The sequence below is a fragment of the Streptomyces griseoluteus genome (assembly GCF_004784465.1).
GTDB lineage: Bacteria > Actinomycetota > Actinomycetes > Streptomycetales > Streptomycetaceae > Streptomyces > Streptomyces griseoluteus.
Genome location: NZ_SRRU01000006.1, coordinates 1 through 57671 on the forward strand (window position 1 = coordinate 1; position 57671 = coordinate 57671).

Sequence of the window (57671 nt, forward strand, 5' to 3'; positions counted from 1 at the left end):
TGTTTCGGTGGTCATAGCGTGAGGGAAACGCCCGGTTACATTCCGAACCCGGAAGCTAAGCCTCACAGCGCCGATGGTACTGCAGGGGGGACCCTGTGGGAGAGTAGGACGCCGCCGAACTAATTTTGATAAAAAGGGTTGGTCCCTGAACTTCGGTTCAGGGACCAACCCTTTTTTGTTTTGTTTTTCGTAACTTGGCGTTCACGTCGTCCACCGAGCATGTGCCGCATGGGTACCGCAGCAATGCTCAGGGCCGCCGGCGTGGGAGCCGGGGACGAAGTCGTCGTACCTGCCTTCGGGAACGCCGAAGTCGCCGAGGCGGTCGCCCTGTTGGGCGCGCGGCCGGTGTTCGCCGACATAGATCCGGTCACCTACTGTCTGGACGCGGGCTCCGTCGCGGCCTCCGTGACGGACCGGACCGCGGGCGTCGTCGTGGTCCACCGGTTCGGCCGGCGGGCCGATGTGACGCCGCTGCGGGAACTGGGCAACCGGCACGGGCTGTTGGTGCTGGAGCGGGGTGAAGCCGACGCTCCGGGCGAGGAGTTGGTGCGGCGCCGGGAACGGGCCGCCTATCTGGACGCCCGGCTCAAGGGAGTTCGGACGCCGGACAGCGGGGACGGGCACACCTATCAGCAGTACGTGGTCCGGGTGCCGGGGAACGGGCGGCCCGACCGGGACGCGTTCGCGCGCGCCCTGCGGGCCAGGGGAGTTGCCTGCCGGATTCCCGTACAGACGCCCGCGCACCGGCTGCCCGGGTTCCGGCGTCCCGGCTGGACGCTGCCGGAGACCGAGCTGGCGGCGGACGAGACGCTCGCGCTGCCTGTCGACCCGGCCCTCACGAAGCGGGAGATGCAGCGGATCGTCGCCGCCTGCAATGCTCTTGGCGGACTGCTCCAGCCCGCTTTCTGAACAAGCGGCGAACGGATTTGGGAAGCCGAGCCCCTTCAGGGTACGATCTTCTTGTTGCCGCGAGGGAAACCTCGAAAGCGACAAGGCCCCCATAGCTCAGTCGGCAGAGCGTCTCCATGGTAAGGAGAAGGTCAACGGTTCGATTCCGTTTGGGGGCTCCGCAAGAAAGGCCCCACCCGTTTCGGGTGGGGCCTTTCGCATGTCCGCAGGTCCGGCCCGCCCGGTGGGGGCGGACCGGACGACCTCAGTCCTGCTGAAGCCCCGGAACCCGCATCGCCAGGATGGCCATGTCGTCCGAGGGGGCGTCGGAGGCGAACCGCTCCACGGCGCGCAGCACGCGCGCCGCGACCGCGCCGGCCGTGAGCCCCGTACAGGTCGTCAGGACGTCCGCGAGGCCGTCGTCGCCGAGCATGCGGGTGCCTTCGCGGCGTTCGGTGACGCCGTCCGTGACGCAGAGGAGGACGTCACCGGGGTCCAGGGTGACCGTCTCCTCGTACAGCTCCAGGTCCTCGATGACGCCGAGGAGGGGCTGGGGTTCGGCGGCCGCGGTGACTGTGCCGTCCTGGCGCAGGCGCAGGGGGAGCGGGTGGCCGGCGCAGACCACCTTCAGTTCGGCGCCGCCGTCCTCCTGGGGGCGCAGCTCGCCGTAGAGCAGGGTCAGGAAGCGGCTGCGGTCGCCCTCGTCGAGGATCGCGGAGTTCAGACGCTCCAGGACCGCCGGGCCGCTGAGGCCCTCGCGGGCCAGCAGGCGCAGGGCGTGCCGGGCGAGGCCGGTGACGGCGGCCGCGTTGGGGCCGGTGCCGCAGACGTCGCCGATGGCGAAGCCGTACGCGCCGTCGCCGATGGGGAAGAGGTCGTAGAAGTCACCGCCGACCTCGTTGCCCTCGCCCGCCGCGCGGTAGATGACGTCGACCTCGACGCCGTCGATGGGCGGGAGGCCGGGGGGCAGGAGGCTGCGCTGGAGGGACTGGCTGATGGCCGTGCGCTCCGAGTACAGGCGGGCGTTGTCCAGGGCCAGGGCGGCCCGGCGGGACAGGTCCTCGGCCAGTTCCAGGATCTCCTGGCGGAAGTGTTCGTCGGTGGGCTTGCCGAGGGTCAGCATGCCGATGACGCGGTTGCGGGCCACCAGGGGCAGGACGACGGTCTCGCCGCCGACTGCCGAGGCCGTCGCCAGGGTCGGGCCGATGCTGGAGGCGAGCTGCTGGGTGGGGCCGCCGGAGAGGCCGAGGCTGCGCATGGAGCTGCGCAGGGCGGCCTGGTGGGCGACCTCGCCGGGCAGCGGCCAGACGCGCGCGCCGGGGGTCAGTACCGGGTCGGGCGGCGGGATCTTCGACAGCAAGGACTTGATGCCGTCGATGAACTCCTCGTCCTCGTGCAGGACGTACGAGAGGTACGGGTCGGCGGACTGCTCGCTGATCGTGTAGACCGCGCACCAGGTGGCCAGGGTCGGCACGGTCATCTGGGCCATCAAAGCGAGGGTCTGGTCGCGGTCCAGGGTCCCGGCGAGCAGGTCGGACGCCTCGACCAGGAAGCTGAGCGAGCCTCGGCGCAGCCGCTCCAGCTCGCCGAGGCGAGCCGACTCCACGGCCAGCGCGATGCGGTCGGCGGCGAACTGGAGGCGCAGCGCCTCCTCGTTGGAGTACCGGCCCGGTGCCTCGGCCGCGACGCCGAGGGAGCCGGTGAGGCGGCCCTCGACCTTGAGCGGCACGGTGACCACCGAGCGCATGCCGGTGCCGGCCAGGAGCGGCACGGCGGCGCTGGGGATGGCGTTCAGGTCGTCGTGGACGGCGGGCATGCGGGCCGAGCCGTAGCGGCCGGGGCCGGCCTCCACGGGGACGCGGGCGAAGCGCTGGCGGGTGGAGGGCAGGCCGGTGGAGGCGCGGACCTCGAGTTCGGTCTCGTCGTCGGTGGCGAGCAGCAGGAAGGCGGAGTCGCCGTCGAGCATGTCGCGGGCGCGCTCGACGGTGCGCTGGAGGAGTCCGTCCAGGTCGTCGGGGGCGGGGGAGCCGATGAAGACCTCGAAGGGGTCCGCGTTCGGGCCGTCGGAGCCGCCCTGGTCGCCGGTGGGGACGCGGGAAGGGGTCTGGAGTACGGCGCGCTCGTGGTCGCGGACCAGGAGGCAGACGGTGGAGGGCTCGCCGCCGGTGTCCCGGACGCGCAGGTGGGAGGCGTAGACGGGGGAGACGCGACCGTCGGCGCCCCGGACGCCGTAGCTGCCCTCCCAGCGGGAGAGCTGGAGGGCCTCGGCGATGCCGGTGCCGGTGCCGGGGGTGTGCGGCCAGGCGGCGAGGTCGGTGAGGGGCTTGCCGACGACCTCGTTCGCCGGGTAGCCGAAGAGTTCCTCGGCGTCCTCGTTCCAGGCGCTGATGCAGCCCTTGCGGTCGATCTGGAGGACGGCCACGCGGACCCGGCTGTCGGCCAGCGGGAGCAGGTCGGGCGGAAGGGCCGGTCCGGCGGCGCGGGTGCCCACATGGCGTTCGGGCGGGTCGAGCTGGAACCAGACGTTCTTGTGCGTGGGGGTGTATTCGACGCCCCAGCGGGTGGCGAGCGCGGCGCACAGTTGCAGGCCGCGGCCGCCCTCGCGGTCGGGGCTGCCCATGACGGCGTGCGCGCTCTGGAGCGGGACCTCGCGCTCGGGGTAGCGGTCGGAGACCTCGACGCGTACGCCGTGGTCGGTGCGCAGGCACAGGACCTCGGCCTCGGTGCCCGCGTGGACCACGGCGTTGGTGACCAGCTCGCTGGTGAGCACCACGGCGTCGTCGACGATGTCCGCGAACCCCCAGCCCTGGAGGGTGTCGCGGACGAAGGCGCGGGCGGTCGCGACCGAACGCCCGACGGGCTCGAAGCTGGCGGCCGCGCGGGCGGTGATCACGGAACTCCTTGCTCTGTCGTCGACGTGCGTGGCCGGCGGGCCGGCCGGTCCGGACCGCTGCTGCGGGGTCCGCTCGCCCTTCGGCCGTGGCTCCGGGGGAGGTCCCCCCGAGTTCAGTCCGGTGGTCATCCTCTGCGGCCGCCCCTCCGATGCCCGTGTCGTACTCGTGCCGCCGCCCAGGCCGGTCGGGCCGGTGCGGCTGGACAGCCGGATGCAAGGTTACTTACCTTCGCCGTCGCAGTGGATGCCGGTCGCCGGTGATTACCCCCCACGGTGTGCGAACCGTGTGCGAAGCTGCCGAACTGTTATGGCCTGGTTCGGCAGGGGTGAAACACTGGGCAGGATTTTGATGAAGGTCGGTCCGGGCTGCGTGCGTTCCGTGCGCGAAGGGCAGCAGCCCCAGGACGCGGCCGGGCACGGCAGTGGCGGTCTACCCCTCCGGGAGGGACACAGTGGAGTCTGGCGCAGCGACGCGGGGCAATAAGACGCGCGCGAAGGGCCGGCCGTCCCCGCGCAGGAGCGGTGGCGTCACCGAGGTGGACACGGCTGCCCTGCACCGGTTGCTCGCCGCGCTGGAATCCATGCGCGACGGGAACTTCCGCAAGCGGCTCACGGTGTCCGGCGACGGTGTGATGTCGGAGATCGCGGCGGTCTTCAACGAGGTGGCCGACCGCAATCTGCATCTGACCGGTGAGCTGGCGCGGGTGCGGCGAACGGTCGGCCGGGAGGGCAAGCTCACCGAACGGCTGGAGACGGGCGCCTGTGAGGGCTCCTGGGCGGCGGCGGTGGAGAACTCCAACGCGCTGGTCGACGACCTGGTGTGGCCGGTGTCCGAGGTCAGCCGGGTGCTGACGGCGGTCGCGGAGGGCGATCTGTCGCCGCGCATGGACCTGCGCACCGAGGCGCCGGACGGGACCGGGCATCCGCTGCGGGGCGAGTTCCTGAAGGTCGGCCGGACCGTCAACAACCTGGTCGACCAGCTCTCCACCTTCACCGACGAGGTCACGCGGGTAGCCGTCGAGGTCGGCACCGACGGCAAGCTCGGCGGGCAGGCGAAGGTGCGGGGCATGTCGGGTTCCTGGAAGGACCTGACGGAGTCTGTCAACACGATGGCGAACCGGCTCACCGCGCAGGTGCGGGACATCGCGCTGGTGACCACGGCGGTCGCGGGCGGCGATCTGTCGCGGAAGGTCACCGTGCAGGTGGCCGGCGAGATGCTGGAGCTGAAGAACACCGTCAACACGATGGTGGAGCAGCTCTCCTCGTTCTCCTCCGAGGTGACGCGGGTGGCCCGCGAGGTGGGTACCGAGGGCATCCTGGGCGGTCAGGCGCAGGTGCCGGGCGTGGCCGGGGTGTGGAAGGAGCTCACCGACTCCGTCAACACGATGGCCGGCAACCTGACCCTTCAGGTGCGCGGGATCTCCCAGGTGACGACGGCCGTGGCCAACGGTGACCTGTCGCAGAAGGTGACCGTGCCCGCGCGGGGCGAGGTGGCGCAGCTCGCCGAGACGATCAACCAGATGACCGAGACGCTGCGGATCTTCGCGGACGAGGTCACGCGTGTGGCCAACGAGGTCGGTGCCGAGGGGCGGCTCGGCGGGCAGGCGAACGTGCCGGGTGCGGCGGGCACGTGGAAGGACCTGACGGACTCCGTGAACACGGTGTTCCGGAACCTCACCACCCAGGTGCGGGACATCGCCGCCGTGACGACGGCCGTGGCCAGCGGTGACCTGTCGCAGAAGGTCACCGTCGACGTGGCGGGCGAGATGCTGGAGCTGAAGAACACCGTCAACGGGATGGTGGACCAGCTCTCGGCGTTCGGTGCCGAGGTGACGCGGGTCGCGCGGGAGATCGGTGTCGAGGGTGAGCTGGGCGGCCAGGCGCAGGTGTCGGGCGCGGCCGGTACCTGGAAGGACCTGACGGACTCGGTCAACACCGCGTTCCGGAACCTCACCGGTCAGGTGCGCAACATCGCCCAGGTGACGACGGCGGTGGCCAACGGCGACCTCTCGCAGAAGGTCACCGTGGACGTCTCCGGTGAGATGCTCCAGCTCAAGAACACCGTGAACACGATGGTGGACCAGCTCTCCAGCTTCGCCGACCAGGTGACGCGGATGGCCCGTGACGTGGGCACCGAGGGCCGCCTCGGCGGTCAGGCCCGGGTGGACGGGGTGTCGGGCACCTGGAAGGAGCTGACGGACTCCGTCAACTTCATGGCCGGGAACCTCACCTCCCAGGTGCGCAACATCGCCCAGGTGACGACGGCGGTCGCCAACGGCGACCTCTCGCAGAAGATCGACGTGGACGCGCGCGGCGAGATCCTGGAGCTCAAGAACACCATCAACACGATGGTGGACCAGCTCTCCGCCTTCGCCGACCAGGTGACCCGGGTGGCCCGTGACGTGGGCACCGAGGGCCGCCTCGGCGGTCAGGCGCAGGTGCCGGGCGTGGCCGGGGTGTGGCGGGACCTCACCGATTCGGTGAACGGCATGGCGGGGAACCTCACCGCCCAGGTCCGCAACATCGCCCAGGTCGCCACCGCGGTCGCACGCGGTGACCTCTCCCAGAAGATCACCGTGGACGCGCGCGGGGAGATCCTGGAACTGAAGAACACGCTGAACACGATGGTGGACCAGCTCTCGTCGTTCGCGCAGGAGGTCACCAGGGTCGCCCGTGAGGTGGGTACGGAGGGCATGCTCGGCGGTCAGGCCGAGGTGCAGGGTGTCTCCGGCACCTGGAAGGACCTCACGCAGTCCGTGAACTTCATGGCCAACAACCTGACGATCCAGGTGCGCAACATCGCCGAGGTCACGACGGCCGTGGCCAAGGGCGACCTGTCGAAGAAGATCACCGTCGACGCCAAGGGCGAGATCCTCGAACTGGTCACCACGGTCAACACCATGGTCGACCAGCTCTCCAGCTTCGCCGAGCAGGTGACGCGGGTGGCCCGTGAGGTGGGTACCGAGGGCATCCTGGGCGGGCAGGCGCACGTACCGGGTGTCACGGGCATCTGGAAGGACCTGAGCAACAACGTCAACCTGATGGCCAACAACCTGACCATGCAGGTGCGGAACATCTCCCAGGTCGCGTCCGCGGTGGCCAACGGTGACCTGACGCGCCAGGTCACCATCGAGGCGCGCGGTGAGGTGGCGCAGCTCGCCGACACCATCAACACCATGGTGAAGACGCTGAGTTCGTTCGCCGACCAGGTCACCAAGGTGGCCCGTGAGGTGGGTACGGACGGCATTCTGGGCGGTCAGGCGCACGTGCCCGGTGTGGCGGGCACCTGGAAGGACCTCACCGAGTCGGTGAACGGGATGGCGTCCAACCTGACTGGCCAGGTGCGCAACATCGCCATGGTCACGACGGCGATCGCCAAGGGCGACCTGACCAAGAAGATCGACATCGACGCGCGGGGCGAGATCCTGGAGCTGAAGACGACGATCAACACGATGGTCGACCAGCTCTCCAGCTTCGCCGAGGAGGTCACCCGCGTCGCCCGCGAGGTGGGCACCGAGGGCCAGCTCGGCGGCCAGGCCCGCGTGCTCGACGTGGACGGCACCTGGCGGGACCTGACGGAGTCGGTGAACGAGATGGCCGGGAACCTGACCCGGCAGGTGCGCGCCATCGCCAAGGTGGCGACGGCGGTGACCCGCGGCGACCTGAACCTGAAGATCGACGTGGACGCGTCCGGGGAGATCCAGGAACTCCAGGACTACATCAACAAGATGATCGCCAACCTGCGCGACACCACGATCGCCAACAAGGAGCAGGACTGGCTCAAGGGCAACCTCGCCCGGATCTCGGCGCTGATGCAGGGCCGCCGGGACCTGGAGGACGTCGCCTCGCTGATCATGAGCGAGCTGACCCCGGTGGTCTCGGCGCAGCACGGCGCGTTCTTCCTGACCATGCCGTTGCTGGACGGCCAGGATCTCACCGGGGACGGCGAGGAGGAGTACGAGCTGCGCATGCTCGGCTCCTACGGCTGCTCCACGGGCGCCATGCCGACCTCGTTCCGGCCCGGCGAGGGGCTGATCGGGACGGCCGCGCAGGAGAAGCGGACGATCCTGGTCAGGGATGTGCCGAGCGGCTATCTGAAGATCTCCTCGGGGCTGGGGGAGGCCCCGCCGGCGCAGGTCATCGTGCTGCCGGTGGTGTTCGAGGGCAATGTGCTGGGGGTGATCGAGCTGGCGTCGTTCACGCCGTTCACGCACATCCAGCGGGACTTCCTCAACCAGATCGCGGAGATGATCGCCACCAGCGTCAACACGATCTCCGTCAACACCAAGACCGAGCAGTTGCTGAAGCAGTCCCAGTTGCTGACCGAGCAGCTCCGGGAGCGCTCGGCGGAGCTGGAGAACCGGCAGAAGGCGCTGCAGTCCTCCAACGCCGAACTGGAGGAGAAGGCCGAGCTGCTGGCCCGGCAGAACCGGGACATCGAGGTCAAGAACACCGAGATCGAGGAGGCCCGGCAGGTCCTGGAGGAACGCGCCGAGCAGCTCGCTGTGTCGATGCGCTACAAGAGCGAGTTCCTCGCCAACATGTCGCACGAGCTGCGTACGCCGCTCAACTCGCTGCTGATCCTGGCCAAGCTGCTCGCCGACAACGCGGAGAGCAACCTGTCCCCGAAGCAGGTCGAGTTCGCCGAGACCATCCACGGCGCCGGGTCCGACCTGCTCCAGCTCATCAACGACATCCTGGACCTGTCCAAGGTCGAGGCCGGCAAGATGGACGTCTCCCCGACGCGGATCGCGCTGGTCCAGCTCGTGGACTACGTGGAGGCGACCTTCCGCCCGCTGACCGCCGAGAAGGGCCTGGACCTTTCGGTGCGGGTCTCGCCGGAGCTGCCCGCGACCCTGCACACCGACGAACAGCGCCTCCTCCAGGTGCTGCGCAACCTGTTGTCCAACGCGGTGAAGTTCACCGACTCCGGCTCGGTGGAGCTGGTGATCCGGCCCGCCGGCACGGATGTGCCGCAGACCATCCGGGAGCAGTTGCTGGAGGCCGGGGCGCTCACCGATCCGGACGCCGATCTGATCGCGTTCTCGGTCACCGACACCGGCATCGGCATCGCGGCCAGCAAGATGCGGGTGATCTTCGAGGCGTTCAAGCAGGCCGACGGCACGACCAGCCGCAAGTACGGCGGCACCGGCCTCGGCCTGTCGATCTCGCGGGAGATCGCCCAGTTGCTCGGCGGTGAGATCCACGCGCAGAGCGAGCCGGGGCGCGGGTCCACGTTCACGCTCTACCTGCCGCTGCACCCGAGCGAACTCCCGCCGCAGGGCTACCAGCAGTCCGTGCCCCCGCTGGAGGCCGGAGAGCTGGTCGCCTCGGAGGCGCATCTGTCGGCCAAGCTGACGGACCCCAGGGCCGAGACGCCGGCCGAGGTGACGTCGTACCGGGAGACGCAGAACGGGCCCGCCGCGCTCTTCCGGCGGCGGCGCCGGAACCTGCCCGAGGCCGAGCCGCGGCCGGAGCAGCCGATCACCGTCGAGCAGCCGGAGGACACCGAGCGCCCGGTGCGCGCGGTGCGGTTCGGCGGCGAGAAGGTGCTCATCGTCGACGACGACATCCGCAACGTCTTCGCGCTCACCAGCGTCCTGGAGCAGCAGGGCCTGTCGGTGCTGTACGCCGAGAACGGCCGCGAGGGCATCGAGGTCCTGGAGCAGCACGACGACGTGGCCGTGGTGCTGATGGACATCATGATGCCCGAGATGGACGGGTACGCGACCACGAACGCGATCCGCAGGATGCCGCAGTTCGCCGGGCTGCCGATCATCGCGCTGACCGCGAAGGCGATGAAGGGCGACCGGGAGAAGGCGCTCGAGTCGGGTGCCTCCGACTACGTCACCAAGCCGGTCGACCCCGATCACCTGCTGACCACCATGCGACAGTGGATGCGGCCGGAGTGACGCTACGACAGGACCGGTCGCGGGGGCGCGGTGCACAGCGCGGGCCAGGTGTGGGAACCTCGGATTCCGGGAACCTTCCAGGCTCTGCCCGCGTTTGAACTGTGTGCACCGTGACATCGCGGTGACAGGGTGTGGCGACGGGCGGGGTGCGGCTACGATGACCGGCACAAGGACGGGCGGCGAAAGGGAGTCGTCCCCTGGGGCGGCGCCCGGTGTACCGCCGGGGCGAGGAGGGCGGGCCATGGTGCAGAAGGCCAAGATCCTCCTGGTCGATGACCGGCCGGAGAATCTGCTGGCGCTGGAGGCCATCCTCTCTGCGCTCGATCAGACGCTGGTGCGGGCATCTTCCGGGGAGGAAGCGCTCAAAGCACTGCTCACGGACGATTTCGCGGTCATCCTGCTGGATGTCCAGATGCCGGGTATGGACGGCTTCGAGACGGCCGCGCACATCAAGCGGCGGGAGCGGACCCGGGACATCCCGATCATCTTCCTCACCGCGATCAACCACGGCCCGCACCACACCTTCCGGGGTTACGCGGCGGGCGCGGTCGACTACATCTCCAAGCCGTTCGACCCGTGGGTGCCGCGCGCCAAGGTCTCGGTGTTCGTCGAGCTGTACATGAAGAACTGCCAACTGAGGGAGCAGGCGGCGCTGCTGCGGCTCCAGTTGGAGGGCGGGCAGAAGGACACGGTCGACAGCAAGGAGCCCGCGGGGCTGCTCGCGGAGCTGTCCGCCCGGCTCGCGGCCGTCGAGGAGCAGGCCGAGGCGCTCTCCAAGCAGTTGGACGACGAGTCCGCCGACGCGGCGGCGGTGGCCACGGCCGCGCACCTGGAGCGCAAACTCACCGGTCTGCGCCGGGCGCTGGACGCCCTGGAGCCGGGCGCCGACGGCTCCGCCGCACTCCCTCCGCAGAGTTGACGCCCCGCCGGATCTCCGGCCTGCCATGAGCGGGCGTCAATTCGACGCCCCGCCAGGGGCGACACGAACGGGTGAAGCAGTGGGCACACGTGTCCGCTGTCGTCTCCCCCGGTAACCTCCATCCCATGGCCTCACGTCCCTCCGCAGCCAAGAAGCCGCCCGCCAAGAAGGCGGCCGCTCCCGCGAAGGCTCCGGCGAGGAAGGCGGCCGCCAAGAAGGCCCCGGCCAGGAAGGCGCCGGCCCGCCGGGCTCCGGTCCGCAAGGCACCGCCCAAGCCCGCGCCGAGCCCCACCGGCGGCCTGTACCGACTCGTCCGCGCCGTCTGGCTCGGCATGGCGCACGCGGTCGGTGCCGTCTTCCGGGGCATAGGGCAGGGCGCGCGCAATCTCGACCCGGCCCACCGCAAGGACGGGATCGCGCTGCTGCTGTTCGCCGTCGCGCTGATCGTCGCCGCCGGCACCTGGGCCGACCTGAGCGGACCCGTCGGGGACCTGGTGGAGATCCTGGTCACCGGCTCCTTCGGCCGCCTCGACCTGCTGGTGCCGATACTGTTCGCGGTCATCGCCGTCCGGTTCATCCGGCACCCCGAGCAGCCGGAGGCCAACGGCCGGATCGTCATCGGCCTGTCCGCCCTCGTCGTCGGCGTGCTCGGCCAGGTGCACATCGCCTGCGGCTCGCCCGCGCGGGACGACGGCATGCGGGCCATAAGGGACGCCGGCGGCCTCATCGGCTGGGCGGCCGCCACCCCGCTGACGTACACGATGAGCGAGGTGCTCGCCGTACCCCTGCTGGTACTGCTCACCGTGTTCGGGCTGCTCGTGGTCACCGCCACCCCGGTCAACCACATCCCGCGCCGGCTGCGCGCCCTCGGCATCCGCCTGGGCGTGCTGCACGACTACGCGGCCGACCTGGACGACGTCGAGGGCTACGACGAGCAGTGGCGCGACGAACCGCCCGCCCGCCCCCGGAGCCGCCGCGGCGGCCCGCAGACGTACGACCCCGACGCCGCCGAGGACGAGGCGCTCACCCGGCGCCGCCGCCCCCGCCGGGCCGCGCAGTCCGAGCCGCGCGAGATGGACGCGATCGACGTGGCCTCGGCGGCCAACGCCGCGCTCGACGGCGCCGTGCAGCACGGCATGCCGCCGTCCCCGGTCGTCGCCGACCTCACCCAGGGCGTGAGCGTGGGGGACCGCGAGGAGACCACCCCGGTCCCCGTGCCCTCTGCGGCGCCGTCGTCCAAGCCCGTGCCGGGCAGGAAGAACACCGACTCCGGCGTCCTCGACCTCACCAAGGCGCCCCCCGAGGTGCCCCGCGAGATGCCCGCCCGCGCGGAGCAGCTCCAGCTCGCCGGGGACATCACCTACTCGCTGCCCTCGCTGGACCTGCTGACCCGGGGAGGCCCCGGCAAGGCGCGCAGCGCGGCCAACGACGCGATCGTGGACTCCCTGCGCACGGTGTTCTCCGAGTTCAAGGTGGACGCCGCCGTCACCGGCTTCACCCGGGGCCCGACGGTCACCCGTTACGAGGTCCAGCTCGGCCCGGCCGTGAAGGTCGAGCGGATCACGGCGCTCGCCAAGAACATCGCGTACGCCGTCGCCAGCCCGGACGTGCGGATCATCAGCCCGATCCCCGGCAAGTCGGCGGTCGGTATCGAGATCCCCAACACCGACCGGGAGATGGTCAACCTCGGTGACGTGCTGCGGCTCGCGCAGTCCGCCGAGGACGACGACCCGATGCTGGTGGCGTTCGGCAAGGACGTCGAGGGCGGCTATGTGATGCACTCGCTGGCCAAGATGCCGCACATGCTGGTCGCCGGCGCCACCGGCTCCGGCAAGTCGTCCTGCATCAACTGCCTGATCACCTCGATCATGATGCGGGCGACCCCCGAGGACGTCCGGATGATCCTGGTCGACCCCAAGCGCGTCGAGCTGACCGCCTACGAGGGCATCCCGCACCTGATCACGCCGATCATCACCAACCCCAAGCGTGCCGCCGAGGCCCTGCAGTGGGTGGTGCGCGAGATGGACCTGCGTTACGACGACCTCGCCGCCTACGGCTTCCGGCACATCGACGACTTCAACCGTGCCGTCCGCGAGGGGAAGGTCACCCCGCCGCCGGGCAGCGAGCGCGAGCTGCAGCCGTACCCCTATCTGCTGGTGATCGTGGACGAGCTGGCCGACCTGATGATGGTCGCCCCGCGTGACGTCGAGGACGCGATCGTCCGCATCACCCAGCTCGCCCGCGCCGCCGGTATCCACCTGGTGCTGGCCACCCAGCGGCCCTCGGTGGACGTGGTCACCGGTCTCATCAAGGCCAACGTGCCCTCCCGGCTGGCCTTCGCCACCTCCTCGCTGGCCGACTCCCGCGTCATCCTCGACCAGCCCGGCGCCGAGAAGCTGATCGGCAAGGGCGACGGGCTGTTCCTGCCCATGGGCGCCAGCAAGCCGACCCGTATGCAGGGCGCGTTCGTGACGGAGGAAGAGGTCGCGGTCGTCGTCCAGCACTGCAAGGACCAGATGGCGCCGGTCTTCCGGGACGACGTCACCGTGGGCACCAAGCAGAAGAAGGAGATCGACGAGGACATCGGCGACGACCTCGACCTGCTGTGCCAGGCGGCCGAGCTGGTGGTCTCCACGCAGTTCGGGTCGACGTCCATGCTCCAGCGCAAGCTGCGCGTCGGCTTCGCCAAGGCGGGCCGGCTGATGGACCTCATGGAGTCCCGGAACATCGTCGGACCCAGCGAGGGTTCCAAGGCTCGTGACGTTCTCGTGAAGCCTGACGAACTGGACGGCGTGCTCGCCGTGATTCGCGGGGAGTCTGACGGTTAGGGCTTCGGGCCACCCGGCGTGTCGGGACTGCGCCGGGTGGCGGCACCACCGTGATCCACCCGTTAAACATCGGCGGGCAACCGTTTCCCTTCGCAGTACGTCAAGTTGAGCGAGAGCAGGGGTGCAGGTACCGGCCTGGGCCTCCCGCTCCCGTCCGCCGTCGGGCTGACCGGCCATTCCGATGGCGTACAAGTTCGTTCGCCCGCTTGCCCCACCCTTTCGTACCCCGCCTAGACTGAACGCTCAGCACAGGTGGCTCACACGCTCGAAAGGCGCCCCCGTGTCCATCGGCAGCAACTCCCCCGAAGACGAGCCCCCGTTCACCGACGCCCCCCAGGCCGACGGTCCCTCCGTCGGCACCGCCCTGCGCCAGGCCCGCGTCGCGGCCGGGCTGAGCGCGGATGACGTCAGCAACGCCACCCGCATCCGCCTCGCCATGGTGCACGCCATCGAGGAGGACGACTTCTCCTCCTGCGGCGGCGACGTATACGCGCGCGGCCACATCCGCAACCTGGCCAAGGCGGTCCACCTCGATCCCGCCCCGCTCATCGCGCGGTTCGACGCCGAGCACGGCGGCCGGCCCGCGCCCACCCCGGCGGCCCCCCTGTTCGAGGCGGAACGCATCCGCCCCGAGCGCCGGGGCCCCAACTGGACCGCGGCCATGGTCGCGGCGATCGTCGTCGTCATCGGCTTCGTCGGTTTCACCGCCATCAAGTCGCAGACCGGCGGCGACACGGACGTCCAGGCCGTCGAGGGCAACGCCTCGCCGTCCGCCAGCAAGTCGGCCGCGCCCACCCCGAAGTCGGGGCAGTCCGCCACGCCGAAGTCCGACCCGTCCGACAGCGCCATCGCGGCCGCCCCGCAGGACAAGGTGACCGTCCGGGTCACGGCGCCGGGCGGGCGGAGCTGGATCTCCGCGAAGGACCACAACGGGCGCATGCTGTTCGACGGGCTGCTCAACAAGGGCGAGTCCAAGACCTTCCAGGACAGCACCAAGATCAACCTGATTCTCGGTGACGCCGGGGCGATCGAGCTGTACGTCAACGGCAAGAAGATCGAGGACGACTTCCGGCCCGGTGCCGTGGAGCGGCTCACGTACACCAAGGGCGACCCCGAGGTCGGGTGACGCCTTCCGGGCGCCCGGAGCGAGCGGACACGGACGGGGTTGGCCGACAACGGCCAACCCCGTCGACATGGGGTGCGGGACAGACAAAGTAGTCTTGAGCCCATGCCTGAACGCCGTACCGTCGCACTAGTCACTCTCGGCTGCGCCCGTAACGAGGTGGACTCGGAGGAGCTCGCAGGCCGTTTGGAGGCGGACGGCTGGCAGCTTGTCGAGGACGCCGCGGACGCCGATGTCGCCGTGGTCAACACCTGTGGGTTCGTCGAAGCCGCCAAGAAGGACTCCGTCGACGCCCTCCTCGAGGCCAACGACCTCAAGGACCACGGCAGAACCCAGGCCGTCGTGGCGGTGGGCTGCATGGCCGAGCGGTACGGCAAGGAACTGGCCCAGGCGCTGCCCGAGGCCGACGGCGTGCTCGGCTTCGACGACTACGCCGACATCTCCGACCGCCTCCAGACCATCCTGTCCGGCGGGGTCCACGCCGCCCACACCCCGCGCGACCGCCGCAAGCTGCTGCCGATCAGCCCGGCCGAGCGCCAGGAGTCCGCGGCCGCCGTCGCCCTGCCCGGCCACGGCCCGGCCGACCTCCCGGACGGCCTCGCGCCCGCCTCCGGCCCGCGCGCGCCCCTGCGCCGCCGCCTCGACGGCTCCCCGGTCGCCTCGGTCAAGCTCGCCTCCGGTTGTGACCGGCGCTGCTCCTTCTGCGCCATCCCGTCCTTCCGCGGCTCCTTCATCTCCCGCCGCCCCAGCGACGTCCTCAACGAGACGCGCTGGCTGGCCGAGCAGGGTGTGAAGGAGGTCATGCTGGTCTCCGAGAACAACACCTCCTACGGCAAGGACCTGGGCGACATCCGCCTGCTGGAGTCCCTGCTGCCCGAGCTGGCCGAGGTCGACGGCATCGAGCGGGTGCGTGTCAGCTACCTCCAGCCGGCCGAGATGCGCCCCGGCCTGATCGACGTGCTGACCTCCACCCCGAAGGTCGTGCCGTACTTCGACCTGTCCTTCCAGCACTCCGCGCCGAACGTGCTGCGTGCCATGCGCCGCTTCGGTGACACCGACCGCTTCCTTGAGCTGCTGGACACCATCCGGAACAAGGCCCCCGAGGCCGGCGTCCGCTCCAACTTCATCGTCGGCTTCCCCGGCGAGACCGAGGGCGACCTGGCCGAGCTGGAGCGCTTCCTGACCGGCGCCCGCCTGGACGCCATCGGGGTCTTCGGCTACTCCGACGAGGAGGGCACGGAGGCGGCCACGTACGACACCAAGCTCGACGAGGACGTGGTGGCCGAGCGTCTCGCCCACATCTCCCGGCTCGCCGAGGAACTCGTCTCGCAGCGCGCCGAGGAGCGCCTCGGGGAAACCGTGCGCGTCCTGGTGGAGTCCGTCGACGGCGAGGACGGGGTGTACGGCCGCGCCGCGCACCAGGCCCCGGAGACGGACGGCCAGGTGCTGCTCACGAGCGGCGAGGGTCTCGCCGTGGGACGTATGGTCGAGGCGAAGGTGGTCGGCACCGAGGGGGTCGACCTGGTGGCCGAGCCGCTTCCGGGCTCGTCGGTGTGTAGCGAGGAGGCGGCCAGATGACCGGAGTCCCGGCATCCGCCTCGGGCGGCTCCTCCGGCGCGCGCGGCGCGACCGGCCAGGCCGTCGACGGTGCTCCGGAGGTCTCCGACCCCGCCGCCGCCATGGAGGCGCGGCACCCGCGCGGCGGCAAGCTCGCGGCCGCGGCCGTCAACCAGGCCAGCGTCTGGAACGTCGCCAATCTGCTCACCATGCTCCGCCTGCTCCTGGTGCCGGGCTTCGTGGCGCTGATGCTGGCGGACGGCGGCTACGACCCGGCCTGGCGCTCCTTCGCCTGGGCGGCCTTCGCGGTCGCCATGATCACCGACCTGTTCGACGGGCATCTGGCACGCACCTACAACCTGGTCACCGACTTCGGGAAGATCGCCGACCCGATAGCGGACAAGGCGATCATGGGCGCGGCGCTGATCTGCCTGTCCTCCCTGGGCGACCTGCCCTGGTGGGTGACGGTGGTCATCCTGGGCCGGGAACTCGGCATCACCCTGCTGCGTTTCGTGGTCATCCGGTACGGCGTCATCCCGGCCAGCCGGGGCGGCAAGCTGAAGACGCTCACCCAGGGCGTCGCGGTCGGCATGTACGTGCTCGCGCTGACCGGCTGGCTGGCCACCCTGCGGTTCTGGGTGATGGCGGCCGCGGTCGTCCTCACGGTGGTCACCGGCCTCGACTATGTGAGGCAGGCCATGGTGCTGCGTCGCCGGGGAATCGCGGAGCGGGCGGCGGCGTTGGAAGAGCGAGAAGCGTGAACCCCACGGCCACCGAATTGGTGCGGCTACTCACAGTGAACGGCGAGACGCTCGCCGTGGCCGAGTCGCTCACCGGTGGCCTGGTCGCCGCCGAGATCACCTCGGTCCCCGGCGCCTCCCAGGTGTTCCGGGGTTCGGTCACCGCCTACGCCACCGAGCTGAAGCACCGGCTCCTCGGCGTCGACGCCGGTCTGCTGGAGCGGTCCGGCGCGGTGGACCCGCAGGTCGCGGCCCAGATGGCGACCGGTGTGCGCGAGGCCCTCGGTGCCGACTGGGGCATCGCCACCACCGGGGTGGCCGGCCCCGATCCGCAGGACGGGCAGCCGGTCGGCACGGTGTACGTGGCCGTCGACGGACCTCTCCGGCAGGGTTCGCCTTCCGCCTCCGGCGGAAAAGTGGAGGCCCTGCGGTTGAACGGCGGCCGTGCGGAAATTCGTATGGAGAGTGTACGGAGCGTACTCGCAATGCTTCTTGCGGAGCTTGCGGGCGAACAGACCGGAAATGAGCGGGCACAGGATACGGAACGGAACGGGGGGTTTTGATGTTTGCAGCCCTGAGTGAACACGACATCGCTCCCCGCACGGCCGCGGCGCGAGGCGGTACGGTGGGGCGAGAAGGATGCGGCTACGCGGTCCGAGGAGGGAGCCACCGATGATTCTGCTCCGTCGCCTGCTGGGTGACGTGCTGCGTCGGCAGCGCCAGCGCCAGGGCCGTACTCTGCGCGAAGTCTCCTCGTCTGCCCGGGTCTCACTCGGCTATCTCTCCGAGGTGGAGCGGGGGCAGAAGGAGGCTTCCTCCGAGCTGCTCTCCGCGATCTGCGACGCGCTGGACGTACGGATGTCGGAACTCATGCGTGAGGTGAGTGACGAACTCGCACTCGCCGAGCTGGCCCAGTCCGCCGCCGCCACCGACGGCGTACCGGCACCGGTCCGGCCGATGCTGGGTTCCGTGTCGGTGACCGGTGTGACACCGGAACGGGTGACCATCAAGGCACCCGCCGAAGCGGTGGACGTGGTCGCCGCGTGACCTGCGCGCACGCGGCCTAGCGCCCGATACGTGTGAGCCCCGGCCGGGCCTCCCTGGATTTTTCCAGTGAGGTGCGGCCGGGGCTTTCTCATGTGCTTGTCCAGATGCTTTTCAGGTTCTTTGCTCCGTTTGCCCGGTGCGGGCGGCCCGGTCATGGTGGGAGGGACCCCAAGCCCGCCGAGGATCCGAGGACAGCGGATGTACGTGGTGAAGAGTTCCCTTCCCGAGGCCGAGCTGAAGACCGTCTCCGAGGCGCTGCAGGGGGCGCTCGTGGACCTGGTCGATCTCTCGCTGGTCGCCAAGCAGATCCACTGGAACGTGGTCGGGCCACGCTTCCGGTCCATCCACCTCCAGCTCGACGAGGTGGTCCTGTCCGCGCGCAACGCCTCCGACCTGGTGGCCGAACGCTCCTCCGCGCTGGGCGTCCCGCCGGACGGACGGGCGCCCACGGTCGCCTCCGGCACCGGCATCAAGGTCCCGCCGGCCGGCTGGATCAAGGACACGGACGCGGTCGCGGGGATGGTCGCCGCCCTCGGCGCGGTCATCGGCCGGATGCGGGAGCGGGTGAACGCGACCGGCGACGCCGACCCCGTGACCCAGGACATCCTCATCCAGATCACGGGCGACCTCGAAAAACACCATTGGATGTTTCAGGCCGAGAGCGCTTAGAAGAACGGGGGTTCCGCGCCGGCCGTGCCGGGCGTCTGCCCGGCGCTGCCCCGGTGAGCCCTTCGGTGCGCCTCCCGCAGGTGGCAGGTGGTGTTCTAGCTTCTCCGGCTGGAGGTGGCGGGTCCGTGGACGGGCGAATAGTGCGCTGGGGGGCAGGTGTGGGGTTCGGCGTGGTGTGGTGGTGGGCCGTGCTGCGGCTGACCCTGGGGGACGGCGCGGGGGTGCTGGAGGGGTCCGTGGTGCTCGGGGGGTGGGGGCTGGGGGTGCTGCCGGTGCACTGTGTCGCCAAGGACCGGGCCGAGGGGGCGGTGCGGACCGGGCGGTGGCGGGAGGCGTGGCGGAGCACGGGGGAGGGTTCGGACGCGGAAGCGGGTGCTGCGGTAACTCATTCCGGTGAATCGGGGGCGGGGTGAGCGGGGGCTGCTCCGGTGGGGCTTGAGCTGAGTCTGGGCGGAGGCTCGGGTTCGCTTCGCGGTTGGCAGGCGGGGAGTCAGCGCGCGGGGCGCGGGTAACGCTCCCGCCAGCGCTGGGCGGTGCCGGGTGCGGGGGTGGGGCCGCTCTGGCAGGTGGGGCACCAGTAGGTGGGACGCTCCTGGGTGCCGTCGCCCTGGTCGGCCACGCGTACCGGGGTGCGGCAGCGCAGGCAGGGACGGGAAGCGCGGCCGTAGACGTAGAGGTCCTTCCGGGGCAGGCCGGTGGTCTGGCGGACCGGGCGGGCCCGGTTGACCTCCAGCAGGCGCTGGGCCATACCGGGAAGCAGGGCGGCGCGGTCCTCGGGGAGTGCGCCGACGGGGAGCCACGGGGTCACGCCGAGCAGGAAGCACAGTTCGCTCTTGTATATGTTGCCGATTCCGGCGAGATTGCGCTGGTCGAGCAGGGCCTCGCCGAGGGCGCGGTCCGGGTCGGCGTACAGGTTGGCGAGGGCGAGTTCCGGGTCCCAGTCGGGGCCGAGGAGGTCGGGCCCCAGATGGCCTACGACGCGCTCCTCGTCCTCGGTGCGCAGCAGCTCCAGCACCGACAGGCGGTAGCCGACGGCCATGCGGTCGTCGGCGCCCAGGACGACGCGGATCTGGTGTCCGGCACCGCCCCGCCAGGCCTGGCCTGTGCCGTACACCTTCCAGGCGCCCTCCATCCGCAGATGCGTGTGCAGGGTGAGGCCGCCCTCGAAGCGAGTGAGCAGGTGCTTGCCGCGCGGGGCGGTGTTCAGCACGGTGCGGCCGGTTAGGTCGACCGTCGCGTACTGCGGCACCCGGAAGTCGCTGTGGGTCAGCACCCTGCCCGCGAGCGCGTCGTGCAGCCGCTTCGCGGTCTGCCACACCGTGTCACCTTCGGGCATGCGTCCAGGGTGCCACGGCGCGGGGGCCTTCTCCGGCCGCCGGGCCTACGCGCGCAGGCGCAGACCGCGTGGCGTCGCTATGAAGCCGGCGCCCTCCAGCAGGGGGCCCAGGGTCGAGGTCAGGGCCGCGGTGCCGTTGATCCGCTCCACGGTGACCGTGCCCAGGGAGCCCGCGCGGGCGGCCGCCGCCAGGGCCTCCGCCGCCGCGCGCAGGCGGGGGTCGTCGGCCGCCGCGGAGTCCGGTTCGGTGGGCCAGGCCAGCAGGGTCTTGCCGCCGCGCTCCATGTAGAGGGTCAGCTCGCCCTCCACCAGGACGACCAGTGAGCCCGCCTTGCGGCCCGGCTTGTGCCCGGCACCGGTCGGGGGTTCGGGCCAGGGCAGGGCGGCGCCGTACGCGTTGGCGGGGTCGGCGGCGGCGAGGACCACCGCCTTGGAGTCGGGGGCGGTGTCCCGCGTACGGGGGCCGTAGCTCCGGCTCGCAAGGGAGCCGTAGCCCGAGCCGCCGCGCGGGCCGCCCTGGCCGGGGGAGGCGTACGGGTCGGTGATGGTCGCCGGGCCGAAGGGGCGCGGGAGACCGCCGTCGTCCCCGCCCCGGGGCGGCCAGGCGAAGTCGCCGTCGATGCTCGGATGTCCGAATCCGCCGGAGGACGGGTCGAAGGCGTCGGACGCGGCGTGGCCGTTACCGGGGAAGGGCGGGAGCGCGCCGTTGCCCGCAGGTGCCGGGGCGGGCATCACCCGCTCGCCCCGGTCACGGGCGTTCGACACCGCCCGGAGGCGGTCCACCGCGCCGTCCATGGCGAACTGGGCGGCGCCGAGACCTTCGACCACATAGCCGCGCCGGGCCTGGCCGCTCTCCTCGAACACGGACAGCACCCGGTACACCGCCGAGAAACCGCCCTCGACGCCCTCCGCGCCCACGGCACCGCGCGTCACCACCCCGTGCCGGTCCAGCAGGGCACGCGCACGCGCGTGGGCGCGCACGGTGGCGTCCGGCTCGGGCACGGGCAACAACGACCAGCGGCCGCCCACGGTCGGCGGGCCGGACCGCGAGGTGGCGCGGGCGGCGGCGGTCAGGGACCCGTAACGCCCTCGCGGGACATTGCGTTTGGCACGGTGGGCCGTCGCACCCGCCGTTCGGCCCGAGCCCAGCAGGGCGCGCATCGGGGCCAGGGTGTCGTTGGTGAGCCGGCCCGACCAGGCCAGGTCCCACAGGGCGTCGGCCAGGTGGGCGTCGCTGGCCTCGGGGTGCGTGGTGGCGCGGACCTGGTCGGCGATCTGCCGGAAGAACAGGCCGTAACCGCCGGAGAGCGTGTCCAGGACCGACTGGTGGAGCGGGCTCAGCTCCAGGGGGTGGGCGGGCGGCAGCAAGAGGGGCGCGGTGTCCGCGAGGTAGAGCGAGACCCAGCCGTCCTTGCCGGGCAGCGAGCCCGCCCCGGCCCACACGACCTCACCCGCCGCGGTGAGCTCGTCCAGCATCGACGGCTTGTAGTCCGCCACGCGGGACGGCAGGACGAGCTTCTCCAGCGCGGAGGCGGGCACCGAGGCGCCCTGCAACTGCTCGATGGCGCGCACCAGTCCGTCGGTGCCGCGCAGCGTGTGGCCCTTGCCGATGTGCTGCCACTGCGGGAGGAACTGGGCGAGCGCGGCGGGCGGCACCGGCTCCAGCTCGTGCCGCAGCGCGGCCAGCGAACGGCGGCGCAGCCGGCGCAGCACCGTGGCGTCGCACCACTCCTGGCCGATGCCCGCCGGATGGAACTCGCCCTGCACGACCCGGCCGCCGGCGGCCAGCCGCTGGAGGGCCCCCTCGGTGACCGCGACGCCCAGACCGAAGCGCGCGGCGGCGGAGGCCGAAGTGAAGGGGCCGTGGGTACGGGCGTAGCGCGCCAGGAGGTCGCCGAGCGGGTCCTTCACCGGCTCGGTGAACGCCTCGGGGACACCGACCGGCAGCGCCGTGCCCAGTGCGTCGCGCAGACGGCCCGCGTCCTCGACGGCCGCCCAGTGGTCCGCACCGGCGACGCGCACCTTGATGACCCGCCGGGCGGCGGCCAGCTCACGCGCCCACTCCGGCTCGGCGCCCCGCTCGGCCAGCTCGGCGTCGGTCAGCGGGCCCAGCAGCCGGAGCAGGTCCGCGACGCTCTCCGGGTCCTTGGCACGCCGGTCCTCGGTGAGCCACTGGAGTTCGCGCTCCAGCTCGGTCAGCACCTCGGCGTCGAGCAGCTCCCGCAGTTCCGCCTGGCCCAGCAGCTCGGCCAGCAGCCGGGAGTCCAGGGAGAGCGCGGCGGCGCGGCGCTCGGCGAGGGGGGAGTCGCCCTCGTAGAGGAACTGGGCGACATAACCGAACAGCAGGGAGCGGGCGAACGGGGAGGGTTCGGGGGTGGTGACCTCGACCAGGCTGACCTTGCGGGACTCGATGTCGCCCATCAGCTCGACCAGGCCGGGCACGTCGAACACGTCCTGGAGGCACTCGCGGATCGCCTCCAGGACGATCGGGAACGACCCGAACTCGCTGGCCACCTCCAGCAGCTGAGCGGCGCGCTGGCGCTGCTGCCACAGCGGGGTGCGCTTGCCGGGGTTGCGGCGTGGCAGCAGCAGCGCGCGGGCGGCGCACTCCCGGAAGCGGGAGGCGAACAGGGCCGAGCCGCCGACCTGGTCGGTGACGACCTGGTCGACCTCGCCCTTGTCGAAGGCGACGTCCGCCGCGCCGACCGGGGCCTGCTCGCCGTCGTACTCCGTGCCGCCCTTGCCGGGGCTCTGGTCCAGCAGGTCCAGGCCCATCAGGTCGGCGTCGGGCAGGCGCAGCACGATGCCGTCGTCGGCGTGCATGACCTGTGCGTCCATGCCGTACCGCTCGGAGAGGCGGGCACCCAGCGCGAGCGCCCAGGGGGCGTGGACCTGGGCGCCGAAGGGGGAGTGGATCACGACTCGCCAGTCGCCCAGCTCGTCCCGGAAGCGCTCCACGACGATGGTGCGGTCGTCCGGGACGTGCCCGCAGGCCTCGCGCTGCTCGGCGAGGTAGGACAGGACGTTGTCCGCCGCCCACGCGTCCAGGCCCGCGGTGAGCAGGCGCAGCCGGGCGTCCTCCTCGGACAGCGCGCCGACCTCGCGCAGGAACGCGCCGAGTGCACGGCCCAGTTCGAGCGGGCGGCCGAGCTGGTCGCCCTTCCAGAAGGGCAGCCGGCCCGGCACACCGGGCGCGGGGGAGACCAGGACCCGGTCGCGGGTGATGTCCTCGATGCGCCAGGAACTCGTGCCCAGCGTGAAGACGTCGCCCACGCGGGACTCGTACACCATCTCCTCGTCCAGCTCGCCGACCCGGCCGCCGCCCTTCTTGGGGTCGGAACCGGCGAGGAAGACGCCGAACAGGCCCCGGTCGGGGATGGTGCCGCCGGAGGTCACGGCGAGCCGCTGGGCGCCGGGCCTGCCGCTGATGGTGCCGGCCACGCGGTCCCACACCAGACGGGGGCGCAGTTCCGCGAACGCGTCCGACGGGTACCGGCCCGCGAGCATGTCCAGGGTGGCGGTGAACGCGGACTCGGGGAGCGAGGCGAAGGGCGCCGCGCGCCGCACGGTCGCCAGCAGGTCGTCGAACTGCCAGGTGTCCAGCGCCGTCATGGCGACGATCTGCTGGGCCAGCACGTCCAGCGGGTTGGACGGCACCCGCAGCGACTCGATCCCGCCCGAGCGCATCCGCTCGGTGACCACGGCCGCCTGCACCAGGTCGCCCCGGTACTTGGGAAAGACCACGCCAGTGGAGACGGCGCCCACTTGGTGCCCGGCGCGGCCCACGCGCTGGAGGCCGGAGGCGACCGAGGGCGGGGACTCGACCTGGACGACCAGGTCGACGGCGCCCATGTCGATGCCCAGCTCCAGGCTGGAGGTGGCCACCACGGCGGGCAGCCGCCCGGCCTTCAGGTCCTCCTCGACGAGTGCGCGCTGCTCCTTGGAGACCGAGCCGTGGTGCGCGCGGGCGATCACCTGCGGCGCGCCCTGGGCCGCGCCCGAGCCGCCCATCAGCTCGGCCGGGGAGTGGTGCTCGTCCAGCTTCTCGCCGGTGGCCCGCTCGTAGGCGATCTCGTTGAGCCGGTTGCACAGCCGCTCCGCCAGCCGGCGGGAGTTGGCGAACACGATGGTCGAGCGGTGCGACTGGACCAGGTCGGCGATCTTCTCCTCGACGTGCGGCCAGATCGAGGGCTTCTCTGCCTTGTCGTCGCCGTCGGCCGCGGGGGAGCCGCCCAGCTCGCCCATGTCCTCGACGGGCACGACCACCGAGAGGTCGAACTCCTTGCCCGACTCGGGCTGGACGATCTCCACCTTGCGCTGGGGCGAAAGATAACGGGCCACCTCGTCCACCGGCCGCACGGTCGCCGACAGGCCGATCCGGCGGGCGGGCTTGGGCAGCAGCTCGTCCAGCCGCTCCAGGGACAGCGCGAGGTGCGCGCCGCGCTTGGTGCCCGCGACCGCGTGCACCTCGTCCAGGATCACGGTCTCGATGCCGGTGAGCGCGTCCCGCGCGGACGAGGTCAGCATGAGGAACAGCGACTCGGGGGTGGTGATCAGGATGTCCGGCGGGCGGGTCACCAGGGCGCGCCGCTCGGCGGGCGGGGTGTCGCCGGAGCGGATGCCCACCTTGATCTCGGGCTCGGGCAGGCCCAGGCGCACGGACTCCTGCCGGATGCCGGTCAGCGGGCTGCGCAGATTGCGCTCCACATCGACCGCGAGCGCCTTCAGCGGGGACACGTACAGCACCCGGCAGCGCTTCTTCGGGTCGGCCGGGGGCGGGGTGGAGGCCAGCTGGTCCAGGGCGGCGAGGAAGGCGGCCAGCGTCTTGCCGGAGCCGGTCGGCGCCACCACCAGCGCGTCCGACCCCTCGTTGAGGGCCTTCCAGGCGCCGGCCTGGGCCTCGGTGGGCGCGTGGAACGCCCCCGTGAACCATTCGCGGGTCGCGGGGGAGAAGCCTTCGAGGGCCGGGTGGGCGGGACTGACCATGCCTCTATCCTGCACCCGCCCACTGACAATCGGGCTGACCTGGGCAAACGGGACGGATCGGGGTGCGCCTCGACCGGCGGGCGTGGCCGACAATGGGCGTATGGCGGGTTCAGACGAGCGGGCACGGCACTGGCGGTACGCGGAACTGCCCGGCGTCGACCTGCTCCGTGCCCACTACATCCGCAAGACCTTCGTCCGCCACACCCACGAGAATTTCGTGATCGCGGCCATAGTGGACGGCGTCGAGGTCTTCCACCACCGGGGCGCCGACGTCTCCGTGGGCGCGGGTGCCCTCGCCCTGGTCAACCCGGACACCCCGCACACCGGGCGCGCGGGCGTCCCCGAGGGCTGGCGGTACGGCGCGGTCTACCCCTCGCCCGAGGTGGTGGCCGGGATAGCGGCCGAGACGACCACCATCCGGGGCACGCCCGGCTTCGTCGCGCCGATGGTGGACGACCCGTACACCGTCCGCCTCGTCCACCAGATCCTGCGCGCCGCCGAGGAGGGCAACGCGCTGGCCGCCGACACCCTGCTGAGCGTCGCGGTGACCAGGCTGCTGCGGCTCAACGGCGGCCCGCTGCCCGAGCGGCGCCCCCGCTCGGCCGGCGCCGGGATCGCCGCACGCGCGCGTGCCGTGCTGGAGGAACGGATGGCGGAGCCGCCCGGCCTGGAGCGCCTGGCCACCGACCTCGGCACCAGCCGCTTCGCCCTGCTGCGGGCCTTCCGGGACGCCTACGGCATGCCCCCGCACACCTGGCTCACCGACGCGCGCGTACGCCGCGCCCGGCTCCTGCTGGACACCGGCACCCCGCCCGCCGAGGCCGCCGCGCTCGTCGGCTTCACCGACCAGCCCCACCTCAACCGTCACTTCGCCCGCATCGTCGGCGTGCCGCCGGGCGCCTACCAGCGCGAACGCGAGAACGTGGGCGGGCGCAACAACGTACAAGACGGCGCCGGGCGGGCGGCCGTAGCGTCCGGGGCGTGGCACAGCGACAGACAGCACTCGCGGACAGAGCCGCCGAGGACGCGGGAAAGCCGGACAGCGCCGTCGTACGGGACGCCCTCGGGGTCGGCGTCGCCGTAGGGCTCTCCGGCTTCGCCTTCGGCGTCACCTCGGCCGGCAGCGGACTCGGACTCCTCCAGACCTGCGCACTCAGCCTCCTGGTCTTCACCGGCGCCTCCCAGTTCGCCCTCGTAGGGGCACTCGCGGCCGGCGGGAACCCGTTCACGGCTGCGGCGGGCGCGTTCTTCCTGGGCGTGCGCAACGCGTTCTACGGGCTGCGGCTCTCGCAGTTGCTCGCCCTCCCGCGCGCGTTGCGGCCGTTCGCCGCCCAATGGGTGATCGACGAGACCACCGCCGTCACCGTGGCCCAGCCGGACCGCCGCTCGGCGCGGCTCGGCTTCACCGTCACCGGGCTCAGCCTCTACGTGCTGTGGAACCTCACCACCCTGCTCGGCGCCCTCGGCGCGCAGGCCCTCGGGGACACCGACGCCTGGGGGCTGGACGCGGCGGGACCCGCCGTCTTCCTGGCGCTGCTCGCGCCCATGCTGACCACCTTCACCGAACGCGCGGTCGCTGCCCTGGCGGTCGTCCTGGGCCTCGGCCTGCTGCCCGTACTGCCCGCCGGGGCCCCCGTACTGGTGGCTGCCCTGGCGGCGCCGCTCGCCCTGCTCGTCCAAGGCCTTCGGGCCCGCTCCGCCCAGCGGCCGGACGCCCCGGAGGAGGACCGTTGAACACCTGGCTCGCCATCGGCGTCACCGCGCTCGGCTGCTACGCCGTCAAACTCGCCGGACTGCTCGTCCCCGCGAGCGCCGTGGAACGGCCCCTGGTCAAGAAGCTCGCCGCGCTGCTGCCGGTCGCCCTGCTGGCCGCCCTCACCGCCCAGCAGACCTTCGCCGACGGCCACGCCCTCGTCCTGGACGCGCGGGCCGCAGGAGTGGCCGCTGCGGCCGTGGCGCTGCTGCTCCGGGCGCCGTTCCTGGTGGTCGTCGCGGTGGCCGTGGTGGTGACCGCCGGCGTACGCGCCCTGACCGGCTGAGCGCCGGGTCAGCCGACGTAGCGGCCGTACGCCCTGAGGGTGCGCAGCGCCTCGATGGTCACCCCGGCGCGCGCCTCCAGGGCCGGAGCCGGTGCCCACTGGCGCCAACGAACGGGCCAGCCGCCGTCCTCCTGCTGCTCGGCGGCGAGGAAGTCCAGCGAACGCGCCATCTCCTCGTCCGTGAACCACGCCCGCGCGAGCGAGACGGGGGTGCGCGCGAAGTCGTGCGGGAAGTGGTGCTCGCCGGGCGCGTAGCCGGGGGCGACGGGGTACGTGTCGAGACGGTCCGGGTCCAGCGCCGCGAGCCGCCGCTCGCGCACCAGGCGGCCGAGCCGGTCGGCGGCCGCCTCCGCGCGGGCACGGTCGGGAGCGGCGTCCAGGAAGGCCACGGCGGCCTCGATCTCGTACGGATGCGACGCTTCCAGGGCGTCCACGGCCTGCCAGCAGAAGTCGGTGGCCCGGAACAGCCACGCGTGCCACACCTCGTTGCGATGCAGCAGGCCCACCACCGGACCCGTCGCCAGCAGCTCGCTCGGCGGGTCGTCCACCACCGGCACGAAAGGTGCCACCGGGTAGCCGCGCTGGCTCGGACAGACCGCCGGCAGGGCGCCGTCCGCGGTGGACACCGAGCTCAGATAGCGGCACACCCGCTCCACCCGCTGCCCGCCGCACCGGCCGACCGCGTCCAGAACGTGCAGCGCGCGGGCGGTGTGCAGCGGCTGGCTCACCGGGCCGCGCAGGTCGGGCTCCAGAGCGTGGCCGTAGCCGCCGTCCTCGTTGCGATAGGCGTCCAGGGCACGCTCCACCGGGTCCGCGCCGCCGTTCAGGAAGCGGTACGCGAAGAGCCGCTGTTCCAGCACGCGCGCGGTGAGCCAGACGAAGCGCTCCGCGCGGAGGAGGGGGGTGTGCGCCGGGCGCGCGGAGGGGAGTGAGGGACCATCTGATTCGGCCATGGACCAGACCGTAGAGCCACCGGAGCCCGCCGAGAACGGTCCCGGACACTCCCGCCCCCTGAGGCGGGATACTTGAGGCATGCGGTTGACGGTCTTCTGGCAGCGGATGGCGGAGCACTTCGGTGCGGGGTACGCCGACTCCTTCGCGCGCGATCACATCATGTCCGAGCTGGGCGGACGGACAGTGCACCAGGCACTCGAGGCCGGCTGGGACGCCAAGGACGTGTGGCGCGTGGTGTGCGCCGTGATGGACGTGCCGGGGGACAAGCGCTGAGCCGCGGTCGTCGCCCGGTGCCGGGCGACATCGGCCGAAAGGCGGGGGTGAAATACGCGGATCGCCGGCCCCCGGTCGGCGGACACCCCGCCGGGTGTGTTGACGGCCACATACCGAGTAGGTGCCCCGGGCCCTCATACGGTCCGCGCTGTCGGTGGCGTGGGCCAGACTTGGCCCGTGGCACGCATCGACGACATCGAGCCGACCGACCCGCAGACGGCACCTCCGGCCGAGGCCGCCGCCTCCGCCGGCACGCCGCCGCGTGAGCCCGCGGCCGGTGCGCTCACGAATGCCCGGATGCCGCGCTGGCTGCCGCGCGCCATGGTGCTGGCGCTCGCGCTGGTCGCCCTGTTCCAACTGGGGAGCTGGGCCTTCCACGAGCTGACCGGGCTCCTCCTCAACATCCTGATCGCGTTCTTCCTGGCGCTCGCCATCGAGCCCGCCGTCAGCCTTATGTCCGCGCGCGGGATGCGCCGGGGGCTCGCCACCTTCCTGGTCTTTCTCGGCCTGGCAGTCGTCACCGCGGGCTTCTTCACCCTGCTCGGCTCGATACTCGCGGGCCAGATCATCAAGATGATCGAGGGATTCCCCGAGTACCTCGACTCGGTCATCAACTGGGTCAACCAGACCTTCCACCTGCAGGTCCGCCGGGTCGACGTCCAGGAGGGCCTGCTCCACTCCGACTGGCTGCGCAAGTACGCGCAGACCAGCGCGGCCGGCGTGCTCGACGTGTCCGCGCAGGTGCTCGGCGGGCTCTTCCAGATCCTCACCGTCGGCCTGTTCTCGTTCTACTTCGCCGCCGACGGCCCCCGGCTGCGCCGTGCCCTGTGCTCGGTGCTGCCGCCCGCGCGGCAGGCGGAGGTGCTGCGCGCCTGGGAGATCGCCGTCGACAAGACCGGCGGCTACATCTACTCGCGCGGCCTGATGGCCCTCGTCTCCGGCGTCGCGCACTACATCCTGCTCCAGGCCCTCGGCGTGCCGTACGCGCCCGTGCTCGGCGTCTGGGTCGGCCTGGTCTCGCAGTTCATACCGACCATCGGCACCTATCTCGCGGGCGCGCTGCCGATGCTGATCGCGTTCACCGTGGCGCCCTGGTACGCGGTCTGGGTGCTGGTCTTCGTCGTGGTCTACCAGCAGTTCGAGAACTACATGCTGCAGCCCAAGCTGACCTCCAAGACCGTCGACATCCACCCGGCCGTCGCCTTCGGCTCGGTCATCGTGGGCACCGCCCTGCTCGGCGCGGTGGGCGCCCTGATCGCCATTCCGGCGGTCGCCACGCTGCAGGCGTTCCTGGGGGCGTACGTCAAGCGGTACACGGTCACGGACGACCCGCGCGTGCACGGCCACCGGCTGCCCCGGCAGGGCCGCCCCAACACCTTCCTCCGCCTCCGCCTGGGGCGCCCGCGCGGCCCGGAGCCGGACTCGGAGGGCTAAGGGTCTGGGAGGCTTCCCGCTCGGCGCGGGCGCGGTGGTGGGCCGCCACCCGCTCCTGGGTGGCGCACCGCCGCGAGCAGTAGCGGCGGGGCGGGCCGCTGCCCCGGGTGACGTAGACGTTGTCGCGGGGCCGTTGCTCGATCGGGTGGAGCGCGGGCCGACCGGCCGCGCTCATCGGGGTCGCGCTGCTGATCGGCACTGGCGAGGGCGCCCGCAGTTGACGGCCCTGTTCGCCGTCCGCCAGCGCGAGTCCCCTGACCGTCTGCGCAGCCAGATCTTCACGACGGGCGCCAGCATGAAGATCACCGGCTTCGCCGTGCGGGCCGTGCTCGCGGGGCCGCTTGCGGCGCTTTCCTTGCCGGGTGCTCTGCTGCTGGCGGCGGGGGTCGCCGCTGTGGCCTGTCTCAGGGGCCCGGGGCGGCTGTGAGGCTCCCGCAGCGCCTTCCACAGCCGGGCCAAGCATGCTCGACCGCACCGGACCCACCGGGGGCTGACGTGCTTGACATGAAAATCGAACATCCATTCTTATGGAAGCGCAGGCGAGGCCGACGGCAGGGATTTACGTACGGTTCGGGTAGGGATGTACCCCAGTTATCCACAGGCCGGGCCGACGTCGGGGCGCGTTGTCAGTGGCAGGCGTTAGCGTCTTTGACGTGAAGCGATCGACTCAAGCAAACCGGGTGGAACCCATGGCAGGAACCGACCGCGAGAAGGCGCTCGACGCCGCGCTCGCACAGATTGAACGACAATTCGGCAAGGGCGCAGTGATGCGCATGGGCGAGCGGTCGATGGAGCCCATCGAGGTCATCCCGACCGGCTCGACCGCCCTCGACGTGGCCCTCGGCGTCGGTGGTCTGCCGCGCGGCCGTGTCGTGGAGATCTACGGCCCGGAGTCCTCCGGTAAGACGACCCTCACCCTGCACGCCGTGGCCAACGCGCAGAAGGCCGGCGGCCAGGTCGCCTTCGTCGACGCGGAGCACGCCCTCGACCCCGAGTACGCGAAGAAGCTCGGCGTTGACATCGACAACCTGATCCTGTCCCAGCCGGACAACGGCGAGCAGGCGCTGGAGATCGTGGACATGCTGGTCCGCTCCGGCGCGCTCGACCTCATCGTCATCGACTCCGTCGCCGCGCTCGTCCCGCGCGCGGAGATCGAGGGCGAGATGGGCGACAGCCACGTGGGTCTCCAGGCCCGCCTGATGAGTCAGGCCCTGCGGAAGATCACCAGCGCGCTCAACCAGTCCAAGACGACCGCGATCTTCATCAACCAGCTCCGCGAGAAGATCGGCGTCATGTTCGGCTCGCCGGAGACCACGACCGGTGGCCGCGCGCTGAAGTTCTACGCCTCGGTGCGCATCGACATCCGCCGGATCGAGACCCTGAAGGACGGCACGGACGCGGTCGGCAACCGCACCCGCTGCAAGGTCGTCAAGAACAAGGTCGCCCCGCCGTTCAAGCAGGCCGAGTTCGACATCCTCTACGGCCAGGGCATCAGCCGCGAGGGCGGTCTGATCGACATGGGCGTGGAGCACGGCTTCGTCCGCAAGGCCGGTGCCTGGTACACGTACGAGGGCGACCAGCTTGGTCAGGGCAAGGAGAACGCCCGCAACTTCCTCAAGGACAATCCCGACCTCGCCAACGAGATCGAGAAGAAGATCAAGGAGAAGCTGGGCGTCGGAGTGCGTCCCGAGAAGCCCGCCGCCGAGCCGGGCACGGACGCCGCCGCGGTCACCGCCCCCGGCGCCGATGCCAAGGCCACGGACGCCAAGGCTGCTCCCGCCCCGGCCAAGGCCACCAAGCCCAAGGCCGCCGCAGCCAAGAGCTGACCCGTGACGCGACGAACCGACTGGGCCGAGTACGACCACTCCGCGTCCGGTGCCCCACGGGGGAGGGGCATCGGACGCGACCCGGCCACGGCCGGGCCCGGTGACGACGCGGACGGACTCGAGGACAGCCACCCGGCACCACGCCGGTCCGGGTGGGACGGCACAGGCTCGGAGGGGTCCCACGGGGGCGGCTCCTCCCGGCGCGGCCGTCGGCGGCGCGGCTTCGGGGAGCCCGCCGGCACGGACGAGGACACCCCGCGCCCGTCGAGGGCCGGGCAAGGGGTGTCCTCCACGGAGGCGGACCCGGCCGAGAAGGCGCGGAACATCTGTCTGCGCCTGCTCACCGGAACCCCGCGCACCCGCAAGCAGCTCGCGGACGCCCTGCGCAAGCGGGAGATCCCGGACGAGGTCGCCGAAGAGGTGCTGTCGCGGTTCGAGGAGGTCGGACTGATCAACGACAGTGCCTTCGCGGACGCCTGGGTGGAGTCGCGGCACCACGGCCGGGGGCTGGCCCGTCGCGCCCTCGCCCGTGAACTGCGCACCAAGGGCGTCGACTCGGCGCTGATCGACGAGGCAGTGGGACAGCTCGACTCCGAGCAGGAGGAGTCGACCGCCCGCGAGCTGGTGGACCGCAAGCTGCGTGCCACCCGTGGGCTCGACCGGGACAAACGGCTCCGCCGCCTCGCCGGGATGCTCGCCCGCAAGGGGTATCCCGAGGGCATGGCCCTCCGCGTCGTCCGTCAGGCGCTGGAGGAAGAGGGCGAGGACACGGAGTTCCTGGCGGAGGACGGATTCTGAGGGTCGGCCAGGAGGGTCCGCTCAGGGCGCCTAGCCCCGAGCGGACGTAGTGCTCAGGCCACCGGCTCCACCGGCTCCACCGGCTCCACCGGCTCCACCGGCAGCCCCGCCGCGCGCCACGCCTGGAAGCCGCCCACCAGGTCGGTCGCGCGGCGCAGGCCGAGCTGGTGCAGGGAGGCGGCCGCCAGGCTGGACGCGTAGCCCTCGTTGCAGATGATCACGACCCGCAGATCGTGCCCGGTGGCCTCCGGCACCCGGTGGCTGCCCTGCGGATCGAGCCGCCACTCCAGCTCGTTGCGCTCGATCACCAGGGCACCAGGGATCAGCCCGTCCCGGTCGCGCAGGGCCGCGTACCGGATGTCGACCAGCAGGGCCTCGCCGTCGCGGGCCGCCTCGTGCGCCGCTCGCGGCTCGATGCGCCGGTAGCCGGAGCGGACCCGTTCCAGCAGCTCGTCGATGCCGACCGGACGCAGCGCGTCGCTGTCGCCGCTCACTGCCAGTCCTCCGGGCGCTCGACCTGCTCCAGCCGGAGCACCTGGCCAGTACGGCTGTAGCGGCGGATGCGCGGCAGCGGCGGGTAGTAGGCGTGGACCGAAACGGCGTGCCGGTCGGGGGAGTCGTTGAACACCTCGTGCACATGGTGCCGGCCGAAGGCACGGCCCTGACCGGCGCCGAGGCGCCGTTCGCGGTCGACGTCCCCGATGAGTTCCAGGGTCCGCCAGCCGTCGGTGGGCAGCCGGGCGGCCAGTGAGTTCTCGTGCAGCTCGCCGGACGCGGTGAGGAAGGCGCCGACCGAGTCCGCGTGGTCGTGCCAGCCGGTGCCGGTGCCGGGCGGCCAGCCGATCAGCCACGCCTCGCTGCCGCCCGGCCCCTCCAGCCGCAGCCAGGTGCGGCCCTCGGGGTCGAGCGGGAGGGAGGCGATCAGTTCCGCGTCGGCGGCGGCGCGCCGGAGGAAGTCGAGCAGCTCGGCCTGGCTCGGGGCCGAGGTGGGCGTGGGGGAGGTGAGGGGGGAGACAGACACGTGCACCGTCCTGAAGAGAGTTCGCCGAACGGGCGCGCGACGGCGCCCGGAGAAGGGGGATGCGAATTCAGCAGGACGGACGACACACGCAGCCCGCGTAGCGGAGCAGGTCCATATGGACCCTCCGCCACAGGCATACATGGGTGTCGGTCACGATTCGGAGTACAACATGCCGCCGCACTCCGGTCAATCGGTCCTCATCATGTGGACAGCGAGGGGCCGCGCCCGAGGTCAGCGGGCCCCCGAACCGGCCTCCGCCTCCTCCTTCAGAGCGTCCTCCAGCGGCACCGCGCCCCCGAGCGCGGCCTCCCCCGCCGCGTACAGATCGGCGGGCCGTACCCCGCTGAGCGCGGTGACCAGATGGCCGTCCGGGCGGATCAGGAGCACGCTGTGCGCCGGGGCTCCCGGATAGCTCTCCGCGACCAGCAGCTCCGCCCGGTGCGGCAGCGCGGTCACCGCGGCCGCCAGCCGGGGCATGACCCCGGCGGACATCCAGTGCTTGCGGTCCCACACCCCTGTACCGGGCGCGATCAGGACGACGAGCAGCGCCCCCCGGCCCAGCCGGTCGCGCAGCCGTACGAAGGAACCGTCCTCCGCCGTGACCCGTACATCGGTGACAGGCGCGCCCGGCTCGGTGTCGACCGGGATCTCGCCCTCCAGGTAGCGGGGCGCGAGCGGCGAGGCGGCGTACGCCCCCGGCTCGCCGAGCGCACCGCGCCCCAGGTGACCGTCCGTCATCAGGGTGTCGTGATTGCGGGACGCGCCGGGGATGTAGCCGCGCAGTCCGCCGCCGCCGCGCAGCACCGGGAGCAGTTGGTCGGCGGCGCGCAGCCGGGCGGCGACCACCGCGCGCCGCTCGGCCTGATAGCTGTCGAGCAGCGCCTCGTGCGCGCCGTGGTGCCAGGCGACGGCCAGCTTCCAGGCGAGGTTGTCGGCGTCCCGCAACCCCTCGTCGAGGCCCTGGGTGCCGAGCGCGCCCAGCAGGTGGGCGGCGTCCCCGGCGAGGAAGACCCGGCCGGAGCGCCACCGGCGGGCCAGCCGGTGATGGACGGCGTGCACACCGGTGTCGACGAGGTCGTAGGCCGGGACAGCGCCTCCGGTCCAGCCCGCGAGAGTCTTGCGGACGTTGCTCACCATGAACTCGGGCGTGATCAGGTCCTTGCTGGCCGGCAGCAGCCAGTCCAGGCGCCAGGTGCTGTCCGGCAGCGGGCGGGCGCTGACCTCAGTGGAGGGATGACCGGACGACCGCCACGGCGGCATCCGGTGCAGCAACGCACTGCCTTCCCACGGGAGTTCGACGCGCAGGGTGGCGACCGCGTGCCGCTCCACCGCCGTTCGGCCGGGGAAGCGGATGTCCATCAGTTTGCGGACCGTGGAGCGGGGGCCGTCGCAGCCGACCAGATGACTGCCGCGCCACCAGGTGCCCCGCGGGCCGCGGGTGTGCGCGGTGACGCCGGAGCGCTCCTGTTCGAGGGAGTCGAGACGGCTGTCCAGGGCGACCTCGATCAGCGGTTCGGCGTCGGCGGCCGCGCGCAGGGCGGCGGTGAGGACGTGCTGTTCGACGTGGAGCGGCGCGGGGTCGCCGGCCGCGAACGCGATCTCGCCCACCACCTGCCTGCGTCGCTGCGAGCGCCAGCCGCTCCAGCGCAGCCCCAGGGCACCGGCCCGTACCGTGGTCAGCCGCTCCAGGAGTGCCGCGGTGTCCTCGCGCAGTACGACGGTGCGCGCCGGCCGGGGCTCGTCCTTGCCGCCGGTCTCGTCGAGGACGACGGACGGCACCTCCTGGCGGGCCAGCGCCAGGGCGAGCGTGAGCCCGACGGGCCCCGCTCCGACGATGATCACCGGGTCCACGGCGTGGCGCCCCCTGCCCATGACGATGCCTCGACGAACACGCGGGAACAGGAAGGTGAAGCGGGGTGCACGATCACAGAACGTATGCAACCCATTGGCAGAGTATGCGTCAAGTGACCGGGGCCCGTGGCGATCACTCCACCAGGATCGGGCACGGAGCCCAGGACCGCAATGGGGGGCCGGGACGGCGCTTGCACGCCGTCCCGGCCCCCCAGGGGCACGTCTGAGCAGGTGTCAGCCGGTCTTGCCGGCAGGCGCCGAGCCGCCGACCTCACCCGCGTTGAGGTCCTCGACCGTGCCGGCCCCGAGCACCGCGCCGGTACCGCGCGTGCTGCGGCGCAGCCGGCCCTCCAGCCAGGAGGCGAAGGAGGTGAGCAGGAAGTTCAGCACGATGTAGAGGACCGCCACCACGGCGAAGCTCTGGATGACGTTGGCGTAGTTGGCCGCCAGGGTGCTGCGGGCGTTGAGCAGGTCGGTGAACTGGAGCATGACACCGCCGAGCGCCGTGTCCTTCACGATCACCACCAGCTGGCTGACGATGGCCGGGAGCATCGCGGTGACGGCCTGCGGCAGCAGGATGCCCGCCATCGTCTGGCCCTTGCGCAACCCGATGGCGTACGCGGCCTCCGTCTGCCCCTTCGGCAGCGAGAGGATGCCCGCCCGGACGACCTCGGCGAGCACCGAGGCGTTGTAGAGCACCAGGCCGGTGATGACGGCGTACAACGGCCGGGAGTCGCTGGGGATGTCGGTGGAGCGGACGTAGAACTCACCGGCGAACAGCATCAGCAGCAGCACCGGGATGGCGCGGAAGAACTCCACGACCACGCCGGCCGGTATGCGCACCCAGCGGTGGTCGGACATCCGGGCTATGCCGAATATCGCTCCCAGGGGCAGCGCGATCACCATGGAGAGCGCGGCGGCCTTCAGGGTGTTGCCGAGACCGGGCAGCAGATAGGTGGTCCACGCCTCGCTGGTGGTGAAGGGCTTCCACAGCGCCCACGCCCACTGGCCCTTGTCGTCCAGCTTCATCGCGGCCCACCACAGCACCAGGCCGAGCAGGACGAAGAAGACCACCGAGAGGACGACGTTGCGCGTCCGGGCGCGGGGGCCGGGCGTGTCGTAGAGGACGGAACTCATCGCTTCACCGCCAGTCGCTTGCCGAGCCAGCCCAGCAGGAGGCCGGTCGGCAGGGTCAGTACCACGAAGCCGAGGGCGAAGACGGCGCCGATGGCCACGGTCTGGGCCTCGTTCTCGATCATCGTCTTCATCAGGGTGGCGGCTTCGGCCACGCCGATGGCGGCCGCCACCGTGGTGTTCTTGGTCAGGGCGATCAGGACGTTGGCCAGCGGGCCGATGACGGAGCGCAACGCCTGCGGCAGCACGATCAGCCGCAGCGTCTGGGAGAAGCTCAGCCCGATGGCGCGGGCCGCCTCGGCCTGCCCGAGCGGCACCGTGTTGATGCCGGAGCGGATCGCCTCGCACACGAACGCCGCCGTGTAGGCGATCAGTCCGAGCACGGCCAGCCGGAAGCCCTGGATCTTGAAGTCCTCGGCGCCCATGGTGACGCCGAAGATGTCGGCGAGGCCGAGCGAGGTGAACAGGATGATGATCGTCAGCGGGATGTTCCGCACGATGTTGACGTAGGCGGTGCCGAACCCGCGCATCAGCGGGACAGGGCTGACCCGCATGCCGGCCAGCAGGATGCCCCAGACGAGGGAGCCGACGCCGGAGAAGACGGTGAGCTGCACCGTCGTCCAGAACGCCCCCAGGACGTCGTAGCCTTCAAGAAAGTCGAACACGTTCTCCCGCGCTTCCGGGTGTGTGGCCTACGGGGTGGTCGGGGCGCGCCGCCGTCCGGGAAGCGGTGGACGGCGGCGCGGGCCGTGGACCGTGCGGAGCCCGCCAGGTCCTCGCGTTGTGGAGCCGGGACTACTTGACGATGTCGCCGATCTTCGGGGCGGGCTCGTTCTTGTACTGGGCCGGCCCGAAGTTCTTCTCGACGGCCTTGTCCCACGACTTGTCGGCGACCATCTGCTCCAGCGCCTTGTTGATCTTGTCGACGGTCGCGGAGTCGCCCTTCTTGACGCCGATGCCGTAGTTCTCGTTGCTGAGCTTCAGACCCGTGAGCTGGAACTGGCCCTTGTACTTGTCCTGCGCGGCGAAGCCCGCGAGGATCGAGTCGTCCGTGGTCAGCGCGTCCACGGCGCCGCTCTGGAGACCGGCGACGCACTCCGAGTAGCCGGACAGGGGACGCAGGTTGGCCTTCGGGGCGATCGTCTTCTGGACGTTCTGCGCCGAGGTCGAACCGGTCACGGAACACAGCTTCTTGCTGTTGAGATCCGTGCCCTTGGTGATGTCGGAGCCCTTCTTCACCAGCAGGTCCTGGTGGGCCAGCAGGTACGGGCCGGCGAAGTCCACCTTCTGCTTGCGCTCGTCCGTGATGGAGTAGGTGGCCGCGATGAACTTGACGTCGCCGCGCTGGAGGGCGTTCTCGCGGTCGGCGCTCTTGGTCTCGACCCACTCGATCTGCTTCGGCTGGTAGCCGAGCTTCTTGGCGACGTAGGTGGCGACGTCCACGTCGAAACCGGAGAAGGAGCCGTCGGGCTGCTTCAGACCGAGACCCGGCTGGTCGAACTTGATGCCGATCTTGATCTTCTTGCCGCCCGAGGCGTCGTCCTTCTTGTCGCCGCCGCACGCGGTGACGGACACGGCGAGCGCGAGCACGACGGCGGAGGCGGCTGTGACCTTGCGGAGCTTCATGGTGGACATCCTTTGCGTGATGCGTGACGGAGCGAACGTGAGAAAGAGCGCGAGGACGCGGGCCGCCGCGCGGACGGCACCGGGCCGCCCGGAGATCCGGACGGCCGGGACTGCACGGTCGGTGCGGGAGCCCGGCCCGGGGCTCAGTGGTGCAGGATCTTGGACAGGAAGTCCTTGGCCCGGTCGCTGCGCGGATTGCTGAAGAACTGCTCGGGGGCGGCCTGTTCGATGATCCGGCCGTCCGCCATGAAGACCACGCGGTTGGCGGCCGAGCGGGCGAAGCCCATCTCGTGGGTGACGACGACCATCGTCATGCCCTCGCGGGCCAATTGCTGCATGACCTCGAGGACTTCGTTGATCATCTCGGGGTCCAGGGCCGACGTGGGCTCGTCGAAGAGCATCACCTTCGGGTCCATCGCCAGCGCCCGCGCGATGGCCACGCGCTGCTGCTGGCCGCCGGACAGCTGTGCCGGGTACTTGTCGGCCTGGCTGCCGACGCCGACCCGGTCGAGCAGGGCGCGCGCCTGCTCCTCGGCCTTCTTCTTGTCCGTCTTGCGGACCTTGAGCTGGCCCAGCATCACGTTCTCGAGCACGGTCTTGTGCGCGAAGAGGTTGAAGGACTGGAACACCATCCCGACGTCCGCCCGCAGGCGGGCCAGCGCCTTGCCCTCCTGGGGCAGCGGCTTGCCGTCGATGGTGATGCTGCCGGAGTCGATCGTCTCCAGACGGTTGATGGTGCGGCACAGGGTCGACTTGCCGGACCCGGACGGCCCGATGACCACGACGACCTCGCCGCGGCCGATCGTCAGGTCGATCTCCTGGAGCACATGCAACGCGCCGAAGTGCTTGTTGACGCTCTTCAGGACGACCAGGTCGTCGGACGCGGCCACGTCTTCCTTGGCCACCGCTACTTCGGTCATCGCTCTCGGGCTCCGTCCTCCTCGGTTTCGGTGGACAGTAGTGACGACCCCGCGTCGGCGTCACCACATCTGAGGTGAATCTGAGCATCACGATCCGATAGCAATCGGACACGTGTCGTAGCACTTGCCTTCTGTGCGCGTATCGGCCGGATAACGGAAGGCCCGGGCAACCGGAACGCTCTTGACTGCGTCGTCCTTCATCGGCGTCACTGCATGGTGCACACGCGCGCACCATCGGTACACACCCGAGAAGAACCCAGACCGGACGAACGCTGAATTGAAGGGGGCCGGGATGAGACTGCTGCTCGTCGAGGACGACAACCACGTCGCCGCGGCCCTCTCCGCGGTCCTCGCCCGGCACGGCTTCGACGTCACCCACGCCCGCAGCGGCGAGGAGGCGCTCCAGGCGCTCGTCCCCGAGGGCCCCGGCTTCGGCGTGATCCTGCTCGACCTCGGTCTGCCCGACCAGGACGGCTACGAGGTCTGCGGCAAGATCCGCAAGCGCACCGGCACCCCGGTCATCATGGTCACCGCCCGCTCCGACATCCGCTCCCGTATCCACGGGCTCAACCTGGGCGCCGACGACTACGTGGTGAAGCCGTACGACACCGGTGAACTCCTCGCCCGCATCCATGCCGTCAGCCGCCGCACCGTCCCCGAGGACGCCGTGACCGGCGACGACAGCACCGCCCTGCTGCTCGGCACGGTCCGCATCGAACTGCCCACCCGGCAGGTCAGCGTGGCCGGGGCCGCCGTCGCGCTGACCCGCAAGGAGTTCGACCTGCTGGCGCTGCTCGCCCAGCGGCCCGGCGTGGTCTTCCGGCGGGAGCAGATCATCAGCGAGGTGTGGCGCACCAGCTGGGAAGGGACCGGGCGCACGCTGGAGGTGCACGTGGCGTCGCTGCGCGCCAAGCTGCGCATGCCCGCGCTGATCGAGACCGTGCGCGGGGTCGGTTACCGGCTCGTCGCCCCGGCCGGATAGCGGGGCCGGGTGCGCACACGGCTCCTGCCGCTGCTCATCGTGCTGATGGCGGCCGTGCTCCTCGCGCTCGGCGTACCGCTCGCCGTCAGCGTGGCCGCGGCCGAGCAGCAGCGCGTCATCGTGGACCGGATAGACGACACCGCGCGCTTCGCCGCGCTCGCCCAGTTCGTCACCGACACCCCGAGCGGCAGCCGCTCCACCGCCCCCGACGAGCGCCTCCGGACCCTCCACCGTGAGCTGGAGAGCTACCACGACGTCTACGACATTCGTGCCGGTGTCTTCTACAGCGACCGCTCCGCCATGGTCAACGCACCCGGCGACTGGTTGGTACCGCAGGAGGGGGCGGTCCGGGCGGCCTTCGAGGAGGCGCTGCTCAGCCGCCGCAGCCACGACCCCGGCCAGGTGTGGCCCTGGCAGCGGTCCCGGCTCGTGGTCGCCTCGCCGGTCATCCGGGACGGGGACGTGGTGGCGGTCGTCGTCACCGACTCGCCCACCGAGCAGATGCGGTGGCGGGTGCTGCGCGGCTGGGCGCTGATCGCGGCCGGGGAGATAGCGGCGATGCTCCTCGCGGTGGGCGCGGCGCTGCGGCTGACCGGCTGGGTGCTCCGGCCGGTGCGCATCCTGGACGCCACCACCCACGACATCGCCACCGGGCGTCTGAAGTCGCGTGTCGCGGTCGGCGGCGGGCCGCCCGAACTGCGGCGGCTGGCAAGGTCGTTCAACGAGATGGCGGACAACGTCGAGGACGTGCTGGAGCAGCAGCGCGCCTTTGTCGCGGATGCTTCCCATCAACTGCGCAACCCCCTTTCGGCTCTGTTGCTGCGGATCGAACTGCTCTCCCTCGAACTCCCCCAGGGCAACGAGGAGATCGCGTCCGTGCGCACCGAGGGCAAGCGGCTGGCCCAGGTGCTGGACGACCTGCTCGACCTGGCGCTGGCCGAGCACGCCGAGACCGAGGCCCGGCTGACCGACATCGGCGCACTGGCCGAGGAACGGGTCGCCGCCTGGACGCCGACCGCCGAGGCCAAGGGCGTCCGGCTGGTCGGCGACTGCCCGCCCACGACCGCCTGGGCCGACGCGATCTCCCTGTCCAGCGCGCTGGACGCGGTGATCGACAACGCGGTCAAGTTCACTCCCGAGCACGGCACGGTCGAGGTCGGTGTCCTGGCGAGCGGAGACACCACCACCATCCAGGTCACCGACACCGGGCCGGGCCTGACCGACGACGAACTCGAGCGCGTGGGCGACCGGTTCTGGCGCAGCGGACGCCATCAGAACATCAAGGGCTCAGGACTCGGCCTGTCCATCACCCGCGCCCTGCTCGCCGCGACGGGCTGCTCCATCTCCTACGGCCACCACGAGCCCGAGGGCCTGCGGGTCACCGTCACCCTGCCCCGGCACGCCCCCGCCTCCGGCCCCGTCAGGGCTTGACGGAGCGGTAGTAGCGGCGGGCGCCGGTGTGCAGGGGGAGCGGGTCGGTGTAGATGGCGGTGCGCAGATCCACGCGCTGTGCGGAGTGCACGTGCTTGCCTATCTCGTCCCGGCTCTTGATCACGATGCGGGTTATCCACTCCGTGAGCCTCGGGTCCAGGTCCGAGCGCGTCATCAGCAGGTTGGACACCGCGATGGTGGCCACCGTGGAGCCGCCCTGGACGAGCGGATACGCGGACTCGGGCATGTTGGTGGCGCGGTAGTAGCGCGCCGGCTCCCCTTCGGCGTGCAACTGGGAGACGAGCTTCCCCTCTATCGGTATGAACCGGAACCCCGACTTGTCCGCCAGTTCGGTCAGCCCGCCGGTCGGCAGGCCCCCGGACCAGAAGAAGGCGTCGATGTCGTGGTCAGCCAGCATGTCCGGACCGGTGTCGATCCCCGCGGACACCGGGACGATGTCCTTCTCCGGGTCGATCCCGGCGGCCTTTAGCACCCCGTTCGCGATCAGCCGCACACCGGAGTTGGGCAGGCCGGTGGCCACCCGCTTGTCCCGGAGGTCGGCGACGCTGTCGATCTTGGCGCCGGGCGCCACGACGAGCTGCACATAGTCGTCGTAGAGCCGGGCCACCCCGCGCAGCCGGTGCTCGGCGGGGTGCGCCTGCTGGTACGTCTTCACCGCGTCGGCCGCCGCGATGGTGAAGTCGGCCTTGCCGGACGCCACCCGCTGCACGTTCTCTTGCGAACCGGCGCTGCTGGTGAGCTTCACGGTCAGACCCGGCATGTCCTTCGCCAACTCGTTGCGCAGACGGCGGCCGTATTCCTCGTACACCCCGCGGGTGCCGCCGGTGCTGAACACGATCGTCCCGCTCGGCGGCTTCTCGCCGAGCGGTGCCAGCCACCAGAGCAGCAGGCCGAGCACCACGACTCCCACGCCCGACGCCCACAGCAAGCGGCGCCGGCCGGGCAGCCGGGCGGAGATCTCGGCGAACGGGAACACCTTGGACATGCCGGCGATCCTGCCAGGCCGGAAGCGGCCGGACCAGGGCTGTGGACAACCGCGCGACCGTCTCTCTGGCCGCCTGTGGACAAGCGGCGGGGGTGTCGGAGGCGGCGGTTACAGTCGCCGCATGAGCACTTCTCCCGCCCGTCTCGTCAGCGAGTTCCACCGCGCCTTCGGTCTCGACGCCCGCGCCGTACCCACCGAGATCAGTCCCGAACTCGCCGCGCACCGAGGGGAACTGCTCGCCGAGGAGGCCGCGGAGGTGGCCGAGGTCTCGGTCACCGGCCCCCTCGACCACCTCGCGCAGGAACTGGCGGACGTGGTCTACGTCGCCTACGGCACCGCCCTGGTCCACGGCATCGACCTCGACGAGGTCATCGCCGAGATCCACCGCGCCAACATGAGCAAGGTCGGGCCGTCCGGCGAGATCAGCCGCCGCGAGGACGGCAAGGTCCTGAAGGGCGACCACTACCGGGCGCCCGACGTGTCGGCGGTGCTGCGCCGCCAGGGATGGACCCCGGCCGAGCACTGACGGCCCGGCTGTGTCCCCGGCCACGGGCCGCCGGGAGGGGGGACGGAGGGCGTCCGGGGACCGCCTACCCTTGACCCATGACCACCAGCAGCGACCGGAGCCCGGCAGTGGACGTTCGAGAAGCCAAGACGTACGAGGTGCGCACCTACGGGTGCCAGATGAACGTCCACGACTCCGAGCGATTGTCCGGGCTGCTCGAGGACGCCGGTTACGTACGGGCGCCCGAGGGTTCGGACGGGGACGCCGACGTGGTCGTGTTCAACACGTGCGCGGTCCGCGAGAACGCGGACAACCGGCTCTACGGCAACCTCGGCCGGCTCGCGCCGCGCAAGGTGTCGCGCCCCGGGATGCAGATCGCGGTCGGCGGCTGTCTCGCCCAGAAGGACCGCGACACCATCGTGAAGCGGGCGCCCTGGGTCGACGTCGTCTTCGGTACGCACAACATCGGCAAGCTGCCCGTCCTGCTGGAGCGCGCCCGCGTCCAGGAGGAGGCGCAGGTCGAGATCGCCGAGTCGCTGGAGGCGTTCCCTTCCACCCTGCCGACCCGGCGCGAGAGCGCGTACGCGGCCTGGGTGTCGATCTCCGTCGGCTGCAACAACACCTGCACCTTCTGTATCGTCCCGGCGCTGCGCGGCAAGGAGAAGGACCGCAGGACCGGCGACATCCTCGCCGAGATCGAGGCGCTGGTGGCCGAGGGCGTCAGCGAGATCACCCTGCTCGGGCAGAACGTCAACGCCTACGGCTCGGACATCGGTGACCGCGAGGCGTTCAGCAAGCTGCTGCGGGCCTGCGGAAAGATCGAGGGCCTGGAGCGCGTCCGCTTCACCTCCCCCCACCCCCGCGACTTCACCGACGACGTGATCGCCGCCATGGCCGAGACGCCGAACGTGATGCCGCAGCTCCACATGCCGCTCCAGTCCGGCTCGGACTCCGTCCTGAAGGCGATGCGCCGCTCGTACCGGCAGGAGCGGTACCTCGGCATCATCGAGAAGGTCCGCACCGCCATCCCGCACGCGGCCATCACCACCGACATCATCGTGGGCTTCCCCGGCGAGACCGAGGAGGACTTCGAGCAGACCATGCAGGTGGTCCGCGAGGCCCGCTTCGCCCAGGCGTTCACCTTCCAGTACTCCAAGCGTCCCGGCACCCCCGCCGCGACCATGGAGGGGCAGATCCCCAAGGAGGTCGTGCAGGCGCGCTACGAGCGCCTCGTCGCCCTCCAGGAGGAGATCTCCTGGGAGGAGAACAAGAAGCAGGTCGGCCGCACCCTGGAGCTGATGGTCGCCGAGGGCGAGGGCCGCAAGGACGGCGCCACGCACCGCCTCTCCGGCCGCGCCCCCGACAACCGTCTGGTCCACTTCACCAAGCCGGACGAGGAGGTGCGCCCCGGCGACGTCGTCACCGTCGAGGTGACCTACGCCGCGCCGCACCACCTGCTCGCCGAGGGCCCCGTCCTCGCCGTGCGCCGCACGCGCGCGGGCGACGCCTGGGAGAAGCGCAACGCGGCCGAGACCACGGAGAAGGCCGGCGTCATGCTCGGCCTGCCGAAGATCGGTGTCCCCGCGCCGCTGCCGGCCGCCACGAGCGGCTGCGGCTGCGACTGACCCTTACCGCGCCTCGCCTCCGGTCCACGGCACGGGCCGGCCGGGGGTGAGGCGGTTACGCTGCCGATCATGCTTGTCGCAGCCGCCGTCTGCCCCTGTCCCCCGCTGCTCGTCCCCGAGGTCGCCGCGGGTGCCGCGCCCGAGCTGGACGCCGCCCGAGCCGCCTGCGCGGAGGCGCTCGGTGTGCTCGCCGCCGGCCGCCCCGACCGCTTGGTGGTCCTCGGCCCCGCCGAGGAGGGCGGGCACTACCCGCAGGGCACTCGGGGTTCCTTCCAGGACTTCGGCGTCGATCTGGCTGTGAGACTAGGCCCCGGGGACGCGCCCGGTCCGGAACTGCCCGCTTCTCTGGCCGTCGCCGCGTGGCTGCTGGCCCGGACCGGCTGGACGGACGTACCGGTCGAGGGAGTGGCCGTGGACGCCGATCTCCCCGCCGACCAGTGCGCCCGACTCGGAGCGGAGATCGCTGGGGGGAACGACCGGATCGCTTTGCTCGTGATGGGCGACGGCAGCGCCTCCCGCACGGTCAAGGCCCCCGGCTATCTCGACGACCGCGCGGCCCCCTTCGACGCCGAGGCCGCCCGCGCCCTGGGCACTGCCGACCTCGCGGCCCTCGCCGCACTCGACACCGGCCTGGCCCGCGCACTCCATGCGTCCGGCCGCGCCCCCTGGCAGGTCCTCGCCGCGGCGGCCGAGGACGCGGGCCTGGACGGCACCCTGCTGTACGACGAGGCGCCGTACGGCGTCGGCTACCTCGTCGCCGCCTGGAGCTAGCTCTTCGGCGGAGTCCGGGGTGGGGTCTGCGGGCCCTCGCCGGGCTTCCGGCCCTCCTGGCCGAGGCGGTCCACCGCTTCCTTCGCCTTGTCCGTACCGGCGTGGATCTTGTCGGTGTACTTGCCCTTGGTCCGCTGGTCGACCAGCTGCGCGGCCTTGTCGAGACCGTCCTGCACCGCGTCGCCGTGCTGCCGGGCCAGGTCCGTCACCTTGTCCTTGGCCGGGCCGAGCGCTGCCTTCACATTGTCGAACAGACCCATGATCCACCTTCCGGAACAGCCCAAATGCGCGTGATGCGGCGCTTGTGAGTGACGCTACCCCGCCCCAAGCGGCGTCACACCATGCGTCCGCCCAGGTCACGCCCGTAACCCCTGACCGCGTAACCGCACGTCATTCGCCGTCGGCCACCGGCGGGCCCGCGACGTTTGCGAGACTGGTGCGGTGAGCAGTGCATCCCCCGCCCCCCGTGTCATCGCCGTCGTCGGCCCCACCGCGGCCGGAAAGTCCGACCTCGGCGTCTTCCTGGCCCAGCAGCTCGGCGGCGAGGTCATCAACGCCGACTCGATGCAGCTCTACCGGGGGATGGACATCGGCACCGCCAAGCTCACCCCCGAGGAACGCGGCGGAATCCCACACCATCTGCTCGACATCTGGGACGTGACGGTCGCCGCCTCCGTCGCCGAGTACCAGAAGCTGGCCCGCGCCCGCATCGACGCCCTCCTCGCCGAGGGCCGCTGGCCGATCCTGGTCGGCGGCTCAGGACTGTACGTGCGCGGCGCCGTCGACAACCTGGAGTTCCCCGGCACCGACCCCGAGGTCCGGGGCCGCCTTGAGGACGAGCTGGCCCTGCGCGGCCCCGGCGCCCTGCACGCGCGCCTCGCCGCCGCCGACCCCGAGGCCGCGCGCGCCATCCTGCCCAGCAACGGCCGCCGCATCGTCCGCGCTCTGGAGGTCATCGAGATCACCGGGCGCCCCTTCACGGCCAACCTCCCCGGCCACGACTCGGTCTACGACACCCTCCAGATCGGCGTCGACGTCGCCCGCCCCGAGCTGGACGAGCGCATCGCGCGCCGCGTCGACCTCATGTGGGAGGCCGGGCTCGTGGACGAGGTGCGCGCGCTGGAGGCCCGGGGGCTGCGCGAGGGCCGTACCGCGTCCCGCGCGCTCGGGTACCAGCAGGTGCTCAACGCGCTCGCCGGAGAGTGCACCGAGGAGGAGGCGCGCGTGGAGACCGTGCGTACCACCAAGCGCTTCGCACGCCGCCAGGACACGTGGTTCCGGCGCGACCCCAGGGTCCACTGGCTCAGCGGGGCCGCGGCGGACCGCGGGGAACTTCCGGGGCGGGCGCTGACGTTGGTCGAACGACCGGTCACAGCCTGATCACGTCCTGGCATCGGGATGCGCCACCGGTCAGCCCGGCCTCCGGCGCCGTGCCATCATCGAGCTTCGATCGACCAGTGAAGTCCTAGTTGGGAGGGCGCGTGGCGATGGAGGCCAGCCCTCGTGACACCGCAGCAGGCACCGAGCACATCACCACCGACGGTGACGAGCCCGGCGCCGAGGACCGTCTGACCGACGACGGCCCGGACGACATCCCGATCGTGGTCGTCGCCGACGGACCGACGCCCGAGGAGATGTTCGCGGGCGGCCCCGAGGTCGAGGTCGAACTGCGCCCGCAGCGACGGCTGCGCATCTGGCAGCTCGCGCCCATCGTGGGTCTGGCCGCGCTCGGCTCGCTGATGTTCGCCTTCCCGCTCGCCTTCGACTTCGGCGACAGCGGCGCGGTCATCGCCATGCTGGGCCTGCTGATCTGCTCCTGCGCCGCCGGCTGGGGCATGATGGCCGCCCGCCGCGTCGGCTACACCTGGCCCGGCCTGCCCCCGCGCGGCTCCGGCCGCCGCGCCGACTGGCGCGTCGCCCTCTCCTACGCGCTGCTCGTGGGCGTCGTCGCGGTCCTGGCGGTATGGCGGGTCGCCCGCCTGCGCTAGCGCCCCCGGCTGTCCTCGGACGGTGTCCGGGACACCCCGTAGGATCGAGGGATGAGCACGCGGATCGCATTCCTCAAGGGTCACGGCACCGAGAACGACTTCGTGATCGTGCCCGACCCCGAGAACGCCCTCGACCTGACGCCCGCCGCCGTGGCCGCGCTCTGCGACCGCCGGGCCGGCATCGGCGGCGACGGGGTGCTGCACGTGGTGCGCTCCGCCGCGCACCCCGAGGCCCGTGACATGGCCGGCGAGGCCGAGTGGTTCATGGACTACCGCAACGGGGACGGCTCGGTCGCCGAGATGTGCGGCAACGGGGTCCGTGTGTTCGCGCGCTACCTCCAGCACGCCGGACATGTGGGCGAAGGCGACCTCACGGTCGCCACGCGCGGAGGCGTGAAGCGCGTCCACATCGCCAAGGACGACGCCGGCGCCGGAGACGTCACCGTCGGCATGGGCCGGGCCCGCCTGCCCGAGGGCGAGGTCACGGTCAGCGTCGGCGCGCGGAGCTGGCCCGCGCGGAACGTGAACATGGGCAACCCGCACGCCGTCGCCTTCGTGGACGACCTCGCGCACGCCGGTGACCTGCACACCGAGCCGCCGGTCGGGCCGGAGGGCGCCTACCCGGAGGGCGTCAACGTGGAGTTCGTCGTCGACCGGGCCCCCGGACACGTCGCCATGCGCGTGCACGAGCGCGGCTCCGGGGAGACCCGCTCGTGCGGCACGGGCGCGTGCGCCGTCGCGGTGGCCGCCGCCCGGCGCGACGGCGCCGACCCAGCCGTCACCGGCACCCCGGCGACGTACGCCGTGGACGTGCCCGGCGGCCGGCTGGTCATCACCGAACGACCGGATGGTGAGATCGAGATGACGGGTCCCGCCGTGATCGTCGCCGAGGGCGAGATCGACGCAGAGTGGCTGGAAAACGCGGCCCGCTGACCTGGACGAACCGTTTCCCGGCGGCTCTGTACGCCGGGGACCAGCCGTTCTCCGACAGCGAGGCCGTTCGAAACCGCGGCCGACGGGAGGGCGCGTGGCTCAAAATCTAAACCTCCGTTCCGTCGCTCGAATGGGTGATCCGTTTCACGCTGGCCGAGAGGCGGTCGGGAGCACGTGATGGGCTCGATAGCATCAAGCACCGGCACGGACGGGGGAACGTCGCCAACCCTGAGCCGCGTATGCCCTTCGGGCCCCGTCCGCCGGTACACGAGCCGGAGGTGCCCATGAGTGCGGAGGCCACGAACCCTGCGAGCCCAGGCCCGGTAGCGCCCTCGGCGCCCGCGGTGGCCCGCAGGAAGTCCCGGCCGCGGATCGATCTGCGCAGGCTGGGCCGGGCCGCGCTGCTCGGCCCCGCCGTCCGGAGCAAGCTGCCCGACGCCATCGGACACATCGCCGAGGCCCACCGCGCCCACCACCCCGACGCCGACCTCGACCCGCTGCGCCGTGCCTACCTCCTGGCGGAGACCTCCCACCGCGGCCAGATGCGCAAGAGCGGCGAGCCGTACATCACCCACCCCCTCGCGGTCACCCTGATCCTCGCCGAACTCGGCGCCGAGACCACCACGCTGACCGCCTCCCTCCTCCACGACACCGTCGAGGACACCGACGTGACGCTCGACCAGGTCGGGGAGGAGTTCGGGGAGGAGGTCCGCTACCTCGTCGACGGCGTGACCAAGCTGGAGAAGGTCGACTACGGCGCCGCCGCCGAGCCGGAGACCTTCCGCAAGATGCTCGTCGCCACCGGCAACGACGTCCGCGTGATGTCGATCAAACTCGCCGACCGGCTGCACAACATGCGCACCCTCGGCGTGATGCGCCCCGAGAAACAGGCGCGGATCGCCAAGGTCACCCGTGACGTCCTCATCCCGCTCGCCGAACGCCTCGGTGTCCAGGCCCTGAAGACCGAGCTGGAGGACCTCGTCTTCGCCATCCTCCACCCCGAGGAATACGCCCGCACCAGCGAACTCATCGCACAGAACGCCGCCGGGGGAGACCCGCTCGCCGAGGTCGCCGACGAGGTGCGCGCGGTGCTCCGCGAGGCCGACATCCCGGCCGAGGTCCTCATCCGCCCCCGCCACTTCGTCTCCGTCCACCGCGTCTCCCGCAAGCGCGGCCCGCTGCGCGGCACCGACTTCGGCCGTCTGCTGGTGCTGGTGAACGAGGACGCGGACTGTTACGCCGTCCTCGGTGAACTGCACACCTGTCTCACCCCGGTGGTCTCGGAGTTCAAGGACTTCATCGCCGTACCGAAGTTCAACCTCTACCAGTCGCTGCACACCGCCGTGGCCCGCCCGGACGGCCAGGTCGTCGAGGTTCTCATCCGCACCCACCGCATGCACCAGGCCGCCGAGGCCGGGGTGATCGCCCTCGGCAACCCCTACGCCCCGCCCGCCGAGGAACAGAGCGCCGGTCTCGACGGCGAGCGGGCCGACCCCACCCGCCCCGGCTGGCTGTCCCGCCTCCTCGACTGGCAGCGCGGCGCCCCCGACCCCGCCACCTTCTGGTCCACCCTGCGCGACGACCTCGCCCAGGACCGCGAGATCACCGTCGTCCGGCCCGACGGCGGCACCCTGGGCCTCCCCGAGGGCGCCACCTGCGTCGACGCCGCCTATGCCCAGTACGGCGACGATGCCCACGCCTGCATCGGCGCCCGCGTCAACGGCCGTCTGGCCGCCCTCGGCACAGTCCTGCGCGACGGCGACACCGTGCAGCTCCTCATGGGCCAGGACCCGGCCTCCGAACCCTCCCGCGAGTGGCTGGAGCACGCCCACACCCCGGCCGCCCGCATCGCCATCCAGCGCTGGCTCGCGGCCCACCCCGGCGCCGACGCCCGCGCCTCGGACACCGCCGACAGCACCGCTGACAGCACCGGAGGCAGCCGCCCCGCCAGCAGCGCCCCCGCCGCGCGCCCCCGCGGCGCCGACGTGCTGCTGGACCGGCCGGGCGGCCCGGTGCGCCTGGCCGGCTGCTGCACGCCCGTGCCGCCCGACGACATCGTCGGCTTCGCCGTGCGCGGGGGAGCGGTGACCGTGCACCGGGTGGAGTGCTCCATGGTCGAGGACATGAAGGGCCGGGGGCGCGAGGAGATCGCCGTGCGCTGGGGGGACACCACCGCGTGCCGGGTCACCCTGGTCGCCGAATCGTTCAGCCGTCCCCATCTGCTCGCCGACCTCACCGAGGCGATCGCCGTGGAGGGTGCCGAGATCGTCTCCGCCACCGTGGAGTCCCCCAGCCAGCAGCGGGTCCGCCACACCTACACCCTCCAGCTCCCCGACGCCGCCGAACTGCCCGCCCTGATGCGGGCGATGCGGGACGTGCCCGGCGTGTACGACGTCAGCCGGGCCCAGGCGCCCGCCGCCTGACCGACCCGATCGGGTGGGCCTGGCGCGCGCCGTCGCCACCCGGCGGCCGGGCGCTGGTAGCGGTGGGGCATGCTGCTCACTCGCCCCGCGCGCTCGCACCCCGCACTCCGGTTCCTCCGGCGCCCGAAGGCGGCCCTGCTCGCCTCGGCCGTCACGGTCTGTCTCGTCGCCGCCGGAGCCCCCGCCGAACCGCTGGGCGTCGGCGACCGGATCTTCCCGGAGCTGGGCAACCCCGGCTACGACGTGGCCGCTTACGACCTCGCCTTCACCTACCCCGGCAGCAACGACAAGCCGCTCAAGGCCGTCACCACCATCGACGCCCGGCTCACCGACTCACTGAAGCGGATCAACCTCGACTTCGCGCACGGCACCGTCGACTCCGTCGAGGTCGACGGCCGCAGGGCCGCCTTCACCAGTGCCGGTGAGGACCTCGTCGTCACCCCGGACCACGCGCTGCCGCTCGGCAGCGTCACCCGGATCACCGTGCGGCACACCAGCGACCCCGTCGCCGCCGACGGCCAGGACGGGGGCTGGGTGCGGACCACCGACGGGCTCGCCATGGCCAACCAGGCCGATGCCGCGCACCTGGTCTTCCCGTGCAACGACCATCCGTCCGACAAGGCGATGTTCACCTTCCACGTCACCGCCCCGAACGGCTACACCGCCGTCGCCAACGGCCTGCCGACGGGCGCGGTCAAGGCAGGCGGCTCCACCACCTGGAGCTATCGCTCCCAGCACCCGATGGCCACCGAACTCGCCCAAGTGTCCATCGGCCACTCCGCCGTCGTCCGGCGCACGGGCCCGCACGGCCTGCCGCTGCGCGACGTGGTGCCCGCCGCCGACAAGAAGGAACTGGAGCCCTGGCTCGCTAAAACACCGGACCAGATCGCGTGGGTGGAGAGCAAGATCGGCCCCTACCCGTTCGAGACCTACGGCGTGCTGATGGCGCAGGCCAGCACCGGGTTCGAGCTGGAGACGCAGACCCTGTCGCTGTTCGAGAAGGACATCTTCACCGAGCCGGCCTACCCCAAGTGGTACATCGAGTCGGTCATGGTCCACGAGCTGTCCCACCAGTGGTTCGGCGACAGCGTCAGCCCCCGTACCTGGTCCGACGTCTGGCTGAACGAGGGCCACGCCACCTGGTACGAGGCCCTCTACGCGGAGGAGAAGGCGGACCGCCCCCTTCAGGACCGCATGAAGGCCGCCTACGGAGCCTCCGACCGCTGGCGCGCCGCCGGCGGTCCGCCCGCCATGCCCAAGCCGCCCGCCCCCGGGCAGAAGATCGGCATCTTCCGCCCCAACATCTACGACGGCGCCGCCCTGGTGCTCTTCGCCCTGCGCCAGGAGATCGGCAAGGACGCCTTCGAGCGGCTGGAGAAGGTGTGGGTCCAGGAGAACCGGGACACCAGCGTCGGCACCGCCGACTTCGTCCGTCTCGCCTCCGCCATCGGCGGCCGTGACCTGACCGGCTTCTTCCAGGACTGGTTGTACGGCGAGAAGACCCCGCCCATGCCCGGCCACCCGGACTGGAAGCAGGTCCCGCCGCCCGCACCCTCGAACCCGGCCAGGAAGCGCTGACCCCCGGTGCCCGGGTGATAACCCGATGACGCGGTACTCCGCGCCGTGCGACCATCTTCCGGTCGGCGCGGCGCACGGGAATCTCCCGGAGCACGCCCGCGTTGCACCTCATGAACACCGGTCCCTCGCCGACCTCCCGGTCGATCGACCGCCGGACCGGTCCTCCCCATCGACGTAAGGAACCAATGACCTCCTCTTCTTCCCCTTCACAGGACGCCAAGCGCCTCGCGCACGCCTATCCCGAAGGTCTTCGGGCCGATGCCCTGATGGAAGAGGACGTCGCCTGGAAGCACGACATCGACGGCGAGCGTGACGGCGACCAGTTCGACCGCTCCGAGCGCGCGGCCCTGCGCCGGGTGGCGGGGCTGTCCACCGAGCTGGAGGACGTCACCGAGGTCGAGTACCGCCAGCTCCGCCTGGAGCGGGTCGTGCTCGTCGGAGTGTGGACCACCGGCACCGCCCAGGACGCGGACAACTCCCTCGCGGAGCTGGCCGCCCTCGCGGAGACGGCGGGCGCCCTCGTGCTCGACGGCGTCATCCAGCGCCGCGACAAGCCCGACGCGGCCACCTACATCGGCTCCGGCAAGGCTCTGGAGCTGCGGGACGTGGTGATGGAGACCGGCGCGGACACCGTCATCTGTGACGGTGAGCTGAGCCCCGGCCAGCTCATCCAGCTCGAGGACGTCGTCAAGGTCAAGGTCATCGACCGTACGGCCCTGATCCTGGACATCTTCGCCCAGCACGCCAAGTCCCGTGAGGGCAAGGCGCAGGTCGCGCTCGCGCAGATGCAGTACATGCTGCCGCGACTGCGCGGCTGGGGTCAGTCGCTGTCCCGGCAGATGGGTGGCGGCCGCGGCGGCCTGGCCACCCGTGGTCCCGGTGAGACCAAGATCGAGACCGACCGGCGCCGCATCCGCGAGAAGATGGCGAAGATGCGCCGGGAGATCGCGGAGATGAAGACCGGCCGCGAGATCAAGCGCCAGGAGCGCCGTCGCAACAAGGTGCCCTCCGTCGCCATCGCCGGTTACACCAACGCCGGCAAGTCCTCCCTGCTCAACCGCCTCACGGGCGCGGGGGTCCTGGTGGAGAACGCCCTGTTCGCCACCCTGGACCCGACCGTCCGCCGCGCGGAGACCCCGAGCGGCCGGCTGTACACGCTGGCCGACACCGTGGGCTTCGTCCGGCACCTGCCGCACCACCTGGTCGAGGCGTTCCGCTCCACCATGGAGGAGGTCGGCGACTCCGACCTCATCCTGCACGTGGTGGACGGTTCGCACCCGGTGCCGGAGGAGCAGCTCGCCGCCGTGCGCGAGGTGATCCGGGAGGTCGGCGCGACCGACGTCCCCGAGATCGTCGTGATCAACAAGGCGGACGCGGCCGATCCGCTGGTGCTCCAGCGGCTGCTGCGGGTCGAGAAGCGGTCCATCGCCGTCTCGGCGCGCACTGGCCAGGGCCTGGAGGAGCTGCTCGCCCTGATCGACGAGGAGCTGCCCCGTCCCTCGGTCGAGGTCGAGGCGCTCGTGCCCTACACGCAGGGCAAGCTGGTCGCCCGCGCGCACACCGAGGGCGAGGTGCTCTCCGAGGAGCACACCGCCGAGGGCACCCTGATCAAGGTCCGGGTGCACGCGGAGCTGGCGGCCGACCTGGCCCCGTACACGCCCACCGCGACCGCCTGACCGGCTCTTCCGCCGGAGCACGAAGAGGCCCGCCGTTCCCTCGCGAGAGGGGGCGGCGGGCCTTCGTCATGGGTGCGGGGCGGCTACCGGTTCGCGAACTTCCTGCTCACCGAGTCGTACAGGCCCTTGGCGACCTCGCCGAGCCGGGGACCAGCCAGCCAGCCCGAGGAGGCCGGGCCGATCGAGGTGTTGGAGACCAGCGTGGGCTTGCCGTCGGCGCCCTGCTCCACCCAGCCGCCACCGGAGGAACCGCCGGTCATGGTGCAGCCGATGCGGTACATCGTCGGGTCCGCCTTGGTGATCGACAGCCTGCCGGGCTTGTCCTGGCACTGGTACAGCAACTGGCCGTTGTACGGCTCCGCCGCCGGGTAGCCGCTCGCGGTGACCGCGCTCACCTCGGTCGCGGCGGGAGCGGCGAAGTCCACCGGCAGCGCGCCGCCGACCGTCTCCTCCAGCGACTTGCCCCCGTTGCCCTGCTCCGGCGTCACATGGATCACCGCGAAGTCGTAGGAGGCGCCATTGCCGCCGGTCTCACCGCCACCGTCGATCCACTGCTGCGAGGTCTTGGCCGCGTCGGCCCACCAGACACCGTACGGCGCGACCTGCGCGCGGGAGGCACCCTCCATCTGCGAGGAGGACAGGCTCTGGTTGTTGTACGACGGCACGAAGGCGATGTTCCGGTACCAGCCGCCCTTCTTGCCCGCGTGCACACAGTGGCCGGCCGTCCAGATCAGGTTGGACTTGCCCGGGTGGGCGGGGTCCTCGACGACCGTGGCCGAGCAGACCATCGTGCCCTTGGGGGAGTCGAAGAACACCTTGCCGGAGGTGGCCGCGTTGGTGTGGTACGGCGGGCGGACCGCCTTGGCCTGCACCGGCTGCGGCTCGGGGTCGGTCACGCCCTGGTCGCCGGAGAGGTCGTTGTCGTCGACCCGCTTGGCCGGGTCGTCGGCGCCCCGCATCCGGTCCTTGTCCCACAGACCGTTGATGATCGGGTTGATGAAGTCGTTCGCCTCGCGCAGCCAGTCGTCCCGGTCCCAGTTCTTCCAGGCGCCGTCCTTCCACTTGTCCATGTCGATGCCGTGCTGGCGGAGCTTGTCCTGGAGGTCCTGCGGGACGCGGACCTTCCCGTCCGAGCCCCGGGCGGTGGAGGACGAGCTGCCGCCGGCGTTGTCGTCACCGGCTCCGTCGCAGGCGGTGGCGGTCAGCGCCAGCGCCGAGGCGAGGGCGACGGCCGCCAGCACGCGGGAGGTCCTGCGGGGCGTACCCCTTCCTCGGCGGGCGGTGGACGACGGCCGTATGGAGTGCATGGTGGTGACTCTCCCTGTGGTGAAGGAACTTGACGCCTCGGCCCGGTACCGGCATCCAACTCGCTGCGGAACGGCGCCGGTTCCCCGGACTTCCGGGACGGGACCACACACTATGCGTTCGCTGTAGGTGACTTCCGACGGAACCGCAACGGTTACGTCACGGCAAGGATCTTGGAGCAACCCGTAACCACGCGGCCGGTCGGCTGTTGGTAGCCGTGGGGGACCGCTGCCTGCGCACGTCCCCGTCGAGCAACTCGCCTCTGGACAGCGGGAGGACAGCGAGCCGTGGCCGTGACCGAGTCGGAGGCCGACAGCACCAACCGGGGAACTCCGGCCGTGCACGAGGGGATTCTCAGGCGCCAGTCGGCGCGCGAGTCCGCCGCGCGTACCTATGCCCGGGCCCTGCCCATCGTGCCCGTGCGGGCGCGTGGCCTCACCATCGAGGGCGCGGACGGCCGTCGATACCTCGACTGTCTCTCCGGCGCCGGAGCGCTGGCCCTCGGCCATAACCACCCCGTGGTGCTGGAGGCCATCCGCAAGGTCCTCGACTCCGGCGCGCCCCTCTCCGTGCTGGACCTGGCGACCCCGGTGAAGGACGCCTTCATCACCGAGCTGTTCCACACCCTGCCGGCCGGGTTCGCCGACCGGGCCCGCGTGCAGTTCTGCGGCCCGGCCGGGACCGACGCCGTCGAGGCCGCCCTCAAACTGGTCCGGGCCGCGACGGGGCGCAGCGGCATCCTCGCCTTCACCGGCGCCTACCACGGCATGACCGCGGGCGCCCTGGCCGCGTCCGGCGGTGCCCCCGACCTCCAGGTGGGCCGCCTGCCCTATCCGCAGGACTACCGCTGCCCCTTCGGTGTCGGGGGCCCGCGCGGCGCCGAACTCGCCGCCCGCTGGACCGAGTCGGTCCTCGACGACCCCAAGTCGGGTGTGCCCCACCCGGCCGGGATGATCCTCGAACCCGTCCAGGGGGAGGGCGGAGTGATCCCGGCGCCGGACGACTGGCTGCGCCGGATGCGCCGGGTCACCGCCGACCGGTCGATCCCCCTGATCGCGGACGAGGTCCAGACCGGCGTCGGCCGCACCGGCGCCTTCTGGGCCGTCGACCACAGTGGGATCACCCCCGACGTGATGGTCCTGTCCAAGGCCATCGGCGGCAGTCTCCCGCTGGCCGTCATCGTCTACCGCGAGGAACTCGACGTCTGGCAGCCCGGCGCCCACGCGGGCACCTTCCGGGGCAACCAGCTCGCCATGGCCGCGGGCACCGCCACCCTCGCCTACGTCCGCGAGCACGGCCTCGCCGAACGAGCAGCCACCCTCGGCGCTCGCATGCTGACCCAACTCCGTCAGCTGCAGCACGAGTTCGCTTGTGTGGGAGACGTGCGGGGGCGGGGGCTGATGATCGGGGTCGAGCTGATCGACCCCGCAGCCGCGTCCGTACCGGAAGCACGCGGCTCCGAGCCGGACGGCTGGGACTCCGCCACGGCGCCTCACCCCGCCGATCCCGAACTCGCCGCCGCCGTCCAGCGCGAGTGCCTCGACCGGGGCCTGATCGTGGAACTCGGCGGCCGCCACAACAGTGTCGTACGGCTCCTTCCGCCGCTGACCATCAGCGACGAGCAGGCGTCGGCCGTACTGGACCGCCTCGCCGACGCGGTGACCGCCGCGAACCGCGACCACCAGCGCACGGGCTAGCCCCGCCAGGCCGGCCCACCGCCGACGCGCATCATCCGCGCGCGTCGGCGGAGAGCGGCGAACCCACCTCCCGGCATCGCCACACCAGCCCCACCACGGCCGACCCCGGAACCGTGCCTGGCGCGCGTCGGCACCCTCTGCTCTCGTCACCGCCCCACCTCTCATCCGCCCTGCGAAATCCCTCCGCGACCGAACCCGCACCCGCATCACCCCCGAGGAACTGTCATGAACGCCACCCCCGCACCCGACGGCCGTTCCGAGACCCCCGACGAACCGGCGGACCCCGGCAGCGCCCCCGTACCGCTCGCCGACGCGGTGCCGCACCAGAAGCGGCGCACACCGGTCGCCGGATGGCCCGACGAGCCGGACGCCGATCCACTGGAGGCCCCCGACCCGCACACCGCGGCCCAGGCGGCGGCGGTGGAGAACCTCCTGCGCTGCTGGGTACGTGAGACCGGCCTCGCGGCCCCGGACAACGGCACCCTGCGCATCCCGCTCCCGGCCAGCGGCACGGCCCTCGTCACCCCCGTCCGGCACTGGTCCCCGACCGGCTGGCACCGCTTCGGCCCGCCCCGGCTCGCCGGCGCCCCTGAACAAGCCCCCTCCGTCGACGCCGTCACCCTCGCCGCCCTCCTCACCCGCGAGAGCCCCGGCCGGACGGACCCCGCCGAGCCCCAGGGCACCGCCCCGGCGGACGGCGCCGATCTCGTCGCCCGTGTCGCCGACTCACAACGCCGCACCGCCACCTTCCTGCACGACCGCCGCGCCCACCCCGAGGACGGCCCCGACCTCTTCCTCAGCGCCGAACAGGCCCTCCTCCTCGGCCACCCCCTGCACCCCACCCCGAAGAGCCGCGAGGAACTCACCGACGCCGAAGCCCGGCAGTACGCGCCGGAACTCCGCGGCTCCTTCCCCCTGCACTGGATGGCCGTCGCCCCCTCCCTGCTCGCCTCCGACTCGGCCTGGACCGAACGCGG

At 71.7% G+C, this 57671-nt stretch carries 47 protein-coding genes, 1 tRNA gene, 1 rRNA gene and 1 pseudogene (1 of these 50 running past the window's edge); 34 read left to right on the top strand and 16 right to left on the bottom strand.

What is annotated here, in order from left to right; genetic code table 11:
- Positions 1-3: 3 nt before the first annotated feature.
- From rrf to E5082_RS17205, 3 genes are all read left to right on the top strand, one after another.
- Positions 4-120, top strand: a 5S ribosomal RNA gene (rrf, locus tag E5082_RS17195).
- A 123-nt stretch (positions 121-243) separates the two neighbouring features.
- Positions 244-909, top strand: coding sequence for a DegT/DnrJ/EryC1/StrS family aminotransferase (locus tag E5082_RS17200; protein ID WP_135792492.1), 666 nt, complete (start codon positions 244-246; stop codon positions 907-909).
- Positions 910-994: 85 nt separating this feature from the next.
- A tRNA-Thr gene (locus E5082_RS17205) sits at positions 995-1067 on the top strand.
- An 86-nt stretch (positions 1068-1153) separates the two neighbouring features.
- On the opposite strand, the gene E5082_RS17210 is transcribed toward E5082_RS17205, so the two are convergent.
- Positions 1154-3910 (bottom strand): SpoIIE family protein phosphatase, encoded by a 2757-nt coding sequence (locus tag E5082_RS17210; RefSeq protein WP_135792146.1) that lies wholly within the window; start codon positions 3908-3910, stop codon positions 1154-1156.
- Between the two features lie 323 nt (positions 3911-4233).
- Here E5082_RS17210 and E5082_RS17220 point away from each other — a divergent pair, with 323 nt between their 5' ends.
- From E5082_RS17220 to E5082_RS17265, 10 genes are all read left to right on the top strand, one after another.
- Entirely contained in the window at positions 4234-9693 is a 5460-nt protein-coding gene (locus tag E5082_RS17220) for a HAMP domain-containing protein (RefSeq protein ID WP_135792147.1), read from the top strand.
- Positions 9694-9934: 241 nt separating this feature from the next.
- A complete protein-coding gene (locus tag E5082_RS17225) occupies positions 9935-10612 on the top strand; it encodes a response regulator (protein ID WP_135792148.1) in 678 nt (225 codons plus the stop codon).
- Positions 10613-10737: 125 nt separating this feature from the next.
- Entirely contained in the window at positions 10738-13440 is a 2703-nt protein-coding gene (locus tag E5082_RS17230) for a DNA translocase FtsK (protein WP_190045299.1), read from the top strand.
- Between the two features lie 280 nt (positions 13441-13720).
- Positions 13721-14566, top strand: coding sequence for a helix-turn-helix domain-containing protein (locus tag E5082_RS17235; protein WP_135792150.1), 846 nt, complete (start codon positions 13721-13723; stop codon positions 14564-14566).
- Between the two features lie 102 nt (positions 14567-14668).
- Entirely contained in the window at positions 14669-16141 is a 1473-nt protein-coding gene (rimO, locus tag E5082_RS17240; protein ID WP_135792151.1) for a 30S ribosomal protein S12 methylthiotransferase RimO, read from the top strand.
- Positions 16138-16881: a CDP-diacylglycerol--glycerol-3-phosphate 3-phosphatidyltransferase gene (gene pgsA / locus E5082_RS17245; protein ID WP_135792152.1), complete on the top strand. Its 744-nt coding sequence runs from the start codon at positions 16138-16140 to the stop codon at positions 16879-16881. The genes rimO and pgsA overlap by 4 nt, the downstream gene beginning before the upstream one ends.
- Positions 16878-17423, top strand: a complete 546-nt coding sequence (locus E5082_RS17250; RefSeq protein ID WP_135792153.1) for a CinA family protein — start codon at positions 16878-16880, stop codon at positions 17421-17423. Before pgsA ends, E5082_RS17250 begins: the two co-directional genes overlap by 4 nt.
- 109 nt (positions 17424-17532) lie before the next feature.
- On the top strand, positions 17533-17907 hold the full coding sequence (locus tag E5082_RS17255) for a helix-turn-helix domain-containing protein (RefSeq protein ID WP_135792154.1): 375 nt from the start codon (positions 17533-17535) through the stop codon (positions 17905-17907).
- Between the two features lie 198 nt (positions 17908-18105).
- Entirely contained in the window at positions 18106-18576 is a 471-nt protein-coding gene (locus E5082_RS17260; RefSeq protein ID WP_135792155.1) for a Dps family protein, read from the top strand.
- 125 nt (positions 18577-18701) lie between these two features.
- Positions 18702-18989, top strand: a complete 288-nt coding sequence (locus E5082_RS17265; RefSeq protein ID WP_135792156.1) for a hypothetical protein — start codon at positions 18702-18704, stop codon at positions 18987-18989.
- Positions 18990-19066: 77 nt separating this feature from the next.
- Here E5082_RS17265 and E5082_RS17270 read toward each other — a convergent pair whose 3' ends face one another.
- Together E5082_RS17270 and E5082_RS17275 are read right to left on the bottom strand one after the other, a co-directional pair.
- Positions 19067-19912, bottom strand: a complete 846-nt coding sequence (locus E5082_RS17270) for an Fpg/Nei family DNA glycosylase (RefSeq protein ID WP_135792157.1) — start codon at positions 19910-19912, stop codon at positions 19067-19069.
- A gap of 45 nt (positions 19913-19957) precedes the next feature.
- Positions 19958-24898, bottom strand: coding sequence for an ATP-dependent helicase (locus tag E5082_RS17275; protein WP_135792158.1), 4941 nt, complete (start codon positions 24896-24898; stop codon positions 19958-19960).
- A 100-nt stretch (positions 24899-24998) separates the two neighbouring features.
- On the opposite strand from E5082_RS17275, the gene E5082_RS17280 reads away from it, so the two are divergent.
- Genes E5082_RS17280 through E5082_RS17290 form a run of 3 tightly spaced genes read left to right on the top strand, consistent with a single transcriptional unit; the run spans position 24999 to position 26937 of the window.
- The gene (locus E5082_RS17280) at positions 24999-25982 is read left to right on the top strand and encodes an AraC family transcriptional regulator (protein ID WP_135792159.1); all 984 of its coding nucleotides are present in this window, start codon (positions 24999-25001) and stop codon (positions 25980-25982) included.
- A complete protein-coding gene (locus tag E5082_RS17285; protein ID WP_135792160.1) occupies positions 25880-26632 on the top strand; it encodes an AzlC family ABC transporter permease in 753 nt (250 codons plus the stop codon). Before E5082_RS17280 ends, E5082_RS17285 begins: the two co-directional genes overlap by 103 nt.
- On the top strand, positions 26629-26937 hold the full coding sequence (locus E5082_RS17290) for an AzlD domain-containing protein (protein ID WP_030803336.1): 309 nt from the start codon (positions 26629-26631) through the stop codon (positions 26935-26937). The genes E5082_RS17285 and E5082_RS17290 overlap by 4 nt, the downstream gene beginning before the upstream one ends.
- Before the next feature lie 8 nt (positions 26938-26945).
- Here E5082_RS17290 and E5082_RS17295 read toward each other — a convergent pair whose 3' ends face one another.
- Positions 26946-27890 (bottom strand): prenyltransferase/squalene oxidase repeat-containing protein, encoded by a 945-nt coding sequence (locus tag E5082_RS17295; protein ID WP_135792161.1) that lies wholly within the window; start codon positions 27888-27890, stop codon positions 26946-26948.
- A gap of 79 nt (positions 27891-27969) precedes the next feature.
- Here E5082_RS17295 and E5082_RS17300 point away from each other — a divergent pair, with 79 nt between their 5' ends.
- Positions 27970-28164, top strand: a complete 195-nt coding sequence (locus E5082_RS17300) for a DUF3046 domain-containing protein (protein WP_135792162.1) — start codon at positions 27970-27972, stop codon at positions 28162-28164.
- Positions 28165-28461: 297 nt separating this feature from the next.
- Positions 28462-29598: an AI-2E family transporter gene (locus tag E5082_RS17305; RefSeq protein WP_279638111.1), complete on the top strand. Its 1137-nt coding sequence runs from the start codon at positions 28462-28464 to the stop codon at positions 29596-29598.
- Here E5082_RS17305 and E5082_RS33705 read toward each other — a convergent pair.
- Positions 29483-29719: pseudogene (locus tag E5082_RS33705) on the bottom strand (CGNR zinc finger domain-containing protein); the annotation flags it as partial. The gene E5082_RS17305 and the pseudogene E5082_RS33705 overlap by 116 nt on opposite strands.
- 96 nt (positions 29720-29815) lie before the next feature.
- Here E5082_RS33705 and E5082_RS17315 point away from each other — a divergent pair.
- From E5082_RS17315 to recX, 3 genes are all read left to right on the top strand, one after another.
- Positions 29816-30025, top strand: coding sequence for a hypothetical protein (locus tag E5082_RS17315; protein WP_190045298.1), 210 nt, complete (start codon positions 29816-29818; stop codon positions 30023-30025).
- Between the two features lie 262 nt (positions 30026-30287).
- The gene (gene recA / locus E5082_RS17320; protein WP_086693892.1) at positions 30288-31424 is read left to right on the top strand and encodes a recombinase RecA; all 1137 of its coding nucleotides are present in this window, start codon (positions 30288-30290) and stop codon (positions 31422-31424) included.
- Positions 31425-31427: 3 nt separating this feature from the next.
- A complete protein-coding gene (recX, locus tag E5082_RS17325) occupies positions 31428-32222 on the top strand; it encodes a recombination regulator RecX (RefSeq protein ID WP_135792163.1) in 795 nt (264 codons plus the stop codon).
- 53 nt (positions 32223-32275) lie between these two features.
- On the opposite strand, the gene E5082_RS17330 is transcribed toward recX, so the two are convergent.
- The 8 genes from E5082_RS17330 to E5082_RS17360 form a co-directional block, all read right to left on the bottom strand.
- Positions 32276-32716: a rhodanese-like domain-containing protein gene (locus tag E5082_RS17330; RefSeq protein ID WP_229918873.1), complete on the bottom strand. Its 441-nt coding sequence runs from the start codon at positions 32714-32716 to the stop codon at positions 32276-32278.
- Entirely contained in the window at positions 32713-33243 is a 531-nt protein-coding gene (locus E5082_RS17335; RefSeq protein ID WP_229918872.1) for a cupin domain-containing protein, read from the bottom strand. The genes E5082_RS17330 and E5082_RS17335 overlap by 4 nt, the downstream gene beginning before the upstream one ends.
- A gap of 67 nt (positions 33244-33310) precedes the next feature.
- On the bottom strand, positions 33311-33424 hold the full coding sequence (locus tag E5082_RS33575; protein ID WP_341869160.1) for a putative leader peptide: 114 nt from the start codon (positions 33422-33424) through the stop codon (positions 33311-33313).
- Positions 33425-33474: 50 nt separating this feature from the next.
- Complete coding sequence (locus tag E5082_RS17340) at positions 33475-35094, bottom strand: FAD-dependent monooxygenase (protein WP_135792494.1); 1620 nt, start codon at positions 35092-35094, stop codon at positions 33475-33477.
- A gap of 234 nt (positions 35095-35328) precedes the next feature.
- Positions 35329-36231, bottom strand: a complete 903-nt coding sequence (locus tag E5082_RS17345) for an amino acid ABC transporter permease (protein ID WP_135792165.1) — start codon at positions 36229-36231, stop codon at positions 35329-35331.
- Positions 36228-36893, bottom strand: a complete 666-nt coding sequence (locus E5082_RS17350; protein ID WP_135792166.1) for an amino acid ABC transporter permease — start codon at positions 36891-36893, stop codon at positions 36228-36230. Before E5082_RS17350 ends, E5082_RS17345 begins: the two co-directional genes overlap by 4 nt.
- A gap of 130 nt (positions 36894-37023) precedes the next feature.
- On the bottom strand, positions 37024-37854 hold the full coding sequence (locus E5082_RS17355; RefSeq protein ID WP_135792167.1) for a glutamate ABC transporter substrate-binding protein: 831 nt from the start codon (positions 37852-37854) through the stop codon (positions 37024-37026).
- 143 nt (positions 37855-37997) lie between these two features.
- A complete protein-coding gene (locus tag E5082_RS17360) occupies positions 37998-38774 on the bottom strand; it encodes an amino acid ABC transporter ATP-binding protein (RefSeq protein ID WP_135792168.1) in 777 nt (258 codons plus the stop codon).
- Between the two features lie 292 nt (positions 38775-39066).
- Here E5082_RS17360 and E5082_RS17365 point away from each other — a divergent pair, with 292 nt between their 5' ends.
- Both E5082_RS17365 and E5082_RS17370 read left to right on the top strand, forming a co-directional pair.
- Positions 39067-39756: a response regulator transcription factor gene (locus tag E5082_RS17365; RefSeq protein WP_135792169.1), complete on the top strand. Its 690-nt coding sequence runs from the start codon at positions 39067-39069 to the stop codon at positions 39754-39756.
- Positions 39757-39765: 9 nt separating this feature from the next.
- Positions 39766-41187 carry a sensor histidine kinase gene (locus E5082_RS17370; protein WP_135792170.1) on the top strand — a complete coding sequence of 474 codons (1422 nt, stop codon included), beginning with the start codon at positions 39766-39768 and terminating at the stop codon, positions 41185-41187.
- Here E5082_RS17370 and E5082_RS17375 read toward each other — a convergent pair.
- Positions 41177-42193, bottom strand: coding sequence for a TAXI family TRAP transporter solute-binding subunit (locus tag E5082_RS17375; RefSeq protein ID WP_135792171.1), 1017 nt, complete (start codon positions 42191-42193; stop codon positions 41177-41179). The two genes, E5082_RS17370 and E5082_RS17375, sit on opposite strands and share 11 nt — an antisense overlap.
- Before the next feature lie 121 nt (positions 42194-42314).
- Here E5082_RS17375 and E5082_RS17380 point away from each other — a divergent pair, with 121 nt between their 5' ends.
- From E5082_RS17380 to E5082_RS17390, 3 genes are all read left to right on the top strand, one after another.
- On the top strand, positions 42315-42719 hold the full coding sequence (locus tag E5082_RS17380; RefSeq protein WP_135792172.1) for a pyrophosphohydrolase domain-containing protein: 405 nt from the start codon (positions 42315-42317) through the stop codon (positions 42717-42719).
- A 77-nt stretch (positions 42720-42796) separates the two neighbouring features.
- Positions 42797-44323, top strand: a complete 1527-nt coding sequence (gene miaB, locus E5082_RS17385; protein ID WP_135792173.1) for a tRNA (N6-isopentenyl adenosine(37)-C2)-methylthiotransferase MiaB — start codon at positions 42797-42799, stop codon at positions 44321-44323.
- A 69-nt stretch (positions 44324-44392) separates the two neighbouring features.
- Positions 44393-45094, top strand: a complete 702-nt coding sequence (locus tag E5082_RS17390; protein WP_135792174.1) for a class III extradiol ring-cleavage dioxygenase family protein — start codon at positions 44393-44395, stop codon at positions 45092-45094.
- Here E5082_RS17390 and E5082_RS17395 read toward each other — a convergent pair.
- Positions 45091-45354, bottom strand: coding sequence for an antitoxin (locus E5082_RS17395; RefSeq protein ID WP_135792175.1), 264 nt, complete (start codon positions 45352-45354; stop codon positions 45091-45093). The genes E5082_RS17390 and E5082_RS17395 overlap by 4 nt on opposite strands.
- A 181-nt stretch (positions 45355-45535) precedes the next feature.
- Between E5082_RS17395 and miaA the strand changes: the two genes are divergently transcribed.
- The 6 genes from miaA to hflX all read left to right on the top strand — a co-directional run bounded on the left by miaA (position 45536) and on the right by hflX (position 53692).
- Entirely contained in the window at positions 45536-46474 is a 939-nt protein-coding gene (miaA, locus tag E5082_RS17400; protein ID WP_135792176.1) for a tRNA (adenosine(37)-N6)-dimethylallyltransferase MiaA, read from the top strand.
- 107 nt (positions 46475-46581) lie between these two features.
- A complete protein-coding gene (locus E5082_RS17405) occupies positions 46582-47082 on the top strand; it encodes a hypothetical protein (protein ID WP_135792495.1) in 501 nt (166 codons plus the stop codon).
- Positions 47083-47133: 51 nt separating this feature from the next.
- On the top strand, positions 47134-48015 hold the full coding sequence (gene dapF / locus E5082_RS17410; RefSeq protein WP_135792177.1) for a diaminopimelate epimerase: 882 nt from the start codon (positions 47134-47136) through the stop codon (positions 48013-48015).
- A 284-nt stretch (positions 48016-48299) separates the two neighbouring features.
- On the top strand, positions 48300-50438 hold the full coding sequence (locus tag E5082_RS17415) for a RelA/SpoT family protein (RefSeq protein ID WP_135792178.1): 2139 nt from the start codon (positions 48300-48302) through the stop codon (positions 50436-50438).
- Positions 50439-50507: 69 nt separating this feature from the next.
- The gene (locus tag E5082_RS17420; protein WP_135792179.1) at positions 50508-52016 is read left to right on the top strand and encodes a M1 family metallopeptidase; all 1509 of its coding nucleotides are present in this window, start codon (positions 50508-50510) and stop codon (positions 52014-52016) included.
- A gap of 185 nt (positions 52017-52201) precedes the next feature.
- Positions 52202-53692, top strand: a complete 1491-nt coding sequence (hflX, locus tag E5082_RS17425) for a GTPase HflX (RefSeq protein ID WP_135792180.1) — start codon at positions 52202-52204, stop codon at positions 53690-53692.
- Positions 53693-53775: 83 nt separating this feature from the next.
- Here hflX and E5082_RS17430 read toward each other — a convergent pair whose 3' ends face one another.
- A complete protein-coding gene (locus E5082_RS17430; protein ID WP_190045297.1) occupies positions 53776-54999 on the bottom strand; it encodes a trypsin-like serine peptidase in 1224 nt (407 codons plus the stop codon).
- A 285-nt stretch (positions 55000-55284) separates the two neighbouring features.
- Here E5082_RS17430 and E5082_RS17435 point away from each other — a divergent pair, with 285 nt between their 5' ends.
- On the top strand, positions 55285-56694 hold the full coding sequence (locus E5082_RS17435) for a diaminobutyrate--2-oxoglutarate transaminase family protein (protein WP_135792181.1): 1410 nt from the start codon (positions 55285-55287) through the stop codon (positions 56692-56694).
- 225 nt (positions 56695-56919) lie between these two features.
- Positions 56920-57671, top strand: the start of a protein-coding gene (locus E5082_RS17440; protein WP_135792182.1) for an IucA/IucC family protein. The gene runs 1174 nt beyond the window's last position; 752 of the gene's 1926 nt are visible here — the first part of the coding sequence; it begins with the start codon at positions 56920-56922; its stop codon lies off the right edge, out of view.

Coding starts and splice junctions, on each gene's coding strand:
- E5082_RS17200 (WP_135792492.1), top strand. CDS start 244: ATGCTCAGGGCCGCCGGCGTGGGAGCCGGGGACGAAGTCGTCGTACCT.
- E5082_RS17210 (WP_135792146.1), bottom strand. CDS start 3,910: ATGACCACCGGACTGAACTCGGGGGGACCTCCCCCGGAGCCACGGCCG.
- E5082_RS17225 (WP_135792148.1), top strand. CDS start 9,935: ATGGTGCAGAAGGCCAAGATCCTCCTGGTCGATGACCGGCCGGAGAAT.
- E5082_RS17230 (WP_190045299.1), top strand. CDS start 10,738: ATGGCCTCACGTCCCTCCGCAGCCAAGAAGCCGCCCGCCAAGAAGGCG.
- rimO (WP_135792151.1), top strand. CDS start 14,669: ATGCCTGAACGCCGTACCGTCGCACTAGTCACTCTCGGCTGCGCCCGT.
- pgsA (WP_135792152.1), top strand. CDS start 16,138: ATGACCGGAGTCCCGGCATCCGCCTCGGGCGGCTCCTCCGGCGCGCGC.
- E5082_RS17255 (WP_135792154.1), top strand. CDS start 17,533: ATGATTCTGCTCCGTCGCCTGCTGGGTGACGTGCTGCGTCGGCAGCGC.
- E5082_RS17260 (WP_135792155.1), top strand. CDS start 18,106: ATGTACGTGGTGAAGAGTTCCCTTCCCGAGGCCGAGCTGAAGACCGTC.
- E5082_RS17270 (WP_135792157.1), bottom strand. CDS start 19,912: ATGCCCGAAGGTGACACGGTGTGGCAGACCGCGAAGCGGCTGCACGAC.
- E5082_RS17275 (WP_135792158.1), bottom strand. CDS start 24,898: ATGGTCAGTCCCGCCCACCCGGCCCTCGAAGGCTTCTCCCCCGCGACC.
- E5082_RS17280 (WP_135792159.1), top strand. CDS start 24,999: ATGGCGGGTTCAGACGAGCGGGCACGGCACTGGCGGTACGCGGAACTG.
- E5082_RS17295 (WP_135792161.1), bottom strand. CDS start 27,890: ATGGCCGAATCAGATGGTCCCTCACTCCCCTCCGCGCGCCCGGCGCAC.
- E5082_RS17300 (WP_135792162.1), top strand. CDS start 27,970: ATGCGGTTGACGGTCTTCTGGCAGCGGATGGCGGAGCACTTCGGTGCG.
- E5082_RS17305 (WP_279638111.1), top strand. CDS start 28,462: ATGCCGCGCTGGCTGCCGCGCGCCATGGTGCTGGCGCTCGCGCTGGTC.
- recA (WP_086693892.1), top strand. CDS start 30,288: ATGGCAGGAACCGACCGCGAGAAGGCGCTCGACGCCGCGCTCGCACAG.
- E5082_RS17345 (WP_135792165.1), bottom strand. CDS start 36,231: ATGAGTTCCGTCCTCTACGACACGCCCGGCCCCCGCGCCCGGACGCGC.
- E5082_RS17355 (WP_135792167.1), bottom strand. CDS start 37,854: ATGAAGCTCCGCAAGGTCACAGCCGCCTCCGCCGTCGTGCTCGCGCTC.
- E5082_RS17360 (WP_135792168.1), bottom strand. CDS start 38,774: ATGACCGAAGTAGCGGTGGCCAAGGAAGACGTGGCCGCGTCCGACGAC.
- E5082_RS17365 (WP_135792169.1), top strand. CDS start 39,067: ATGAGACTGCTGCTCGTCGAGGACGACAACCACGTCGCCGCGGCCCTC.
- E5082_RS17375 (WP_135792171.1), bottom strand. CDS start 42,193: ATGTCCAAGGTGTTCCCGTTCGCCGAGATCTCCGCCCGGCTGCCCGGC.
- E5082_RS17380 (WP_135792172.1), top strand. CDS start 42,315: ATGAGCACTTCTCCCGCCCGTCTCGTCAGCGAGTTCCACCGCGCCTTC.
- miaB (WP_135792173.1), top strand. CDS start 42,797: ATGACCACCAGCAGCGACCGGAGCCCGGCAGTGGACGTTCGAGAAGCC.
- E5082_RS17390 (WP_135792174.1), top strand. CDS start 44,393: ATGCTTGTCGCAGCCGCCGTCTGCCCCTGTCCCCCGCTGCTCGTCCCC.
- E5082_RS17395 (WP_135792175.1), bottom strand. CDS start 45,354: ATGGGTCTGTTCGACAATGTGAAGGCAGCGCTCGGCCCGGCCAAGGAC.
- E5082_RS17405 (WP_135792495.1), top strand. CDS start 46,582: ATGGAGGCCAGCCCTCGTGACACCGCAGCAGGCACCGAGCACATCACC.
- dapF (WP_135792177.1), top strand. CDS start 47,134: ATGAGCACGCGGATCGCATTCCTCAAGGGTCACGGCACCGAGAACGAC.
- E5082_RS17415 (WP_135792178.1), top strand. CDS start 48,300: ATGAGTGCGGAGGCCACGAACCCTGCGAGCCCAGGCCCGGTAGCGCCC.
- E5082_RS17420 (WP_135792179.1), top strand. CDS start 50,508: ATGCTGCTCACTCGCCCCGCGCGCTCGCACCCCGCACTCCGGTTCCTC.
- hflX (WP_135792180.1), top strand. CDS start 52,202: ATGACCTCCTCTTCTTCCCCTTCACAGGACGCCAAGCGCCTCGCGCAC.
- E5082_RS17430 (WP_190045297.1), bottom strand. CDS start 54,999: ATGCACTCCATACGGCCGTCGTCCACCGCCCGCCGAGGAAGGGGTACG.